General features: G+C 71.7%; 49 protein-coding genes and 1 pseudogene (1 of these 50 running past the window's edge). 23 read left to right on the top strand and 27 right to left on the bottom strand.

Annotated elements, in window-relative coordinates; translation table 11 throughout:
- Window positions 1–349: 349 nt before the first annotated feature.
- Window positions 350–814 (top strand): DUF3237 domain-containing protein, encoded by a 465-nt coding sequence (locus ACGGAQ_RS16095; protein ID WP_393049535.1) that lies wholly within the window; start codon window positions 350–352, stop codon window positions 812–814.
- Window positions 815–1,054: 240 nt separating this feature from the next.
- On the opposite strand, the gene ACGGAQ_RS16100 is transcribed toward ACGGAQ_RS16095, so the two are convergent.
- Window positions 1,055–2,101 carry a helix-turn-helix domain-containing protein gene (locus ACGGAQ_RS16100; RefSeq protein WP_393049538.1) on the bottom strand — a complete coding sequence of 349 codons (1,047 nt, stop codon included), beginning with the start codon at window positions 2,099–2,101 and terminating at the stop codon, window positions 1,055–1,057.
- 187 nt (window positions 2,102–2,288) lie between these two features.
- Here ACGGAQ_RS16100 and ACGGAQ_RS16105 point away from each other — a divergent pair, with 187 nt between their 5' ends.
- Window positions 2,289–3,257: an MBL fold metallo-hydrolase gene (locus ACGGAQ_RS16105; RefSeq protein WP_393049541.1), complete on the top strand. Its 969-nt coding sequence runs from the start codon at window positions 2,289–2,291 to the stop codon at window positions 3,255–3,257.
- Window positions 3,258–3,445: 188 nt separating this feature from the next.
- On the opposite strand, the gene ACGGAQ_RS16110 is transcribed toward ACGGAQ_RS16105, so the two are convergent.
- The gene (locus tag ACGGAQ_RS16110; RefSeq protein WP_393049544.1) at window positions 3,446–3,922 is read right to left on the bottom strand and encodes a septum formation initiator; all 477 of its coding nucleotides are present in this window, start codon (window positions 3,920–3,922) and stop codon (window positions 3,446–3,448) included.
- Between the two features lie 58 nt (window positions 3,923–3,980).
- Window positions 3,981–4,871 (bottom strand): helix-turn-helix transcriptional regulator, encoded by an 891-nt coding sequence (locus ACGGAQ_RS16115; protein ID WP_393049673.1) that lies wholly within the window; start codon window positions 4,869–4,871, stop codon window positions 3,981–3,983.
- 105 nt (window positions 4,872–4,976) lie between these two features.
- Between ACGGAQ_RS16115 and ACGGAQ_RS16120 the strand changes: the two genes are divergently transcribed.
- The 3 genes from ACGGAQ_RS16120 (at window position 4,977) to ACGGAQ_RS16130 (ending at window position 10,266) form a co-directional block, all read left to right on the top strand.
- A complete protein-coding gene (locus tag ACGGAQ_RS16120; protein ID WP_393049547.1) occupies window positions 4,977–5,675 on the top strand; it encodes an SDR family NAD(P)-dependent oxidoreductase in 699 nt (232 codons plus the stop codon).
- Window positions 5,676–5,801: 126 nt separating this feature from the next.
- Window positions 5,802–6,179 carry a hypothetical protein gene (locus ACGGAQ_RS16125; protein ID WP_393049550.1) on the top strand — a complete coding sequence of 126 codons (378 nt, stop codon included), beginning with the start codon at window positions 5,802–5,804 and terminating at the stop codon, window positions 6,177–6,179.
- A 157-nt stretch (window positions 6,180–6,336) separates the two neighbouring features.
- A complete protein-coding gene (locus ACGGAQ_RS16130) occupies window positions 6,337–10,266 on the top strand; it encodes a ThuA domain-containing protein (protein ID WP_393049553.1) in 3,930 nt (1,309 codons plus the stop codon).
- 57 nt (window positions 10,267–10,323) lie between these two features.
- Here the strand turns inward: ACGGAQ_RS16130 and ACGGAQ_RS16135 are convergent, their stop codons facing one another.
- On the bottom strand, window positions 10,324–10,731 hold the full coding sequence (locus ACGGAQ_RS16135) for a hypothetical protein (RefSeq protein WP_393049556.1): 408 nt from the start codon (window positions 10,729–10,731) through the stop codon (window positions 10,324–10,326).
- Window positions 10,732–10,773: 42 nt separating this feature from the next.
- Window positions 10,774–11,256 carry a septum formation initiator gene (locus ACGGAQ_RS16140; protein WP_393049559.1) on the bottom strand — a complete coding sequence of 161 codons (483 nt, stop codon included), beginning with the start codon at window positions 11,254–11,256 and terminating at the stop codon, window positions 10,774–10,776.
- Window positions 11,257–11,359: 103 nt separating this feature from the next.
- Here ACGGAQ_RS16140 and ACGGAQ_RS16145 point away from each other — a divergent pair, with 103 nt between their 5' ends.
- Genes ACGGAQ_RS16145 through ACGGAQ_RS16155 form a run of 3 tightly spaced genes read left to right on the top strand, consistent with a single transcriptional unit; the run spans window position 11,360 to window position 13,912 of the window.
- Window positions 11,360–12,043, top strand: a complete 684-nt coding sequence (locus tag ACGGAQ_RS16145; RefSeq protein ID WP_393049561.1) for a response regulator transcription factor — start codon at window positions 11,360–11,362, stop codon at window positions 12,041–12,043.
- Window positions 12,040–13,329: a sensor histidine kinase gene (locus ACGGAQ_RS16150; RefSeq protein WP_393049563.1), complete on the top strand. Its 1,290-nt coding sequence runs from the start codon at window positions 12,040–12,042 to the stop codon at window positions 13,327–13,329. The genes ACGGAQ_RS16145 and ACGGAQ_RS16150 overlap by 4 nt, the downstream gene beginning before the upstream one ends.
- Window positions 13,330–13,357: 28 nt before the next feature.
- Window positions 13,358–13,912 carry a DUF5872 domain-containing protein gene (locus ACGGAQ_RS16155; RefSeq protein ID WP_393049566.1) on the top strand — a complete coding sequence of 185 codons (555 nt, stop codon included), beginning with the start codon at window positions 13,358–13,360 and terminating at the stop codon, window positions 13,910–13,912.
- On the opposite strand, the gene ACGGAQ_RS16160 is transcribed toward ACGGAQ_RS16155, so the two are convergent.
- Window positions 13,896–14,804 carry a LysR substrate-binding domain-containing protein gene (locus ACGGAQ_RS16160; protein ID WP_393049569.1) on the bottom strand — a complete coding sequence of 303 codons (909 nt, stop codon included), beginning with the start codon at window positions 14,802–14,804 and terminating at the stop codon, window positions 13,896–13,898. The two genes, ACGGAQ_RS16155 and ACGGAQ_RS16160, sit on opposite strands and share 17 nt — an antisense overlap.
- A 70-nt stretch (window positions 14,805–14,874) precedes the next feature.
- On the opposite strand from ACGGAQ_RS16160, the gene ACGGAQ_RS16165 reads away from it, so the two are divergent.
- Both ACGGAQ_RS16165 and ACGGAQ_RS16170 read left to right on the top strand, forming a co-directional pair.
- Complete coding sequence (locus ACGGAQ_RS16165; RefSeq protein WP_393049572.1) at window positions 14,875–15,282, top strand: GNAT family N-acetyltransferase; 408 nt, start codon at window positions 14,875–14,877, stop codon at window positions 15,280–15,282.
- Between the two features lie 170 nt (window positions 15,283–15,452).
- Window positions 15,453–15,998: a PepSY domain-containing protein gene (locus tag ACGGAQ_RS16170; protein ID WP_393049574.1), complete on the top strand. Its 546-nt coding sequence runs from the start codon at window positions 15,453–15,455 to the stop codon at window positions 15,996–15,998.
- Between the two features lie 159 nt (window positions 15,999–16,157).
- Here the strand turns inward: ACGGAQ_RS16170 and trxA are convergent, their stop codons facing one another.
- Complete coding sequence (trxA, locus tag ACGGAQ_RS16175) at window positions 16,158–16,505, bottom strand: thioredoxin (RefSeq protein WP_393049577.1); 348 nt, start codon at window positions 16,503–16,505, stop codon at window positions 16,158–16,160.
- Entirely contained in the window at window positions 16,475–16,867 is a 393-nt protein-coding gene (locus ACGGAQ_RS16180; RefSeq protein WP_393049579.1) for a MerR family transcriptional regulator, read from the bottom strand. Before ACGGAQ_RS16180 ends, trxA begins: the two co-directional genes overlap by 31 nt.
- Before the next feature lie 240 nt (window positions 16,868–17,107).
- Here ACGGAQ_RS16180 and ACGGAQ_RS16185 point away from each other — a divergent pair.
- Window positions 17,108–17,227 (top strand): annotated as a pseudogene (locus ACGGAQ_RS16185) (pyridoxamine 5'-phosphate oxidase family protein); the annotation flags it as partial.
- Window positions 17,228–17,432: 205 nt separating this feature from the next.
- Here the strand turns inward: ACGGAQ_RS16185 and ACGGAQ_RS16190 are convergent.
- From ACGGAQ_RS16190 to ACGGAQ_RS16200, 3 genes are all read right to left on the bottom strand, one after another.
- Window positions 17,433–18,686, bottom strand: a complete 1,254-nt coding sequence (locus ACGGAQ_RS16190; RefSeq protein ID WP_393049582.1) for a DUF222 domain-containing protein — start codon at window positions 18,684–18,686, stop codon at window positions 17,433–17,435.
- 199 nt (window positions 18,687–18,885) lie between these two features.
- Window positions 18,886–20,103, bottom strand: a complete 1,218-nt coding sequence (locus ACGGAQ_RS16195) for a chitosanase (RefSeq protein WP_393049585.1) — start codon at window positions 20,101–20,103, stop codon at window positions 18,886–18,888.
- Window positions 20,104–20,248: 145 nt separating this feature from the next.
- Window positions 20,249–21,145 carry a LysR family transcriptional regulator gene (locus ACGGAQ_RS16200; protein ID WP_393049587.1) on the bottom strand — a complete coding sequence of 299 codons (897 nt, stop codon included), beginning with the start codon at window positions 21,143–21,145 and terminating at the stop codon, window positions 20,249–20,251.
- A 70-nt stretch (window positions 21,146–21,215) separates the two neighbouring features.
- On the opposite strand from ACGGAQ_RS16200, the gene ACGGAQ_RS16205 reads away from it, so the two are divergent.
- Entirely contained in the window at window positions 21,216–22,094 is an 879-nt protein-coding gene (locus ACGGAQ_RS16205; protein ID WP_393049590.1) for a dihydrodipicolinate synthase family protein, read from the top strand.
- A 33-nt stretch (window positions 22,095–22,127) separates the two neighbouring features.
- On the opposite strand, the gene ACGGAQ_RS16210 is transcribed toward ACGGAQ_RS16205, so the two are convergent.
- On the bottom strand, window positions 22,128–23,753 hold the full coding sequence (locus ACGGAQ_RS16210) for a glycoside hydrolase family 43 protein (protein ID WP_393049593.1): 1,626 nt from the start codon (window positions 23,751–23,753) through the stop codon (window positions 22,128–22,130).
- Between the two features lie 250 nt (window positions 23,754–24,003).
- Here ACGGAQ_RS16210 and ACGGAQ_RS16215 point away from each other — a divergent pair, with 250 nt between their 5' ends.
- The 4 genes from ACGGAQ_RS16215 to ACGGAQ_RS16230 all read left to right on the top strand — a co-directional run bounded on the left by ACGGAQ_RS16215 (window position 24,004) and on the right by ACGGAQ_RS16230 (window position 28,257).
- Window positions 24,004–25,299 carry an extracellular solute-binding protein gene (locus ACGGAQ_RS16215; RefSeq protein ID WP_393049596.1) on the top strand — a complete coding sequence of 432 codons (1,296 nt, stop codon included), beginning with the start codon at window positions 24,004–24,006 and terminating at the stop codon, window positions 25,297–25,299.
- Window positions 25,300–25,351: 52 nt separating this feature from the next.
- A complete protein-coding gene (locus ACGGAQ_RS16220; RefSeq protein WP_355138588.1) occupies window positions 25,352–26,350 on the top strand; it encodes a sugar ABC transporter permease in 999 nt (332 codons plus the stop codon).
- On the top strand, window positions 26,347–27,186 hold the full coding sequence (locus ACGGAQ_RS16225; protein WP_393049598.1) for a carbohydrate ABC transporter permease: 840 nt from the start codon (window positions 26,347–26,349) through the stop codon (window positions 27,184–27,186). Before ACGGAQ_RS16220 ends, ACGGAQ_RS16225 begins: the two co-directional genes overlap by 4 nt.
- Window positions 27,187–27,276: 90 nt before the next feature.
- Window positions 27,277–28,257, top strand: coding sequence for a LacI family DNA-binding transcriptional regulator (locus ACGGAQ_RS16230; protein WP_393049676.1), 981 nt, complete (start codon window positions 27,277–27,279; stop codon window positions 28,255–28,257).
- 30 nt (window positions 28,258–28,287) lie between these two features.
- Here ACGGAQ_RS16230 and ACGGAQ_RS16235 read toward each other — a convergent pair whose 3' ends face one another.
- The 6 genes from ACGGAQ_RS16235 to ACGGAQ_RS16260 form a co-directional block, all read right to left on the bottom strand.
- Entirely contained in the window at window positions 28,288–28,995 is a 708-nt protein-coding gene (locus ACGGAQ_RS16235) for a vancomycin high temperature exclusion protein (RefSeq protein ID WP_393049601.1), read from the bottom strand.
- A gap of 113 nt (window positions 28,996–29,108) precedes the next feature.
- Window positions 29,109–29,714 (bottom strand): response regulator transcription factor, encoded by a 606-nt coding sequence (locus tag ACGGAQ_RS16240; protein WP_393049603.1) that lies wholly within the window; start codon window positions 29,712–29,714, stop codon window positions 29,109–29,111.
- On the bottom strand, window positions 29,711–30,853 hold the full coding sequence (locus ACGGAQ_RS16245; RefSeq protein WP_393049606.1) for a sensor histidine kinase: 1,143 nt from the start codon (window positions 30,851–30,853) through the stop codon (window positions 29,711–29,713). Before ACGGAQ_RS16245 ends, ACGGAQ_RS16240 begins: the two co-directional genes overlap by 4 nt.
- Before the next feature lie 20 nt (window positions 30,854–30,873).
- Window positions 30,874–31,605, bottom strand: a complete 732-nt coding sequence (locus ACGGAQ_RS16250; protein ID WP_393049608.1) for an ABC transporter permease — start codon at window positions 31,603–31,605, stop codon at window positions 30,874–30,876.
- Window positions 31,606–31,607: 2 nt separating this feature from the next.
- The gene (locus ACGGAQ_RS16255) at window positions 31,608–32,501 is read right to left on the bottom strand and encodes an ABC transporter ATP-binding protein (protein ID WP_393049611.1); all 894 of its coding nucleotides are present in this window, start codon (window positions 32,499–32,501) and stop codon (window positions 31,608–31,610) included.
- Window positions 32,502–32,704: 203 nt separating this feature from the next.
- Complete coding sequence (locus ACGGAQ_RS16260) at window positions 32,705–34,045, bottom strand: PHB depolymerase family esterase (protein ID WP_393049614.1); 1,341 nt, start codon at window positions 34,043–34,045, stop codon at window positions 32,705–32,707.
- Window positions 34,046–34,420: 375 nt separating this feature from the next.
- Here ACGGAQ_RS16260 and ACGGAQ_RS16265 point away from each other — a divergent pair, with 375 nt between their 5' ends.
- A complete protein-coding gene (locus ACGGAQ_RS16265; protein WP_393049617.1) occupies window positions 34,421–36,487 on the top strand; it encodes a cellulose binding domain-containing protein in 2,067 nt (688 codons plus the stop codon).
- A gap of 137 nt (window positions 36,488–36,624) precedes the next feature.
- The gene (locus tag ACGGAQ_RS16270) at window positions 36,625–37,425 is read left to right on the top strand and encodes an SAM-dependent methyltransferase (protein WP_354855694.1); all 801 of its coding nucleotides are present in this window, start codon (window positions 36,625–36,627) and stop codon (window positions 37,423–37,425) included.
- Between the two features lie 45 nt (window positions 37,426–37,470).
- Here the strand turns inward: ACGGAQ_RS16270 and ACGGAQ_RS16275 are convergent, their stop codons facing one another.
- From ACGGAQ_RS16275 to ACGGAQ_RS16290, 4 genes are read right to left on the bottom strand one after another with little or no spacing between them, the layout of a single operon-like run.
- A complete protein-coding gene (locus tag ACGGAQ_RS16275) occupies window positions 37,471–37,935 on the bottom strand; it encodes a hypothetical protein (protein ID WP_393049619.1) in 465 nt (154 codons plus the stop codon).
- A 3-nt stretch (window positions 37,936–37,938) separates the two neighbouring features.
- A complete protein-coding gene (locus ACGGAQ_RS16280) occupies window positions 37,939–39,033 on the bottom strand; it encodes a hypothetical protein (RefSeq protein WP_393049621.1) in 1,095 nt (364 codons plus the stop codon).
- Between the two features lie 12 nt (window positions 39,034–39,045).
- On the bottom strand, window positions 39,046–39,342 hold the full coding sequence (locus ACGGAQ_RS16285) for a WXG100 family type VII secretion target (RefSeq protein WP_393049623.1): 297 nt from the start codon (window positions 39,340–39,342) through the stop codon (window positions 39,046–39,048).
- A complete protein-coding gene (locus tag ACGGAQ_RS16290; RefSeq protein ID WP_393049626.1) occupies window positions 39,335–39,646 on the bottom strand; it encodes a hypothetical protein in 312 nt (103 codons plus the stop codon). The genes ACGGAQ_RS16285 and ACGGAQ_RS16290 overlap by 8 nt, the downstream gene beginning before the upstream one ends.
- Window positions 39,647–39,817: 171 nt before the next feature.
- Between ACGGAQ_RS16290 and ACGGAQ_RS16295 the strand changes: the two genes are divergently transcribed.
- Together ACGGAQ_RS16295 and ACGGAQ_RS16300 are read left to right on the top strand one after the other, a co-directional pair.
- Window positions 39,818–42,358 (top strand): WD40 repeat domain-containing serine/threonine protein kinase, encoded by a 2,541-nt coding sequence (locus ACGGAQ_RS16295; protein ID WP_393049629.1) that lies wholly within the window; start codon window positions 39,818–39,820, stop codon window positions 42,356–42,358.
- Between the two features lie 10 nt (window positions 42,359–42,368).
- A complete protein-coding gene (locus tag ACGGAQ_RS16300; RefSeq protein ID WP_393049632.1) occupies window positions 42,369–46,634 on the top strand; it encodes an FtsK/SpoIIIE domain-containing protein in 4,266 nt (1,421 codons plus the stop codon).
- Window positions 46,635–46,653: 19 nt separating this feature from the next.
- Here ACGGAQ_RS16300 and ACGGAQ_RS16305 read toward each other — a convergent pair whose 3' ends face one another.
- Window positions 46,654–47,637, bottom strand: coding sequence for a DUF559 domain-containing protein (locus tag ACGGAQ_RS16305; RefSeq protein WP_393049635.1), 984 nt, complete (start codon window positions 47,635–47,637; stop codon window positions 46,654–46,656).
- Window positions 47,638–48,011: 374 nt separating this feature from the next.
- Window positions 48,012–50,786 (bottom strand): M14 family zinc carboxypeptidase, encoded by a 2,775-nt coding sequence (locus ACGGAQ_RS16310; RefSeq protein WP_393049638.1) that lies wholly within the window; start codon window positions 50,784–50,786, stop codon window positions 48,012–48,014.
- A gap of 193 nt (window positions 50,787–50,979) precedes the next feature.
- Between ACGGAQ_RS16310 and ACGGAQ_RS16315 the strand changes: the two genes are divergently transcribed.
- A complete protein-coding gene (locus ACGGAQ_RS16315) occupies window positions 50,980–51,324 on the top strand; it encodes a hypothetical protein (protein WP_393049641.1) in 345 nt (114 codons plus the stop codon).
- Window positions 51,325–51,372: 48 nt separating this feature from the next.
- Here ACGGAQ_RS16315 and ACGGAQ_RS16320 read toward each other — a convergent pair whose 3' ends face one another.
- The 3 genes from ACGGAQ_RS16320 to ACGGAQ_RS16330 all read right to left on the bottom strand — a co-directional run bounded on the left by ACGGAQ_RS16320 (window position 51,373) and on the right by ACGGAQ_RS16330 (window position 53,926).
- Window positions 51,373–52,692, bottom strand: coding sequence for a glycoside hydrolase family 18 protein (locus ACGGAQ_RS16320; RefSeq protein ID WP_393049643.1), 1,320 nt, complete (start codon window positions 52,690–52,692; stop codon window positions 51,373–51,375).
- Window positions 52,693–52,811: 119 nt separating this feature from the next.
- Window positions 52,812–53,231, bottom strand: coding sequence for a PPOX class F420-dependent oxidoreductase (locus tag ACGGAQ_RS16325; protein WP_393049646.1), 420 nt, complete (start codon window positions 53,229–53,231; stop codon window positions 52,812–52,814).
- A gap of 284 nt (window positions 53,232–53,515) precedes the next feature.
- Window positions 53,516–53,926 (bottom strand): VOC family protein, encoded by a 411-nt coding sequence (locus tag ACGGAQ_RS16330; RefSeq protein ID WP_393049648.1) that lies wholly within the window; start codon window positions 53,924–53,926, stop codon window positions 53,516–53,518.
- A 120-nt stretch (window positions 53,927–54,046) separates the two neighbouring features.
- Between ACGGAQ_RS16330 and ACGGAQ_RS16335 the strand changes: the two genes are divergently transcribed.
- Window positions 54,047–54,940 (top strand): NAD-dependent epimerase/dehydratase family protein, encoded by an 894-nt coding sequence (locus tag ACGGAQ_RS16335; RefSeq protein ID WP_393049651.1) that lies wholly within the window; start codon window positions 54,047–54,049, stop codon window positions 54,938–54,940.
- A 48-nt stretch (window positions 54,941–54,988) separates the two neighbouring features.
- Window positions 54,989–56,291 carry the 5' portion of a hypothetical protein gene (locus tag ACGGAQ_RS16340; RefSeq protein WP_393049654.1) on the top strand. The gene runs 113 nt beyond the window's last position, so 1,303 of the gene's 1,416 nt are visible here — the first part of the coding sequence; it begins with the start codon at window positions 54,989–54,991; the stop codon falls past the right edge of the window.

Raw genomic sequence — 56,291 nt, forward strand, 5'->3', positions numbered from 1 at the left:
CCTGCTCCGACGTGCCCGCCGCCCGACCGGGCCGCCCTACCCGTTCACAGTGCGGCGCAGGCTGCGCGTGCCGATGGACGACGGCGTCGAACTGGTAGCCGACCTGTACCAACCGGAAGGCCCTCGACCTGTTCGATCGCTTCGACCTCGCGAGCGGAGACCTGGTCGCCCGCGCCGCGGCCACCCTGCCGGCAGCGGACCGCGCGGCCCTCGCCGCCGCGGTGCCCGCGCTGGAACGCCTCCGCGACGCCCTCGCGAACACCAAAGACACCCCATGAGTACGCCTCAACCGGGGCGGCCTCCCCATCGAGTTCCGCCGCCGCCACGTCGAGCCGCCGGGCGGGACCCGGTGAGCGCCCCCGCGGTTCCCGGCCTGGAGGCCGTGTTCGAGGTGGCGGCCTGGCTCGGCGCGCTGGAGTACCACGGGGTGACCCGCGCGGGCCACCGCCGCGTCGTGCCCATCGTCGGCGGCCAGATCACCGGCCTGTTCGAGGCGGAGATCCTCCCGGGCGGCGCCGACTGGCAAGTGGTCCGCCCCGACGGCGCCATCGAGATCGACACACGCTACTCGGCGCGCACCGCCGACGGCGGCCACATCTACCTCCGTACGTTCGGCGTCCGCAGCGGACGCCCGGAGATCCTCGAAGCGTTGCTCCGCGGCGACCCGGTCGACCCCGCCGAGTACTACTTCCGCCTGGGCGTACGGCTGGAGACATCGGTGCCCGCGCTGGCGGTCCTGGAGCAGAGCGTTTTCGTGGCGTCCGCGATCCGCGAGGCCGACCGGGTGCGCTACACCGCCTACCGCGTCACGTAGCCGGTCCCTCGGGAGGGGGCGCAGGGCCGGGCGCCGTTGCCGGTGGCGGTGAACCCGAAGGTGGTCGAGGCGTTCCGCCCGACGTGCCGCTGTGGTCGGCGTTCCGGACGCTGACGGTGCCCGTGGTGCCGGTGTTGGTGCCCGTTCCAGAGGCTGCTGATGGCCGTGCCACGCTTCCCGGCCTTGACCTGCGGCGTCGTCCGCTCAGCGGCCTCCGGCCGGGCCGGCCTCCACAGGCGCTCACGCAGTCCCGGTCGGAGCGCGGCGGGCACGGAAGCGGGCGCGGTACGCCTGGGGCGATACCCCCAGCTCGCGCCGGAAGGTGTGCCGAAGGTTGGCGGTCGAGCCGATCCCGGTCCGCGTGGCGATCCGGCCGATCGGCTCGTCGCCCGCCTCCAGCATGCGCTGGGCGGCGAACACCCGCTCCCGAGTGAGCCACTGGTGTGCGCTCATCCCGGTGAGCCGGTGGAAGTGCCGGGCCAGGGTACGCGGACTCATGTGCACCCGTTCGCCCAGCGACCGCAGCGACAACGGCTGGTGCAGGTGCCCGCGCATCCACTCCAGCAGCTCCGGTAGCGGGTCGCCGGGCGGGGATCCGAGCGGCGCGTCGATGAACTGGGCCTGGCCGCCGCTGCGGTAGCCGGCCAGCACCAGACGGCGGGCGAGCGCGGCGGCCGCGTCCGCGCCGTAGTCCCCGCGTACCACGTGCAGGGCGAGGTCCATGCCGGCGGACATGCCGGCGGCGGTGAGGACCCCGCGGTCGTCGACGAACAGCGCTCGCGGGTCCACCGTCGCGGCGGGGAAAAGCGCGGCCAGCAGCGGCGCGGTCGCCCAGTGCGTGGTGACCCGCCGGTGGTCGAGGAGACCGGCGTGGCCGAGGATGAAAGCCCCCGTGCAGATCGACATGATGCGTGCCCCGCGCCGGTGTGCCCGCCGCAGGGTGGCCAGCAACGGCTGGGGCGGCACCTCGTGCTCCCTCGTCCAGCCCGGTACCACGAGCAGGTCGGCGGCCTCCGCCTCGGCCAGCCCGTATGGGGCGGACACGGTCACACCGCCGTCCAGCTCGACCTGCCCCGCATCGATGGCGCAGGTTCTGGTCCGGTACCACGAGCCGAACCGGTACGAGTAGTCCACCCCGAAGATCTCGTTGACCGTGACGTAGTCGAAGCTGCCCGCCCCCGGGTACGCCAGCATCGCCACGCTCGGCCCGTCGACCGCCATCGCAGACCTCCCCGCCTCCTCGGCCGCGCGGCCCGCCCGGATCGGCACCGGAGCGCGGCGCGGCACCCAACCGATTCTAGAAACGGGCCCAGCCCTGCCCGGCGGTCCGATCCGGACAGCCGTCGACAGGATCAGGACAGTGCCGTTGCGGGCGGGTCGCACCTGGTCGGGTCCGCCCTAACGTCGTCGCCGAACCCGCCGGAGGGGACCGATGTCGGCCCTCCCGGTAACCTGCGACGAAGGGTAGTCACCCATGTGTGAGGCAGCCGCGGAGTTCGGCCGCAGACGCTTCCTGCTCGCCGCGACGGCGGTGACCGTGGCCGGCGCCTTGAGCGTCGCCGACCCGGCGAGCGCCGGCCGCGTACCCACCCGGGCCCGCGAGGTGCGCCACGCCGGCCGACCGAGGGCCGGGCGGCGGGTCGGCCCGTTCGAGGTGACGCCCCTGCTGGACGCGTCGGGGCCCTTCTTCCTCGACCGTCAGTCGGCGTTTCCCGAGGCGACGCCGGGCGACTGGGAGCTGGCGCGGGCCGTCGACCCTGACGCGTTCGGCCCGGGGCAGACGTGGCAGCTGGACTTCCGCTGCTACGCCATCCGCGGCCCCCGGGACCGGTTGACGCTTGTCGACACCGGGGTCGGCCCCGCCGACAGCCCGGCCGCGGCCTGGGCGCCGGTGCCGGGCCGGTTGCCCGCCGAGCTCGGTCTCGCCGGCATCGACCCGGCCGACGTCGACACCGTGGTCCTGACCCACCTGCACGAGGACCACTTCGGGTGGTCGGTGATGCCGGACGGCACGCCCGTGTTCCCCAACGCGCGGTACGTGGTGCAGCGGCGGGAGGTGGCGGCCCTGGGCGCCGGTCAGACCGCCAGGACGTATGTGGTCGACCCGCTGCGGGCGACCGGTCAGCTCGACGAGGCCGACGGCGCGGTCCGCCTGGCCACCGTGGGGCGGGGGGCGGGCGGCTCGGTCGGGGTGGTGCCGACGCCCGGTCACACCCGGGGTCACCAGTCGGTGATCGTGGACGGGGGCGGTCGCCAGCTCATCGTTACCGGTGACGTCCTGGTGCACGCGGTGCAGCTGGTCGACCCGGCCGTGGGCTACCGGTTCGAGGCGGATCCGGTGGCGGCCCGGCGCAGCCGGGAGTGGGTGCTGGCCGAAGCGCGCGCCCGGGGTGCCGTGCTGGCGACTGCCCACCTGACCCGGCCGTGGATCGGCGTTGACTGAGCCTGCCTGCCCAGATATTCGCGGTCCGTGTCTGGACCGCCACACCCGGGTCCACACATCGATGGCTCGTAAGTCGGGGATGGCGAGTATGACAACTGATCACAGTGGACATGGACGGGAGTCATGCTCGACCGTCCGCCCTCGCTCCCGGCGGCGCCGTGGCGGGCCGCTTTCCGTTGGCGTTGCGGCTAGTCGTCGGCGACGGCCACCGGCTCGGCGCCGATGCACCGGACCTTCAACTCGTGCCTGCCGGCCGATCCCTCGAACGTGACCTCGACGTCGTCGTCCGGGCCCCGGTCCACCTCGTGCACCCGGTAGCCCTGTGCGGGCGCCCAGGAGACGAGGCGTACCCCATCGGGGCCGCACTCGGCCACGGCCGTGCCGCCGTCGGTGGCGAAACTGCGGCGGACACCGGGGCCCGGCGACACGGTGCTCGCCGTGGGGCCGGGGGACGCGGTGCCGGTCGCAACCGGGCCGGAGCCGGCGCCGGTGGGCGCCGGCTCCGGCGAGGCGAGCGCCCGTTCGATCTCCGCCTCGCTGCGTATCCCGCCCGGGGTGCCGGTGATGCTGTCGCCGACCAGTCGGATCGCGCCCAGCCCGATCAGGGTCGCCACGGCGACCGTGGCCACCCATCCGGCGGCGACGAGGACGGAACGACGGCTCATGCCACCGACTATCCCCGATCGCTGGTTGTCGCCGGTATATCCGGACGCTAAGCCGGGGTTAACGCAGGCCGTACCGGGCGGCCTCACCAACGGACTCGGGCGGACTGGTTACCCCGGCCACTGCGGCGAGGCGCATGCTGGCCTCGTCCCTGGTGCCGGGCGCCGCGGTGAGGATCACGATCTTCAGCTCGGCGTCGCCGTCGGTCAGAACGTCGCAGTCGACAGTGACGGCACCGACCGACGGGTGCTTGATGATCTTGCGGTCCTCGCGGTGTGCGGCGACCGTCCCGGCGGCCCACAACTCGGCGAACCGATCGTTGCCCTCGGTGAGTTCGCGGATGAGCTTCGCCAGACGTCTGTCGTGTGGAAACCGGCCGGTGGCACGCCGGAGGTCGGAGACGACTGCGGCGCTCGTGGCGTCGGCGTCCAGTGAGATCACCGGCCAGCGCGACATACCCGGCCCGTCGGAGGTCACCGGGAAGGTGTCGCGGGCGAAGTTGCGCAGGCCCGGCGGGGACGCCGACGGATCCCCCAGCAGCGCCGCCCAGCTCCGGTTCCACCAGATCACCTGCCAGTCGGCGGCGAAGACGGCGACGGCGGCGTCACCGAGGCGGCCGACCACCCGCTGCACACCCGGCGGGATGTGGTCGGAGATCTGGTCCTCCGCCGGGGGAGCGAGGTGAGCCAGCCGGAACAGGTGGTCGCGCTCGGCGGAGGTCAGCTGGAGGGCGCGGGCGAGCGCGGAGGTGACCTGCGCCGAGGGTGTGGTCGCCCGGCCCTGCTCCAGTCGCACGATGTAGTCGACCGACACGCCGGCCAGCTCGGCCAGTTCCTCCCGTCGCAGTCCGGCGGCCCGGCGCCCACGGCCGGCGGGCAGACCCGTGGTGGCCGGCGACAGGCGGTCACGCCACGCACGGATAGTCGCCCCCAGCCCCGCGGCCTGCGTCATCACGCCTCGATTGTCACGCACACCCTGGCCATGAGGGTGGTATCGCTTGTCCTACCGTTGTGACGTCTCTGGCACGTGGATGCGCCACCGCAAACGATGGACCGCATGACGATCACCTTCATCACGGGAGCCAACAAGGGCCTCGGCCGCGAGACAGCCCGCCGCCTCATCGGCCTGGGTCACACCGTTCTCGTCGGGGCGCGTGACCCCGAGGCCGGCGCCGCGACGGCCGACACCCTCGGCGCGCGGTTCGTGCAGATCGACGTCACCGACGACGAATCCGTCGCCGCTGCCGCCGCCGATGTCGAGAGGCACGAGGGCCACATCGACGTACTGGTCAATAACGCCGGCGTCCACGGGCCGTTCGGCGACCCGAGCCACCTGACCGGCGACGTCCTGCTCGACGTCCTCAACGTCAACCTCGTCGGCGTGGTGCGGACGACCACCGCCTTCCTGCCGCTGCTGCGCCGCTCGACCGACCCCGTGATCATCAACGTGAGCAGCGCGATGGGCTCCCTGTCGGCAACGCACGACCCGTTGCGGGCCGAGTCGGGCGTCATCGCCCCGGTCTACACGTCGTCGAAGGCGGCGCTGACCATGCTGACCACTCAGTACGCCAAGGCGCTGACGGACGTCCGCATCAACGCCGCCGACCCCGGTTACACCGCCACGGACCTCAACGGCCACAGCGGGCCACAGACCGTCACCGAGGGCACGGACGCCATCGTCACCCTCGCCACAGAGGGGCCCGGCCATCGCTCGGGCCGCTTCGTCGACCGTCACGGTGAGATCGCATGGTCCTGATGACGAACGGTCAGCCTGCCTGGTGTGGCGCGCCTGCTGCTCATCGAGGACGACCTGACCTGAGGTGGAAACCGGGGCCGCGCCGGGGCTGCGCCCGGAGGTCGGCCGAGTGCCGCCCGCCGGACGATGTTGACGCTGGTCGGGCTCGCCGCCTCGATGGTGCAGTTCGGGGCGGACATCGTCGAAGGGCTGCTGGCCGCCGACCGGGCGGAGATGTCGGCGCTCGGCGCGGACTTCAAGGACGTTCCCGGCGTCGAGGTGGCCTTCTACGACGTCGTACCGCAGTTGTTCTTCCTTGGTCTGGTCGTCCTCGTGGGCATGCTCGCCGCGCACCGGCGGCTGCCGTGGTGGGGCGTCGCCGTGCTGCTCGTCGGCATCGTCCTGCCGGCGGTCACGCTCGACCTGCTGCCCCTGGGCGGTCTGTGCATGCTGGTGGCGCTCGCGCCAGCGCTGCCGGCGCTGCGTCGGTCGGCCCCGCGGGCCAGCGTGGAAACCGTAATCTGATCTTGCCTCCGAGAGTCGCCCTGAGCAGCGGAGATAACGCTCTCACGGATGGTGCGAGAACCCTTGACGGACCGGGTATCGAGCCGCAACGATGCTTGCACACCACCACCCGGCGTGATCGGCGCACGTCGTCCCGCACCCGCGAAAGGACCTACCCGTGCGCAGATCCCTGAGAGCGTGGTTCGGCGCTGCGCTGAGCGCGATCCTCGTCCTGGGCGGCGTCGTCGCCACGCCGCCCGCGGCCAGCGCCGCGCCGTTCACCGTGCTGGTCTTCAGCAAGACCGCCGGATTCCGACACGGATCCATCACCCCCGGCATCACCGCGATCCAGCAGCTCGGCGCCGCCAACGGGTTCACCGTCGAGGCCACCGAGGACGCGGCACAGTTCACCGACGCCAACCTGGACCGGTTCGCGGCGGTGATCTGGCTGTCCACCACCGGTGACGTGCTCAATGCCGCACAGCAGGCGGCGTTCGAGCGCTACATCACCGGCGGCGGCGGGTACGTGGGCGTGCACTCCGCCTCCGACACCGAGTACGACTGGCCCTGGTACGGCGGGCTCGTCGGCGCGTACTTCGCCTCGCACCCGGCCGAGCAGACCGCCACCGTGAAGGTCGCCGACCAGGTGCACCCGTCGACCCGAACGCTGCCGCAGCGGTGGAGCCGGTTCGACGAGCTGTACAACTACCGCGCCAACCCCCGGGGCAACGTGCACGTGCTGGCCACCCTGGACGAGAGCACCTACACCGGCGGCAGCATGGGGTACGACCACCCCATCTCCTGGTGCCAGAACTACTCCGGAGGGCGGGCCTGGTACACCGGCCTCGGCCACACCGACGCCTCGTACACCGACACGGCCTTCCGCCAGCACCTGCTCGGCGGCATCCAGACCGCAGCCGGGGCGGTCGACGCCGACTGCGGCCCCACCGTCACCACCAACTTCCAGCAGGTGGAGCTGGCCAAGGGCGCCGCCGAGACCGGCGAGCCGATGAGCCTCACCGTCCTGCCCGACCGGGGCGTACTGCACACCTCCCGCGACGGCGTGATCCGGCACACCGACGCGGCCGGCAACACCAAGATCGCCGCCACCCTGGCCGTCTACACCGGCGACGAGGAGGGCCTCCAAGGCATCAAGGCCGACCCCAACTTCGCCACCAACCGCTGGGTGTACGCCTACTACGCGCCCCCGTTGAGCACACCCGGCGGTGGTGCCCCGGCCACCGGCACGCCTGCCGACTTCGCCGTCTGGGACGGCGTCAACCGGTTGTCCCGCTTCACCGTGAACGCGGACAACACCATCAACCTGGCCAGCGAGACGCTGATCCTGAACGTGCCCACCAGCCGGGGCATGTGCTGTCACGTCGGCGGCGACATGGACTTCGACGCCGCCGGCAACCTGTACCTGTCCACCGGGGACGACACCAACCCGTTCGACTCGGCCGGGTTCACCCCGATCGACGAGCGGGCTGGCCGTAACCCGGCCTTCGACGCCCAGCGCACCGCGGCGAACAGCAACGACCTGCGCGGCAAGGTGCTGCGCATCAAGCCGAGCGCGGCGGGCGGGTACACCATCCCGGCCGGCAACATGTTCGCGCCCGGCACCGCGCGGACGCGCCCGGAGATCTACGCGATGGGGTTCCGCAACCCGTTCCGGATGAGCGTGGACAAGGCCACCGGCATCGTCTACCTCGGCGACTACGGCCCCGACGCCGGCACCGCCGACCCGAACCGGGGGCCGGCGGGCAATGTGGAGTTCGCCCGGATCGACCGGCCCGGCTTCTACGGCTGGCCGTACTGCACCGCCCGCAATGACGCCTACAACGACTACACGTTCCCGTCCGGGCCGTCCGGGCCGAAGTTCGACTGCGCGGGCGGGCCGGTCAACAACTCGCCCAACAACACCGGCATCACCCAGCTGCCGCCGGCCGTCCCGGCCTGGCTGCCGTACGGCGGTTCCGGCTCCCCGCCGGAGTTCACCGGCGGTGGGCTGTCGCCGATGGCCGGCCCGGTCTACCGGTACGACCCGAACAACACCTCCGCCGTGGCGTTCCCGCAGTACTACGACGGCACCTTCTTCGCCGGTGAGTTCGGCCGCCGCTGGATCAAGAACGTCAAGCTCGACGCGGCCGGCCAGCCCTTGAAGATCAACCCGTTCCCGTGGACCGGAACGCAGGTCATGGACATGGAGTTCGGCCCGGACGGCGCGCTCTACGTTCTCGACTACGGCACCGGTTGGTTCAACGGCGACGCCAACTCGGCGCTCTACCGCATCGAGTACGCCCGCGAGGGCAGGGCGCCCGTCGCGAAGGTCACCGCCACCCCGACCAGCGGCATCGCGCCGCTGACCGTGGCCTTCTCCTCGGCCGGCACCCTCGACCCGGACGGCGACCCGTTCACCTACGCCTGGGACTTCGACAACAACGGCACCACCGACTCGACCGCGCCGAACCCGAGCTTCACGTACACGACCAACGGGACGCGCAGTCCGACCCTGACGGTCCGGGACACCACCGGCAAGACCGCCACCGCGAGCGTGGTGGTCACCGTCGGCAACAGCGCCCCGGTCGTCACCGTGAACACCCCGTTGAACGGGCAGACCTTCGCCTTCGGGGACGCGGTGCCGTTCAGCGTCACCGTCACCGACGCCCAGGACGGCGCGATCAACTGCGCCCGGGTCAAGGTGAACTACGTCCTCGGCCACGACTCGCACGGCCACCAGCTCGGCAGCGTGCAGGGCTGCACCGGGGTCATCCAGACCTCGGCCGACGGCGAGCACGACACGGCGGCGAACATCTTCGGCATCATCGACGCCGAGTACACCGATCTGGGCGGGGGCGGCCAACCGGCGCTGACCACGCACACCCAGGCCGTGCTGCAACCGCGGGTGCGCCAGGCCGAGCACTTCGGCGATTCCTCGGGTGTCCAGATCGTCGCCGGGGCGGCCGGGCACGGCGGCGCCGCGGTCGGCTACATCGACAACAACGACTGGATTTCCTTCCGCCCCTACAATCTGACCGGCATCCAGTCGTTCAGCGCCCGGGTCGGCGCCCCGGCCGGCGGCGGCGGGACGCTGGAACTGCGCGTCGACTCACCGACCGGGCCGCTGGTGGGCTCGGCGACGGTGACACCGACCGGCGGGTACGCCAACTTCGCCACGGTCACCGGCGGGGTCACCGCGCCGACCGGCACCCGCACCCTGTTCCTGGTCTTCAAGGGCACCGGCCCGTGGTTCGACATCGACGAGTTCACCCTCTCCACCAGCCCCGGTGGGCCGGGACCGGACCCGGATCCCGGGACGGGTACCAACCTGGCCAAGGGCAAGCCGGCGCGAGCCTCCAGTTACGAGGGCGCGTTCGTCGCGGCCAACGCGTTCGACGGTGTGGCCGGCACCCGCTGGGGCAGCGCCTTCGGAGACCCACAGTGGATCGACGTGGACCTCGGCGCGACGTACGCCCTCAACCGGGTCAAGCTGACCTGGGAGGCCGCGTACGGCAGCGCGTACCAGATCCAGACCTCCACCGACGGCGTCACCTTCACCACGATCCGGACGGTGACCGGCGGCGACGGCGGGGTGGACGACCTGACCGGGCTCACCGGCTCCGGCAGGTACGTCCGGCTCCTCGGCACCGCCCGCGGCACGGCCTGGGGCTACTCGCTCTACGAGTTCGAGGTGTACGGCGCCACCGGCGGCCCGACCGGCGGCAACCTGCTGCTGAACAAGCCGACGACGACGTCCAGCAACGAGGGGGCCGACGTGACCGGCGCCCAGGCGGTCGACGGCAGCCTCACCACCCGCTGGTCGAGCACCTTCTCCGACCCGCAGTGGATCCGCGTCGACCTGGGCAGCCCGACCGCCATCGGTCGGGTCAAGCTGAACTGGGAGGCGGCGTACAGCAGCGCGTACCAGATCCAGACCTCCAACGACGGCACCACCTGGACCACAGTGAAGACGGTGACCGGCGCCGACGGTGGTGTGGACGAGCACAGCGGCCTCGGTGCCAACGGCCGCTACCTGCGCATCTACGGCACCGCCCGGGGGACCGGCTACGGCCATTCGCTGTGGGAGGTGGAGGCGTACACGAGCTGAACCACCACGACGGCGTGACCGGCACGGCGTCCGTGCCGGTCACGCCCCGTCGTTCAGCTACCGGGGCGTCGGTGACACGCCCCTGACGAAGGGCCACGGGTACGCCCCGAACAGGTCGGTGCACGCCGTGAGCAGACCCTGCCGGGCGTCGGCGACGCGCTGGTTGGCCGGCCCCTTGTCGACGGCAGGGTCGTCCGCCACCCACAGGTCGCCGGCTTCCTTGGCGGCTGGTCCCAGCTTCTTCCCGGCCTCGCGGACACCGGGGTCGGTCGACTCGATGGCGAGCATCGCGGTGCTCACGTCCTCGACGGGTGGGTTGTTCTTCTCGATGCTGAAGGCCACGCGACTGCACGCGGAGGCTGCGGACTTGTCCGAGGGCGCGGTGGAGCGGGGAGCGGGGTCGGGCGTATCGGCGGGCGAGCAGCCCGCCAGCAGGAGGGAGGCGACGACGAGGGTACGGATCACCGCGGGATCTTAGCGATCTTGCGGCAGCTGCCACGAGTGGGTTCAGTCGTCGGCGACGGCCACCGGCTCGGTGTCGATGCAGCGGACCTTCAGCTCGTGCCGACCGGCCGAGCCCTCGAAGGTGACCTCGACGTCGTCGTCCGGACCCCGGTCCACCTCGTGCACCCGGTAGCCCTGCGCGGGCGCCCAGGAGACGAGGCGTACCCCATCGGGGCCGCACTCGGCCACGGCCGTGCCACCGTCGGTGGCGAAGCTGCGGCGGACACCGGGGCCCGGCGACGCGGCGCTCGCCGTGGCGGGGCCGGGGGACGCGGTGCCGGACGCGGCCGGCCCGGTGCCCGTGGTGCCGGTGGGCGCCGGCTCCGGCGAGGCGAGCGCCCGTTCGATCTCCGCCTCGCTGCGTATCCCGCCCGGTGTGCCGGTGATGCTCTCGCCGACCAGCCGGATCGCGCCCAGCCCGATCAGGGTCGCCACGGCGACCGTGGCCACCCAACCGGCGGCGACGAGGACGGAACGACGGCTCATGGCACCGACTATCCCCGATCGTTGGTTGTCGTCGGCACATCCGAAGGCTAAGGCACGGTTAACGCGCGTCTTCCCGGCAGCGGCAGCGGCTAGCCTGCCTGCTGTGGCCCGCCTGCTGCTCATCGAGGACGACCTGACGATCCGTACGCCGCTGATCCGGGCGTTGCGGGAACGCGGACACGCGGTCGCCGCGGCCTCGACCGCGATGGCCGGGCTTCGCGACGCGCTGGAGGACCGGCCCGACCTGGTGGTCCTCGACCTGGGTCTGCCCGACCTGGACGGACGCGAGCTGCTGCGGATGCTGCGCGCGGTCAGTTCGGTGCCGGTCATCGTGGCCACCGCCCGCGACGACGAGACCGAGATCGTCCGGGTCCTCGACGCGGGCGCCGACGACTACGTGGTCAAGCCGTTCACCGCCGCGCAGCTCGACGCCCGCGCCCGAGCGGTGCTGCGGCGGGGCCCCGCCAGCGCCGACACGCAGGAGGTGTCCCTCGTGGTGGGCGGGCTGCGCGTCGACGCCCGGTCCCGGCAGGTCACCCTGGACGGCACGCTTGTGGAGCTGACGCCGCGCGAGTTCGACCTGCTGCACCACCTGGCCGGCCGGCCCGGCCAGGTGGTCACCAAACGCGAGCTGCTCACCGAGGTCTGGCAGATCCCGTACGGCGGCGCGGACAAGACTGTCGACGTGCACCTGTCCTGGCTGCGCCGCAAGCTGGGGGAGAGCGCCCAGCAGCCCCGCTACCTGCACACCGTGCGCGGCGTCGGGGTCCGACTGGAGGCGCCGTGAGGGCACGGCTCGCGCTGCTGGTCGCAGCGGTCAGCGTGCTCACGCTCGTCGCCTTCCTGGTGCCGCTGGCGCTGCTCGTTCGCACCGTCGCCCAGGACCGGGCCACCGTGCGGGCCACCGCCGACGCGCAGAGCCTCGTGCCGGTGGTCGGCACCGCCGACGCGCCGACCATCCGGCTCACCGTCGAGCAACTCGCCGCGGAGTCCGGTCGGCCGGTGAGCGTCTTCCTGCCCGACGGCACGGTGCTCGGCGCCCAGGCCCCCCGTACGCCCGCGGTGGCCCTGGCGGCGCGCGGCCAGAGCCTCACCGGGGAGTCGGCTGCCGGCCGGGAGGTGGTCATCGCCGTGCAGGGCCGGGCGGACGGCACCGGCGTCATCCGGATCGTGGTGCCGCGGCAGGAGCTGACCGCCGGGGTGACCCGGGCCTGGCTGGTGCTGGCGCTGCTGGGTGTGGTGCTGGTGCTGATCGGGTTGGCGGTCGCCGACCGGCTGGCGCGCACGCTGGTGCGGCCGATCAGCGAACTCTCCGCCGTGTCGCACCGCCTGGCGAACGCCGAACTGGACGCCCGGGTCACGCCCGCCGGCCCGGCGGAGCTGCGCGAGGTGGCCGGTGCGCTCAACCACCTGGCCGGCCGGATCCAGGTTCTCCTGGTGCAGGAGCGCGAGCAGGTCGCCGACCTGTCCCACCGACTGCGGACACCGTTGACGGCGCTGCGACTGGAGGCGGAGTCGCTGCGCGACCCGGACGACGCGGCCCGCATCGCCACCGCCGCCGACGGGCTCGAACGAGCGGTCACCGGTCTGATCCAGCAGGCCCGCTGGCGTCGCGCGCCGACGCCCGGGACGGCCGCGTCGGATGCCGCCGCGGTCGTCGCGGACCGGGTGGCGTTCTGGTCGGTGCTGGCCGAGGACACCGGTCGGGCCGTGCACCTCGACCTGGATCCCGGCCCGCTCACCGTCGGGGTGCCCGCCGACGACCTGGCGGCCGCCGTGGACGCCCTGCTCGGCAACGTCTTCGCGCACACCCCCGACGGCACGCCCTTCACCGTCCGGCTCGCGCGCGACGACGGGGAGGTGCTGCTCACCGTCGCCGACGAGGGACCGGGTATGCCGTCGGGTGCGGTCCGACGGGGTGCCAGCCCCGCCGGGTCGACCGGGCTCGGCCTGGACATCGCCCGCCGCGCCGCGCAGGCCGGCGGCGGTCGGCTGGAGCTGCGATCCGTGCCGCAGGGCGGCGCGCAGGTGCTGCTCCGACTCGGACCGCCGACGCCGCGGCGAGAGGCATAGCCGCTGCGGTGCCGGGTAGCTGCCACCCATGGCGCGGTATACGAAACCCGAGCTCAGAGAGCAGATCAAGGAAGAGATCAAGGCGTCCGACAAGGGCGGTCGGCCGGGACAGTGGTCGGCACGCAAGTCACAGCTGGTCACCCAGGAGTACAAGAAGCGCGGCGGCGGTTTCCTGGGCGAAAAGGACGAGCGGCAGAAAGCGCTCCAGCGCTGGGGCAACGAGAAGTGGCAGACCAAAGAGGGCGACACCCGTGCGCGCAAGGACGGCACGACGAGCCGATACCTGCCCAAGAAGGCCTGGGACGAGATGTCGGAGAGCCAGAAGCAGGCTACCGACACCAAGAAGCGTGAAGCCTCCCGAACCGGCCGGCAGTACGTCGCCAACACCGGGCCGGCCAAGAAGGCGCGTCGAGACGCCACCACCGCCGGCCGGATCTCGGAGATGTCAGTCGCCGAGGCCAGCAAGCTGGTCCGTGGCCTCGACACGCGGCAGCTCAGAACGGCCCTGCGCAACGAGCACGCCGGCAAGGACCGCAAGACGCTCGTCCAGCGGCTGGAGGCCGAACTCAACCGGCGCGGCTAGCCGTGCGCAGGTCAGAAGATCTGTCTGCGGTCCCGAAGCCCGCCGAGGTGACCCGGTCGTCATCGCGGCGGCGCAGGATCCGCACCTCGGTGGTGGCCTCGGTGCCGGTCAACGGCAGCACCGCCACCGGAGGAGGCGCCACGGCGGTGATGCTCGCCGGTCCGATCGTCACTCCGAGGCCGGCCGCGACCAGGTGCACCACCGTGGTCCAACTGCCGGCGACCTGGACGATGCGCGGTGTGTAGCCGGCGTCCAGGCAGGGCCGGAGATTGCGCTGGTAGGCCCGCTCGCCGGCCACCCGAGGGACGAAGACGAACGGGTCGTCCCGCAGCACCGCGGCGTCGATCGCCCGGTCTCCCGCGTGCGGGTGGTCGCCCGGTAGGACGGCGACGAAGGTCTCGGCGGCGAACGTGGTGCCGACCAGGTCGTCGTGGTCGTCCGGGTCCCGAACCACGCCGAGATCGACCTCGCCGTTCAACAGCCGGTCGACGATCTGCGCCGTGTACGCCTCGTGCAGGCGTAGGTGGACGGCCGGGTGGCGCTCACGGAAACGACGGATCGGCCCGGCCAGCCCGAGCTGGATCGCCGAACTGACGAAGCCGATGTCGAAGCGTCCCTGCTCCCCGCGCCCGATGCGGCTCGCCTCGTGCACGTCGTCGGCCACTGCGGCCAGCACCCGCCGGCACCGGACGAGATACGCCTCACCGGCGGGCGTCAGCGCCACCGACCGGGAGGTGCGGACGAACAGCGGCGTACCGATCATCGCCTCGAGCTGGCGGATCTGCTGCGACAGCGGCGGCTGGGCCATCCGCAGCCGCACCGCGGCCCGGCCGAAGTGCAGCTCCTCGGCGACCGCGACGAAGTACCGCAGGTGGCGCAACTCGGGAGCCATATGTCGAGGATACGGATCGGTGCGAACAAGATATTGGACGTTCGAATAGCGGCGATCGGAGAATCGGGTCATGAACCCGAGCACGCTGACCGTCACGTCCATGACGACAGCCGAGGAGGCTGAGGCCTTCCGGACGCTGAACGAAGAGTGGATCTCCCACCTCTTCACCATCGAGGAGTCGGACCGCAAGACGCTCGGCGACCCGTTCGCCGCCATCGTCGAACCGGGCGGCGACGTGCTGATCCTGCGCGACGGCGGGGAGATCGTCGGCTGTGTCGCCGTGGTGCGCAGCTCGGAGGACGTCTTCGAGTTGTCGAAGATGGCGGTGGCCCCGGCGGCGCGCGGCAGGGGTCTCGGCCGCCAGCTCATCGAGGCGGCGATCGAGCGCGCCCGCCAGCTCGGCGCGGCCACCCTGTTCCTCGGCAGCAGCACGAAGCTCCCGAACGCCGTGCACCTCTACGAAACGGCCGGCTTCTAGCACGTCGGTCCGGAACAGATCCCGCTGCCGCCGTACGCCCGCGCCGACGTCTTCATGCGGATGACGCTCTGACCGCCGGCTTAACCCGGCCTTAGCGTTCGGACAGCGCGGTGCTATCCCGGTTCAGCCGATCCTCAGAGTCGACAAACCGAGGAGAGGTGGACACCACGATGAAGCGCACGAATCTGCTTCTGGCGACGGTCGGCGGCTCGGCGGTGCTGGCGGTGGCCGGGGTCGCGCTGGGCGTCGCCGCCGCGAACGATACCCGGCGTGGCGATCCGGCGCTCGCCGCGGCGACCATCGCCCCGACGGGCACGGACGCCCCGGACGACAGCGACACAAGCGTCGCGCCGGGGGCCAGCGGCACGCCGTCGGCCGGGACCCCGTCGGGTACGCCGTCGAGCGGCACACCGTCCGCGGGCACCGCGCCGACGGGCAGCGCGGTCGACGCGCAGCGCGCCGGTGAGATCGCGCTCGCCAGGGCCGGTGGCGGCCAGATCGTCGAGGTCGAGGCCGAGCAGGAGAACGGCCGGCCGGTGTGGAGCGTCGAAATCGTCGCCGGCGACACCGAGCACGAGGTGGACGTCGACCGGGACAACGGCTCGGTGGTCAAGGCCGAGCAGGAGCCGGTCGACGACGACGACAGGTTCGGCCAGTCGGACGACAAGGACGACCGGTCCGACGACGACGACGACAGCCCCGGCGACGACGACTGACGAAAGACCGGCGACCAGCGACGCCCCGACCGGATCCGGCACAGCGGTCGGGGCGTCGCCGCGTGCGGGCTAGGCCGAGCTCCTGGTGAAGGTGGCGTCGCTGACCACGCCAGATCGCACGGCTGGGTCGAGAGCTGAGCCGCTGACCCTGCCCGCCGGTCAGAGGCCCGCGTGCAGGGTCAGGCTCTGCCGCAGGTGGAGCTTCGGCCGGGACCCGACGACCGAGCCGGCGACCTCGCCCCGACGGAACACCAGCAGCGTCGGCAGGGACATGACTGCATAGCGCCGCGTGGTCTGCGGATTGTCGTCGGAGTTGAGCTTGGCGATGGTCATGCGGTCGCCGAACTCCTGTGCCAGCTCGACGAGGCTCTTCTCGATCATCTTGCAGGGCGGGCACCACTCGGCCCAGAAGTCGACAACGACGGGCCGGTCGCTGGCCAACACCAGCTCGGCGAACGTGGCGTCGGTGACGGTGATCAGGGGGCGGACTGTCGTTTCCTGGGGCATGTTTCCTCCCGGTGCGCGATGGCGTGGGTGAGCTGGGTGCGCAACTGCTGACGGACCGCGGTGAGCCGATCGAGGTAGTCGTCGACCTCGGCGAGTTTGCGCCGCAGCACCACCACCGAATCCGGGCAGACATCGCCGGACGCGTTGCCCGCTCGCAGGCAGGCGACGAACGGACGGACGTCGTCGAGGCCGAAGCCGACGTCGAGCAGCGCCCGGATCTCCCGGACGACCCGCAGCTCCGCCTCGTCGTAGACGCGGTAGCCGTTGGCCGAGCGCTGCGGGCGTACCAACCCGTGGGCCTCGTAGTAGCGCAGCGTCCGGGTGCTCGTGCCGGCCCGTTCAGCCAGCTCGCCGATCAGCATCAGACCTCCTCGACCAGCCCGTCGCGACCACGCTAAACCTTGTCGTCAGCGTCAAGGCAAACTGCGCGACTCCTGCACGCCCAGCGCCGTCGAACGGGCCCGGACGACCACTCGCGCAGGTGTTCGCGTGGCCAGGCGTGGCCCCACGGGGCCCTGCGCACATGCGCATGGCAACGTTGGTGGGACCTTCCACGCCGTATGCCGGAAGTGGTGACCCGGGCTTGCTCATCGCATGCCGCGCGATCGCTGTCCGAGCCTCCCGAGGACACCCTGGTGGTCGTTGAGGCGGAGCGGATTGTCTATACGGAACACTGGCTGCGACGCGAAGGGCTGGCCTCCCGCCAGCACTGGCGTCGCTGATAATGCCGCTCTCGGCGGCATGGTCACCGCCCACGCCTCATCGGTCGTGCCACCGCCTGATCGCCAAGACCATCCATGAATGATCAGCAGGACATGCCCTACGGCCTGCTTGATAAGAAACCGGCCGGCTTGCGGGGGCCCGGACGAGTCCCTGCCGAGCGGTGCCGGATCTCCGGCCCGGCTCGACCCCTCGTGGAAACAGGCCTTAATTGCGTCGGTGGTAGTGGTTACGGCGGGGGATCTGGTTGGGGTCTAGCCACGCCGGCGGGACGAACGTCGGCTGGCCGTCGCGACCGAGCCGGGCCGTCCAGTCTCCCTTATGTACGTGGCGGTGGTGGTAGCCGCAGAGCAGGACGGCGTTGGTGAGGCTCGTGGACCCGCCGTCGGCCCAGTGGTGGATGTGGTGGGCGTCGCACCAGCGGGGTGGACGGTCGCAGCCGGGGAAGGCGCAGCCGCGGTCACGCAGCACGAGGGCGCGGCGCAGGGGCCCGGTGATGAGGCGGCGTTGCCGGCCGACATCCAGTGGTTGGCCGTTGCCGCCGAGAACGGCGGGGAGGATGGCGGCGTCGCAGGCGAGCCGCCGCACCGTCTCCGGGGTCAGGGCGAGGCCGGTGTCGAGCGTGCCGGTGCCGAGCTGTCGGGTCAGGGGGTCGTAGCCGGTGGTGACGACGATCTGCGCGGGGGCGCCGCCGTGTTCGGGTAGATCACCGGTGCGCAGGGCGAGTCGGCAGATGTCCGCGAGGGCGTCATGGCGGCGTTGGCCCGGCGTACGAGTGTCGTCTGGGCCGGTGGGGCCGCTGAGAGGATCGATGGCGGCGCGGAGCAGGCCGGCGGTTTCGGCGTCGAGGGTGCCGGCGAGTCGCAGACGCCCGTCGGTCTGCTCGGACAGGGTGAGGTGCCGGTCGCGGTCGGCACGCCGGGCTTCGGCGTCCAGCCCGGCCTTCGTGGCGGCGTCGGCGACGTCCGGTGCGACGTGGTCGAGGATGCGGGTGCCGAGTTTGCGTAGCAGGGTGGGGTCGAACTGGCCAGCCCATTCGACGAGGACGCCGACGGCTTTGTCGGCGGCCTCCGTGCCGGCGGCGGTGTGCACGGTGGTCACGGTGTCGGTGATGACGCGCGCCTGCTCCATGCTGATGGCACCGTCGGCCAGCGACCGCCGGACTCCGTCGTTGCGGCCGTCGTCGAGGGCGTCGGCGAGGTCGACGAGCCGCCGCGCGGCGGGGATCGTGAGGCGCAGGCGTTCGCGGAGCCACACCGTGGTGCTGGACGCGCCGTTAGCGCGGGCGATGCCGCGGCCGTCGATTTCGCGGACGAGGGCCAGTTGGAGCCCGGCGAGGCGTTGTGCGAGGCGGTGCGTGGCATCGAGCGCGGCGACAAGGTCCTGCTCGGCCAGGCTCCAGGCGGACGCGTCGAGGCAGGCGGCGACCGCCTCGTCTGCCTGCGCCAGCTCCTCGACCATGGCCTGACACTAGAACAGGTGTACGACACTTTCAGTCACCATGATCGATTGGACGCTTAGGGGCGTCCCGGCGACCGATCCGGCCCCTGGCGCAGCCTGATCAGGTCGACTGCCTGGACGTGACCGCGCCGCCACCCGCATGCCCTAGGGCTCGGGGCAGCGGCGCGATCGTCATCGCACGCTGTGTGCGATCGGCGGATCAGCCGATGCGGAACTGCTCGCCGTAGACGGCGAACGACAGCGGGGTGTTCAGGTTGAAGTTGCCGTTGTTGAGGAACACCCGCTGGGCCGTGTCGACGCGGGACGTGTCGGAGTGGGCCTCTTCCTTGCGCATCTCGATGACCCGCTCGTCGAGGAACGCGTTGAGCCAGGTCCGCTCGTCGCCACCCTGGGCCGGCGGCTTGGCGCGGGCGAGGGCGCGGCTGCGGATCTGGCGCATTCCCTCGTACCCGTGCATGACCGCCGCGTCGTAGTAGGCGAACTGGCCGAGTGCCCGTACCCCGTCGTTCTTGCCGTCGCGGACCGACGGGTTGAAGTACACCCGGTCCCGCTCGGCCTCCTGCGCCGCCCGGAACACCGAGTCGTTGGCCGCGGTGCGCCAGTCGCGGGGGAAGTTGGGGTCGAGGCCGGCGTGCGACGCGGTGCCGTTGACGGCGCGCAGCGCCGGCAGGTATCCGGCCAGCACGTTGCCCGGCTTGGTGTTCGTGTACGCCTGGACCAGTTCGAGCATGTCGCCGGTGCCCGAGCAGAAGCCGATGATGCCCGCGGTGTAGCCGCGACCGTCGCCGATGTCCTCGATGTAGGAGAACTGCGCGCGCCAGTCGAGCGAGGAGTTCTCCGCCGCCGACACGAGCTGCATGGCGACGTCCTTCTTCGCCGGGTCGTCCAGGTTGGTGCCGGCGGGGACGGTGGCGCTCGGCGTGGGGGTGGGGTTGCCGCCGCCGGGAAGGGTCCACTGCTGGTTGGTGGTGCCGCCGCAGGTCCAGATCTGCAACCGGGCGCCGTTGGCGGTGCTCCGGTCGGTCACGTCGAGGCACTTGCCCGAGGCGGTGTTGACCAGGGCGCCACCGCTGGCGGCGGTCCACTTCTGGGCGCCGGTGTTGTTGCAGTCGTACAGCTGGATCTTGGCGCCGTTGGCGATCGACGCGGCGGTGACGTCGAGGCACTTGCCGAGCGCGCGGATCGAGCTGTCGGTGTTGCCGACCGTCCACGTCTGGGCCGCGCTGCCGTTGCAGTCGTAGAGCTGCACCGGCGTGCCGTTGGCCGGATTGGCGCCGGCGACGTCGACGCACTTGCCACCGAGGCCGGTGATCGGGCCGGCGGTCGCGGCGCTCGCCGACGGGAGGCCGTAGCTGACCGCCGCGACGCCGATCAGCAGGGTGCCCACGACGTAGGCGGCTGTTCTCTTGCGGACCATGGTGTTCCTCGGGGAAGGGGCGGCGTGCCGCCGGCCGGTCGGTGCCCGGCGCGGCGATCGGCCCCGGCGGGCACCGCGAGCTTCAGGAAACATTATTAACAGATAGCGGTACGTCGATCAACCGCCACATCGGCGACGATCAGGATCAATCGAGGAAGGCGGTGGTGGCGCCGCGCAGCGCGGAGACGCACGCGACCACCGCGGGGTGGCCACCCGCGCCCCTGCGGTAGGCGACGCGCGTACGGCGGCGCATGGCCAGCGGCAGGAGCCGGACCTGCGGGGAGGGCTGGGCGATGGCGAGCTGTGGAATGAGAGCGACGCCCTGACCGGCGGCGACGAGAGCGAGCGCGGCGGTGAAATCGTCGGCGTGGTGCCGCACCGCCGGAGTGAAGCCGGCCAGCTGGCAGGCGTGCAGAGCGACCGAGTGGCAGAGCGTGCCGGGACTGCCGAGGATCCACTGCGCGTCGCGTGCTGCGCTGATCGGCTCGGCGGCGGTGTTGTCGGCGGTGTTGCTGGGCACGGCGAGGAAGACGGTCTCCTCCAGCAGTGCGATCGAGTCCACCGTCGGGTCGGGTGGGGTCGGCGCGATGTCGTAGTCGTGCAGCAGCGCGACGTCGAGGCGTCGGCTCCGCAGGGCGGCCGGCATGTCGACCGGGTCCAGCTCACTGATCATGAGGTCGAGCCCGGGATGGTCGCGGGCCAGGGCGGCCAGGGCTGCCGGCAGCAGGGTGCGTACGGCGCTGGGGAAGGCCCCGATGCGGACGCTTGCCCGCAGACCGGTTCGGGCTGCCGCCAGAGTCGCGTCGGCGGCTTCGAGCGCGGCGAGAATGACCTCGGTGTGCTGCACGAGCGCGGTGGCGGCCGACGTGAGGGTGACCCGGCGTCCGGTGCGCTCCAGCAACCGGGTGCCCGCCTCCCGTTGCAGGGCGGCCAGTTGCTGCGAGACGGCGGACGGTGTGTAGGCGTGCGCCTGGGCGACCGCCGCGATGGTGCCGAGGCGGGCCAGGTCCCGCAGCAGGACCAGGCGGCGGACGTCAAGCATCAGCTCAGCTTACGGATGGATGGAGCAATCGGAACTGGACCTTCCCGGTCGGTCGGCCGAGAGTGGAGGCATGACCCTGACCGGCCTGTACGTTCCGCTGATCACGCCGTTCGACCTCGCGGGGGGCATCGCCGTCGAGGCGCTGACGGCCCTCGCGAACGATGCCCTGGACGCCGGCGCGGCCGGTGTGGTCGCACTCGGCACGACGGGGGAGCCGGCCGCCCTCAGCGACGACGAGCGCGCCTCGGTGCTCGACGTCCTCTCCGCGGTCTGCCGTGCGCGCCGCGCGCACCTGCTCGTCGGTGCCAACAGCGTCGAGGCGTTGCGCGCCCTGGCCGACCGGCCCGAGGTGACCGCGGCGCTCTGCCTGGTGCCCCCGTTCCTGCGCCCGGGCGGCGCGGGAGTGCTCGCCCACTTCGCCCACCTCGCCCAGGCCAGCCCGGTGCCGCTGGTCGTCTACCACGTCCCGTACCGCACGGGGCAGCAGCTCAGCCCGAGCGACCTTCGACAGCTCGCCGGCCTGCCCGGCGTCATCGGCATCAAGTACGCCACCGGGGGGATCGACGGGGACACCGTCGACTTCCTCGCCGACATCCGGCCCGGCTTCGCCGTACTCGGTGGGGAGGACCCGCTCATCTCGCCGCTGCTCGCCCTCGGCGCGCACGGCGCGATCGCGGCCTCGGCCCAGGTCGCCGCCGCGGACTTCGTCCAACTTGTCGCGCACTGGCAGGCCGGGGACCTCGTGCGGGGGCGGGCGCTCGGCCATCGGCTCGCCGGCCTGTCCGCGGCGCTGTTCGCCGAACCCAACCCGACAGTGATCAAGTCGGTGCTCCACGCGCGGGGTCGCATCCCGACGGCCGCCGTACGGCTGCCGCTGCTGCCCGCCGGTCCGGACGCCACGCGGCGGGCGCTCAGGCGCCTGGACGAGCTGACGAGCGCGTCGAGGTGACCGGACGGCGCCCGCCGCGCCACGTCCGCGTGGTCAGTGCTCCCGGTAGGTGGCCCGGTCGAAGTCGGCGTACACCCCGTCGCCGCCGAGATCCTGCACCCACAGGCCGACGAACGCCCCGGTGAAGCCCCACGCCGCCGGCTCCCCGTCGATGATCAGTGCGGCGTGCTCGTCGGACAGGATGGTCGCGTCCAGGTCGACCGGCAGCCGCTGCCAGCCCGCGCCGAGGTCGTAGTCGAAGCGCACCACCGGCCCGTCGAACACCGCCCGCAGACCGACCCGGTCGACACCGCTGGCATCGACGGTCAGCTCGGGGTACGGGGTGCGCCGCCCGTTGTCCGAGCTGAGCAGCTCCAGCACCGTACGCCCGTCGTCGGCCCGGGTCAGGTAGAGGTGATGCCAGTTGAGGGTGTTGTAGTACGCGGTGATCCCGGCGAGCTGACGGTGGTCGACCGGGTCGAACTCGACAACGGTCTCCAGCGAGCAGTGCGTCGCCCCGACCCGTCGCGCGACCAGGCTCGGCGCCTGTCGACCCACCGGCGACTGCCCGCCGTGGACCCGCAGGTGCGAGGGGCGGGACCGCAGGTCGACCCAGTCCGCGGTGGCCGGCCGGCGCAGCGTCGACCAGCAGGAACCTAGCTCGGCGGCGTCGAAGTCGTCGGTGGCGGGCTCTTCCGGCCACGGATGCGGGGACAGGGCGGGAGCGGCGACCTCCTCGGCGGGCACCCCTCCGGGAATCCGGGGCCAGCCGCCCGAGGGCCATTCGACCCGCTGGATCGCCGTCTCCCGGCCCAGCACGCAGTTGCCCAGCGGGGAGTAGGGGCGCCCGACCAGGTGGGCCAGATACCACCCGCCGTCCGGGGTCTGGACCAGGCTGCCGTGACCGGCCTTCTGCAACCGCAGGTCCGGCCGGCCGACGGAGGTGAGCAACGGCCCCTCCGGGTCCACTTCGTACGGACCGAACAACTCCCGTGAGCGTGCCACGGTGACCTGGTGCTCCCAGCTCGTGCCGCCCTCAGCGGTGATCAACCAGTACCAGCCGTCGTGGCGGTACAGGTGCGGACCCTCGGTGACCCCGACCGGCGTGCCGGTGAACAGGATGCGGGGCCGGCCGACGAGACGACGCGCCGCTCGGTCGTACTGCTGGATCTCGATGCCACCGAAGCGGTCGCGGCCGGGTCGCCAGTCGGCGCTCATGCTCAGCAGCCAGCTGGTGCCGTCGTCGTCGTGGAACAGGGAGGCGTCGAAGCCGCGCCCGTGCAGTTTCACCGGATCCGACCAGGGGCCGGCGATGTCGGGCGCGGTGATCAGGAAGTTCTGCGGATCCCAGTAGCCGCTGGCGAAGCTGGCCACGTCGCTGTAGACGAGGTGGAACTCCCCATCGTGGTACGTCAGGTCGGGCGCCCACACACCGTTGGAGTCGCCGCAGCCACGAAGGTCGAGCAGGCGGCGGTCGGTGATGATCCCGCCCAACGGGCGCCAGTTGACGAGATCGCGCGAGTGGTGCACGCGAACCCCCGGATACCACTCGAACGTCGAGGTGGCCAGGTAGAAGTCGTCGCCGACGCGCAGGATCGACGGATCCGGGTGGAACCCGGCGAGGACGGGGTTGCGGATCGACCAGGCAGCGGTCGCCACGTCAGCGGTGTCGGTCGACACGGGGGCTCCTCTGTGCGGCTCTGAAACTTCCGGAAACTTGCGGGGACCAGATCACTGGAAGCCCCTCGTACGGTAGCCGGTCTTATCGCGATAGGACAGGGGTCTTGACCGCTGGGGGAACTGCTCGTAGCGTCCCGGCCATCGATCGGTAATACCGACGAAGCAATGAAAGTTCCGGAGATCCAGGTTCGAACCCTTGCCGGCTCGGCCGGCGCCCGAGCACCCCGTGAGTCCCCCGAAGGGATGGATCATGACAGCGCACCTTTCCCGCCGATCGCTGCTCGGCCTGGCCGGCGCCGGCGCCGGCGCCTACCTGCTGAGCGCCTGTAGTGGCGACGAGAAGTCCAGCGACCCGAACGCCCCGCAGACCATCAACTGGTGGCACATCCAGAACACCGAGCCGATGCTGCCGGTGTGGGCCGCGATGGCCAACGAGTACAAGACCGCGCACAGCAACGTCACGTTCACCATCCAGCCGCTGGAGAACGAGGCGTTCAAGGCCAAGCTGACCACCGCCACCCAGGCCGGCGACCCGCCGGACCTCTTCCAGTCCTGGGGCGGCGGCGTGCTCAAGCAGCAGGTCGACGCGGGCCTGGTCAAGGACCTCACCGATGACGTGAAGGACCTGGTCAGCGGCATCCTGCCCGCCGCCATGCAGCCGTACACGATCGACGGCAAGATCTACGGCATCCCGTTCGACATCGGGATGGTCGGGTTCTGGTACAACAAGGACCTCTTCGCCCGCGCCGGCATCACCGCGCCGCCCACCACCTGGACGGGTGTGCTCGACGCGGTCCGCAAGCTCAAGACCGCCGGCATCACCCCGGTCGCCATCGCCGGCAAGGACAAGTGGCCGGCCCACTTCTACTGGTCCTACCTGGCCATGCGCATCGGCGGCGTCGGCGCGCTGCAGAAGGCCGTCGACGACAAGAACTTCGACACCCCCGACCTGGTCGCCGCGGGCGAGCGGCTCAAGGAACTCGTCGACCTGCAGCCCTTCCAGAAGGGTTTCCTCGGCGCCGAGTACGGCTCCCCGGACGGGCAGGCCGCCACGATGGGCAACGGCGGTGCGGCCATGGAGCTGATGGGGCAGTGGGCGCCGGCGGTGCAGGCGTCCAGCTCCACCAGCAAGAAGGGCCTCGGCGACAAGCTGGGCTTCTTCCCGTTCCCCGCCGTGGACGGCGGCAAGGGCACCGCCACCGAGGTCTTCGGCGGTGGCAACGGCTTCGCCGTCGGCAAGGACGCGCCGGCCGCCACCATCGACTTCCTGAAGTTCCTGCTGAGCGCCGACAACCAGCGCCGTTCCGCGAAGACCGGCGCGGTGCTGCCCACGGTGAAGGACGCCACCGACGCCATCACCGACGCCAACAACAAGGTCGTCGCGGAGACCCTGGCCAAGAACACCGGCTTCCAGCTCTACCTCGACCAGGCGTACGCGCCCGCGCTCGGGCAGCAGATCAACGACAGCGTCGCCGAGATCATCGCCGGCAAGAAGCAGCCCGCGGCGATCCTCAAGGACATCACGCAGGTGGCGAAGACCGTCTGACCGTGACCCCGTATCCATCCGTAGCCGGCGATAGAACCCGAGTGGAGCAGGCATGACCAGGCCATCGACCGTGTCGGACACGAGGCGCGGCGACACGGCGACCGATCCGCCGGCACCGGGGCCGGGCACCACGCGACAGCGTGGCCGCCAGCCCCGGCCGGGGCGGGGTGGCGTCCTCGCCGTCTTCCTGGCGCCCGCCCTGGCGCTGTTCCTGCTGCTGGTGATCGCGCCCATCCTGGTGGCCGGCTACGCCAGCCTCTACAAATGGAACGGCTTCGGGCTGCCGGAGAACTTCGTCGGGCTGGACAACTACACCCGAGCCTTCGGCGATCCGACCTTCCGCGGCGACCTGTGGCGTGGCCTCGTGCTCGTGCTGCTGTCCCTCGCCGTGCAACTGCCCGCGGCGCTGGCCCTGGCCATGCTCCTCAACCAGCCGCTGCGCGGCCGGGCCGCGTACCGGCTGATCTTCTTCGCCCCGTACGTGCTCTCCGAGGTCACCACGGCCGTCCTGTTCACCCTGGTGTTCTCGCCGAACCGGGGCCTGGGCGAGTCGGTCTCGCGCTGGTTGGGCGCCGACGCGGGCGCCATCTTCGCCGACCCGGACACCGTGCTGTTCGCCGTCTTCCTGGTGGTGTCCTGGAAGTACTTCGGCCTCTACATGATGCTCTTCTTGGCCGCCCGTCAGGGCATCCCGAAGGAGCTGTCCGAGGCCGCGGTCACCGACGGCGCCACCGCCTGGCAGGCGTTCCGGCACGTCACCCTGCCACTGCTCGGCCCGACGATCCGCATCAGCATCTTCCTGTCGGTCATCGGCACCATCCAACTGTTCGACATGGTCTGGGTGCTGACCGGCGGTGGCCCGATCCACACCTCGGAGACCATGGCCGTCACGATGTACCAGTACGGCTTCCGCCGTTTCGAGGTCGGTTACGCCAGCGCGATCAGCATCGTCATGTTCCTGCTGAGCCTCGTCTTCGCCCTGTTCTACCAGCGCATCGTCCTGCGTCGGGACACCGCGGGCGCGATCACCAACCAGGGAGGCCAGCGATGACCGCCACGACCAGTCGCGCCCAGCGGACCCGCAGCCTCGTCCTGCACCTCATCTGCATCGGCGTCGGCGCGCTCATCGTCGTGCCGGTCTGGTTCGGTGTGATCGGCGGCTTCAAGGACAACGGGCAGCTGTCGACCAACCCACTGGGCCTACCCGACCCGTGGGTGCCGTCGAACTACACCGACCTCTTCGCCTCGGGGGTGTTCTGGCGACAGCTGGGCAACAGCCTGCTCATCGCCGTCAGCAGCACCATCATCGTGGTCGGCGCGGCGGCGATGGCGGCGTTCGTCTTCGCCCGCTACGCCTTCCGGGGCCGCGAGTTCCTGGTCACCCTGTTCGCGATCGGCCTGATGTTCCCGTTCGCGGTGGCGATCCTGCCGCTGTTCGTCCTGCTCCGCGGCCTGGGCCTGCTGGACAACCCCCTCGGTGTCATCCTGCCCCAGGCCGCGTTCGGCCTGCCGATCACCATCATCATCCTGCGTCAGTTCTTCCGGACCATCCCCGCCGAGGTGGAGGAGGCCGCCGTCCTCGACGGCTGCGGCTCCTTCGGGTTCTTCTGGCGGGTCCTGCTGCCGATGGCCCGTCCCGCCCTGGCCACCGTCTCGGTGCTGGCGGTCGTGACGAGCTGGAACAACTTCATGCTCCCGCTGGTCGTCTTCAGCGACCAGAGTTGGTGGACGCTCCCCGTCGGGGTCCAGGCGTTCCAGGGCCAGTACGCCGACGACACCGCCCGGGTGCTCGCCTACGTCGTCCTGTCCATGATTCCCGCCCTGGGCTTCTACGCCGTGGCCGAACGCCAACTCATCGGCGGCCTGACCGGCAGCGTCAAGGGGTGACGACACCGGATCGTCAACCCAGCTGAAGCGTCCCGCCGAACAAAGGAGCGGACCGTGGGCTCCGACAACGGCCGAAACGTCACCATCGCGATGATCGCGCGACTGGCCGGTGTGTCCGTGCCCACGGTCTCCCGGGTCATCAACGGTCGCTCCGACGTCGCTCCCGAGACCCGGGAGCGCGTCGAGCGGCTGCTCAACCACCACGGTTACCGCCGTCGCACCCAGGCCCGGCGGACCGAGGCCGCACTGATCGACCTGGTCTTCAACGACCTGGACAGCCCGTGGGCCGTGGAGATCATCCGTGGGGTGGAGGACGTCGCCCGTGCCAGTGGCGTCGGCACCGTCGTCTCCGCCATCCACTGGCGCATCTCCTCGGCCAAGCAGTGGCTGGACAACATGCGTACCCGATCCACCGAGGGCGTCATCTTCGTGACCTCGATGGTGAACCCACCGCTGCAGGCCGAGCTGCGCCGGCTGCACCTGCCAGTGGTCATCATCGACCCCTCCGGTGTCGACCCGCAGGAGTCGCCCACCATCGGCGCCACCAACTGGGCGGGCAGCCTGAGCGCCAACCAGTACCTGCTCGGCCTCGGCCACCGCCGCATCGGCTTCATCGCCGGACCACCACACCTGATGTGCAGCCGGGCCCGGATGGACGGGTACCGCGCGGCGCTCGGCGCCGCCGGCATCGCTGTCGACGACGCCCTCATCCGGCCCGGCAACTTCTACCACGAGTCCGGCTTCACCTCGGGTACGCAACTACTGGCCCTGCCCGACCCACCCACCGCCATCTTCGCCTCCAGCGACCAGATGGCGCTCGGCGTCTACGAGGCCGTCCGCAAACGCGGCCTGCGGGTGCCCGACGACATCAGCGTGGTCGGCTTCGACGACCTGCCGGAGGTCCGGTGGTGCTCCCCACCGCTGACCACGGTCCGCCAGCCACTGGCGGAGATGGGCATGCTGGCCGCCCGGACCGTGCTGCGCCTTGCCGGAGGCGAGAAGACCGAGAGCCCGCGCATCGAACTCGCCACCGAACTCGTCGTGCGCGACAGCGCCGGCCCGCCCCGCTGACCGCGCCGGGCCCGCGCGAGGCTCCCGCGCTCAGGCGTCGCGCAGGGCGTCGTCGACACCGGTCTCGCGGCGACCGAGGTGAGCGGGCTCCCGGCCGGACAACACGTCCACCGCGGCCTTCAGGCAGGCGCCGTTCTCGCGCAGGGAACCGAACCGCCACGTCCGGGAGTACCGCTTCGCGCTGTCGTCGCCCACCCCCTGGGCGTCGATGCCGAGACGTCGACACAACGCCACGGCCCGGGGCAGATGGAACGACTGGGTCACGACCGTCGCCCGTTGCACGCCGAAGATCTGCCGGGCCCGCGCGCAGGAGTCGTACGTGTCGAAGCCGGCGTAGTCCAGCACGACCTTGCGTGCCGGCACACCCCGGTCGACCAACCAGCGCAGCATCGCCTCGGGCTCGTTGTAGTCCGCGTTCATGTTGTCGCCGGACACCAGGATCGCGCCCACCCGGCCGGCGTCGAGCAACCGCCGGGCGATCTCCAACCGGGCCGCGAGGACCGGCGACGGCGTCCCGTCGGCGTCCACCTTGGTGCCGAGCACCAGGGCGACCGGCGCCGCCGGCACATCGGCCTCGCTGTAGAGGTGGCCGTCCGACTCCCCGCGGACCCACGACACACTGGCCACGGTGCCGCCGGCCAGGACCACCGCACCCACCACCAGAACGAAGGAAGTACGACGGGCGAGCCGCCGATGCTCCGCGTACCACCGCTTGAGCGCGCCGAATCGTCCCCGCATCCCGCGAGAATATGCGGACCGCCCGGCGAGCCGAGGCCCGGACTCAGCCGAGATCGTGGAACCCAGCCAGGCCACTGTCCACGCCGCGGAACACCTCGCGCGGGCGGCCGTGCTCAGAGCCAGCCGTTGGCGCGCGCGGTGCGGGCCGCCTCGATGCGGTTGCGGGTGCCGGTCTTGCCGATGGCAGCCGACAGGTAGTTGCGGACAGTGCTCTCCGACAGGTGCAGCGCAGCGGCCATGTCCGCGACGGTCGCCCCGTCGACGGCAGCGACCAGCACCTCCCGCTCCCGGTCGCTGAGCGGGTTCGGGCCGGCCGCGAGGGCCGCGGCGGCCAGTGCCGGGTCGATCACCCGCTCGCCGGCCAGGACCCGTCGGACGGCCACCGCCAGCTCCTGCACCGGCCCGTCCTTGACGAGGAAGCCGTGGGCGCCGGCCTCCATCGCCCGTCGCAGGTAGCCGGGCCGGCCGAAGGTGGTGAGGATCAGCACCCGGCAGGAGGGCAGTTGGTCGCGCAGCGCGGCGGCGGTGTCGAGGCCGCTGCCGTCGGGCATCTCGATGTCCAGGAGCGCCACGTCGGGACGTACCCGAAGAGCCGCCTCCGTCGCCTGCGCCCCGGTCGCGGCCTCGGCGACCACCTCGATGTCGGGTTCGAGGTTCAACAGCAGGGCCAGCGCCCCGCGCATCATGCCCTGGTCCTCGGCGAGCAGCAGCCGGATCACCGCGCCCACCGTCCCGCGGGGGAGTGGGGGATCCGGGCGGTGAGCAGCAGGCCCCCACCGCGCGCCGGGCCGACGTGCAGCGTCCCACCGGCCTGCGCCAACCGCTCGGCGAGGCCGCGCAGACCGTTGCCGAACTGCGGACGACCGCCCACCCCATCGTCGCGGATGGTCAACACCGCCTCGTCGCCGTCGGCGCTGACTTCAATGTCGCACCGCGACGCCCGGCTGTGCCGCACCACGTTCGTCACCCCTTCCCGCAGCACCCAGCCGAACGCGTCGTCCGCCTCCACGTTGAGCGGACGGCCGACGTCGGACACGCTGACGGTGATCCCGACGTCGGCCAGGGCCGTCCGGACGCTGTCGAGTTCCCGCCCGAAGCTGCGCTCCCGATAGCCGGTGACCGCCTCGCGGACCTCGCTGAGTGCCGTACGTCCGATCCGCTCGATGTCCGCCGCCTCCGCCGCGGCCCGCTGCGGGTCCGTCGGCGCCAGCCGGCGTACTACCTCCGCCTTCACGACGACCAGGGACAACGTGTGGCCCAGCAGGTCGTGCAGGTCCCGGGCGAAGCGCAGCCGTTCCTGCTCCACCGCCGTGCGGGCCAGCTCCCGTTGGGTGCGGCGCAGCTCCTCGACCAGTCGGGCCGTCCGGGCGAACGCCAACGTCAGGGCGCCCGCGAGAACGGTGATCAGCGCCATCTGGGCGGTGTCGCCGGCCGGCGCCCGATCCACCACACCGATGATCACGACGGCGGCGGCGGATCCGCCCACCCAGGCGAACCCCCAGGCCACCCGCACGAAACCGACGGCGCCGGCCGCGGCGACGTACAGGAGCAGGACCAGCCAGCCCTCCGGGCCACCGGCGTAGGCGAGGGCGAGCCCGACCCCGAGCAGCGCGAAGGCGACCAGCCCGGCGTAATGCACCGCTGGTCGGATGGCCAGGTCGGCCACGGGTACGGCCACCAGCGCGAGGTAGAGCAGCGCGAAGGCGCCCAGCCCCACCGTTGCCGGAGTCGCTGGGTGCACCTGCCCGTGCACGATCGCGGCCGCCGGCGTCAGCAGCAGCCACAGCCAGAGGGTGTGGGCCGCGACGAGCACGAGCCCCCGACGGTTCCGGATGCGCGCGGTGGCCCCGGACGACATGGTGGACACCCTATCGAGGGTCACCGGCGGACGGTCGACCGCCGGTACGCCCAGGCTGAGAGGCCCAGGAACGCCACCGTCCATCCGATGAGCACGGCGAGTCCGGACGGGGTGGGGGCCAGACCGGCGGCCGAGCGCCAACCGAGTTCCGCGAACCGGTACGTCGGCAGGGCGTGTGCCAGGTGACGCAGCACGGCGGGGAAGTACGCCACCGGCACCAGCAGGCCGCCGAGCACCGACAGTCCGAGGAAGACGAGGAAGTTGACCGACTGGGCGAGCTGCGGGGTGAGGCCGTACCCGATGGCGAGCCCGAGCAGCGCGAACGGCACCGAGCCCACCCACATCAGCAGCAGCAGCGCGGCCCAGCGGCCGGCGCCCAACTCGACGTGGTGCTGGATCCGTCCGGCGCAGCCGACGGCCAGCACCGACGGCACCCCGCTGAGCGTGCAGACCAGGGCCTTCGCGGTCACCGCCTGCCAGGCGGGCAGCGGGGTGACCCGGAGCTGGCGCAGCCAACCCGACGCCCGCTCCTGGGCGACCGAACTACCCACCGAGAGCACACCCGCCACCGCGCCATAGCTGGCCAGGCCGACCATGAGGGCCGCGGCGGCGTCGACGCCCTCCAACCGGTCGTCGCCGGTGCCCACCGACGAGAAGATGACGTACGTGACCACCGGCGCGAGGACGGTGAACAGCAGCAGCCGTGGGTCGCGGGCCAGCCGGCGCAGCTCGAATCGCAGGTACGCGCGCATGTCTAGTGCTCCGTCGCGGTCGTGGTGAGGGTGAGAAAGGCGGCTTCCAGGGCGGCGGCGGTGACCTCCAGGCCCCGGAAGCCGCGGGCGCCGGCCAGCGCGAGCACGGTGGCGTCGGCGTCGTCGGTGGTGAGCACGACCCGGTCGCCCCGGAGCTGCACCGACCGGACTCCGGGGAGCGCCTCGAGGCCGGCGACCGGCCCGCCGGCGAGGTCGAAGGAGACGGTACGGCCGCCGGCCAGCGTCCGGATCTGCGCCGGCGGTCCGTCGGCCACCACCCGCCCCCCGGCGAGCACCACGACGCGGTCGGCGAACTCGTCCGCCTCGTGCAGGTGGTGGGTGCTGAACAGGACCGTGTGCCCCTCGGCGGTGTACCGGTGGATGGCCGCCCAGAACGCCTGCCGGGCGGCGACGTCCATGGCGGCGGTGGGTTCGTCGAGAACCAGCAGGTCCGGGTCGCCGGCCAGCGCGAAGGCGAACCGCGCCCGTTGCGCCTCACCGCCGGAGAGCCTGTCGAGGCGGCGGTCGGCGCGTTCGGTAAGCCCGGCCAGGGCCAGTACGCGGTCGGTGGCCACCGCTCGGGGGTAGAGCGCCCGGGCGAGGTCGACGACCTCCCGGATGGTCGCGCTCGGCACCCAGCCGGCGTCCTGGAGCATCGCGCCGACCTGTCCCGCCCGGACCGCCTCGGCGGGCGGGCGGCCGAACAGGGTCACGGTGCCGCTGTCGGGCCGGTCCAGACCCAGAAGGAGCGAGAGGGCGGTGGTCTTGCCGGCGCCGTTGGGGCCGAGCAGGGCCACCGTGCTGCCCCGCGCGATGGTCAGGTCGAGTCCGTCGACGGCCCGGACGGGACCGAACCGCCGGGTGAGGCCGCTGAGGCGTACGGCTGAGTCATCCATGCCCGTCACGCTATGCACGCGGGGCCGGCGGAGGCAGAGCCACCGGTACGCGATCGGCCAGGACATTTGTCCCGCGGATGACGCCCGTCCACTGTGCGGCCGGGTCGGGCCACGGATGCCGGGGGACCGCGCGCCCCGCCCCGGACGGATCCCGGGGCCGGGCCGCAACGTCGCCGGTGGCACCGACCGATCGGGCTACCGCATCAGCTTCTGGTCCACTTCTGGCTGCTCCCGCCGTTGCAGGTCGAGAGGACCACCGGGCTGCCGTTGGCGGTGCCAGCGGAGTTCGGGGTGAGGCACAGGCCCGACTGGACTCCGGTGACCGTGCCGTCGGTTCCGAGGTTCCACTGCTGGTTGGCACCGCCGTTGCAGTCCCAGATGATCACCCGGGTGCCGGAGGACGTCCCGGCGCCCTCGGCGTCCAGGCACTTGGTGCCGTACACCTGGAGTTGCCTGCCGGCGGTCGACGTCCACTGCTGGTTGGTGCCGCCGTTGCAGTCCCACAACGCCACCTGGGTGCCGTTCGTCTGCGACCGGGACGGGACGTCCAGGCACCGGCCGGCGTTGACGTTGCGCAGTGGCGCCGCCGTGCCGCCCGGCGGCGGGGTGGTGGGGTTGGGGTTGGTGGTGTCGAAGCCGAGGAAGCGGATGGCCTGGGCGGCGTCGAACGGGATCGAGTGGCCGTAGCCCTGGAAGCTGATCGCCTCGACCGGGGCGGTGGGGCCGGTGCCTCCGTAGCGGGTGCGGGTGGCGCTCGTCTGGGGGTAGTCGGTGTAGCTGGGGGTCTGCGAGACGCCCAGCACGTTGGTCCACTGTTTGATCTGCTCGCCGAAGTTGACGTAGCTCAGCGTGGTGTCCGTGGTGCCGTGCCAGATCTGGACGCGGGGACGGGCGCCGGTGTAGCCGGGGTAGGCGTTGCGCACGAGGTCGCCCCACTGCTGCGGGGTCCTGGTGATGCGTCCGCCGGAGCATTCGCTGTTCCACTCGGATCCGTTGGTGGTGGCGAAGCAGCCGAACGGGACTCCGGAGGAGCTGAAGCCGGCGCTGAACACGTCCGGGTAGAGGCCGAGCATGACGTTGGTCATCATGGCGCCGGAGGAGAAACCACCCACGGCGATCCGGGTCGAGTCGACCGGGTAGCGGCTGCGGACGTAGTCCAGCATGGACTTCAGGCCGACGGGGTCGCTGCCGCCGTCGCGGCGCAGGGCCTGCGGGGAGGAGACGTCCCAGCATTTGCTGCTGCGGGTCACCGACGGGTAGATCACGATGAAGCCGTAGCGGTCGGCCAGGGAGCTGAGGCCGAAACCGGTGTGCACGGCCGGGCCGCTGCCCGTGCAGTAGTGCAGCGCGAGGAGCAGCGCCGGGCGGGCCGCGACCCGGTCCGGCACGTACAGGTGCATCTGCAGGTTCGTCGGGTTGGTGCCGAAGTTGGTCACCTGGGTGAGCGTCGCGGCCGACGCCGGGGTGGCGAGCGTGACCACGGCCGTCATCGTCGCCAGAGCCGTCGCCAACCCGGCGGCCAGCAGCGCGAGCCTTGTTCTCATCGGCGGTTCCTCCACAGTGGATGCAGCGGTGGCGGTGGGGGTGTGCGGGGAGAAGGCCCGGACGCATCGACTGTGAGCGATAACATGTCGTTCGTCAAGACGTAACGTATGACGTCAGTTCACTCGTGGGAGCGCCTGCTTCGGGCGGGTCCCCTTGAGATCCCCGATTCGACCATGACATTCTTGGCCGTCGATAACCTGCTGCGCGCGGGGCTGACGCCCGTCCACTGGGCAGCCGGGACCGGACCATGGATCCCGGGGGACGGAGCACGAGCGATGGGGCGCCGGGGCCTGTCCGTCCACGAGTCCGCCCGCCGCCGCGCCGCTTTCTGCCGGCCGGGGTGACTCACTGTCGTTTCCCGAAGGAACCCAGCCATGCAGATACCGAACCGCCGCGCGGCGCTCCTGGCGGGCGTGCTGCTCGCCGCGAGCGCACTCTCCGGCATCCACCCTCCGACAGCGATGGCGGCGGCCGACCCCGGCGCCGTCGCCGTGACCGTGAACGCCCGCGCCGGGCTGGCGCGGGTGTCCGACACCGCGTTGGGCGTCAACCACGCCATCTGGGACCAGAACCTGGGCACCACCGAGACGTCGGACCTGCTGCGCGACGCCGGCGTGCAGATGATGCGCTATCCCGGCGGCTCGTACGCCGACATCTACCACTGGAAGGACCACACCGCACCCGGCGGGTACGTCGCCCCGAACACCGACTTCGACACGTTCATGGCGGCGGTCAGGCGGGTCGGCGCCCAACCGATGATCATCGCGAACTACGGCACCGGTACGCCGGCCGAGGCGGCCGACTGGGTGCGCTACGCCAACGTGACCAAGGGCTACGGCGCGAGGTACTGGACGATCGGCAACGAGAACTACGGCAACGGGCTCTACGGGTCGGCGTGGGAGGCGGACGACCACCCGGACAAGAGCGCCAGCCAGTACGCGCGGCTGGTCGTCGAGTACGCCGACGCGATGAAGGCGGTCGACCCGAGCATCAAGGTGGGCGCGGTGCTCACGATGCCGGGCAACTGGCCGGACGGGATCACCGCCGGCGGCGACCCGGGCTCCTGGAACCAGACCGTGCTCTCCCTCGCCGGCCCGAAGATCGACTTTGTGGACGTGCACTGGTACCCGGGTGGCACCGCCGCCGAGTCGCTGACCCGCACCAACCAGCTCCCCGACGCGACGTACCTGCTCCGGCAGCAGCTCAGCCGGTACGCAGGCCCGAACGCCGACCGGATCGGCATCAGCTTCACCGAGCTGAACGTCGACGCCGGCCGTACCACGCAGCCGGCGGCGCTGTTCCTGGCCGACGCGTACAGCGGGCTGTTGGAGAACGGCGTGTTCACCGCCCAGTGGTGGAACGTGCACAACGGCATCGGCACGGTGAGCGAGGTGGCGGGCCAGACCGACTACAACGACTTCGGCATGCTCTCCAGCGGCACCTGCACCGCCGACGGCTCGGTGTGTGAGCCCCCGTTGAACACGCCGTTCGCGCCGTACCACGCGCTGAGCATGATGAAGCTCTTCGCGAAGACCGGCGACCAGTTCGTGCGCGCCGGCACCGACGAGCCCCTGGTCAGCGCGCACGCCGTCCGGCGGGGCAACGGCGACCTGGCCGTGCTGCTGATCAACAAGGACCCGGACGCGGCCCACGACGTCGCCATCGACTACGCCGGGTTCACGCCGTCGACAGCCGCGCCGACGGTGTCCACCCTCACCAACGGCGCGACGGGCATCGCCACCGGCCAGTCCGGCTCGGCGACCAGCCGGACGCTGCCGCCGTACTCGTTGACGACGCTCGTGCTGCGCCCGGCCGGCGCGACCGCCGGGCGGCCGTCGGCCCCGGGCCAGCCCACCGCCAGCGGCGTCACCGACCGGGGCGCGACGATCACCTGGCCGGCGGCCACCGCCGGCAGCAGCCCGATCGCCAAGTACGAGGTGTACCGGCAGAACGGCGCGGTCAGCGAGCAGCTCGGCGAGACGGCGACGACGTCGTTCACGGTCGGCAACCTGGTGCCGGGCAGCAGGTACACCGTCAACGTGCTGGCCCGCGACACGGCCGGCCGGGTGTCCTGGGCCTCACCGCCATTGACGTTCGCCACCGGCAGCCCGGCGACCAGCGCGTGCACGGTCCGCTTCACCACCAGCAACGACTGGGGCAACGGCTACATCGGGGGCGTCGAGATCACCAACAACGGGACGAAGCCCATCACCGGCTGGACGCTGACCTGGACCTGGCCGACCGGGTGGCAGCAGGTGAGCAGTGGCTGGAGCGCCACCTGGGAGCAGGTCGGCAGGGCCGTGCGCGTCACCCCGACCAACGACAACCGGCAGATCGCCGTCGGCGCCAGCGTCAGCGCCGGCTTCGTCGGCGCGTACAGCGGGCCGAACGTGCTGCCCACCGCGTTCACCCTCAACGGCACCGTCTGCGCGACCGGCTGACCGCGCCCGTCGACGATCGTGATGCCTGTGAGGTGTCCAGATGACCCACAGGCATCACGATCGTACCGACTCCGGGGGTCTGTGATCGACCATCGTGGACGGTATGCTGCGGGCTCGGCGGGGAAGGGTGGTCGGCCATGACGCAGTCGGAGCCCAGGCTGAGCCTGCAGACCGACCGGCCGAACGCGGCGCGGATGTTCGACTACTACCTCGGCGGCAAGGACAACTTCGCCGCCGACCGGGCCGCCGCCGAGATGGTGTTGCAGGTCGCGCCGTGGATGCCCGAGGCCGCCCGGCAGGGCCGCGACCTGATCGCCCGTACGGTCCGCCACCTCGTCGAGGAGAAGGGCGTCCGGCAGATCCTGGACCTCGGTTCCGGGCTGCCGACCCGGGACAACGTGCACGAGATCGCCCACCGCATCGACCCGGGCGTACGCGTCGTCTACGTCGACAACGACCCGGTGGTGTGCGCCCACGGGCGTGCCCTGCTCGCCGACGCGGCGACGGTGTCGGTCGTGCAGGCCGACCTGTGCCGACCCGCCGAGGTGCTCTCCCATCCGGAGATCGCCGCCGCCATCGACTTCGACAGCCCGGTCGCGGTCCTCATGATGTTCGTGCTGCACCTGGTGCCCGACGAGCAGGTCCCGCACCACATCGTGGCGACCTACCGCGACGCGCTCGCCCCCGGCAGCTACCTGGCGCTGTCCCACGCCAGCACCGACGTGCACCCCGACCTGATGGCCCGCATCTCGGCGATCTACGCCCGCGCGAACACGCCGTTCGTACCGCGCGGCCACGCCGACGTCACCCGGTTCTTCGGCGACTTCGTCCTCGAGTCGCCCGGTCTGGTCAACATGTGGCCGTACCCCGAGCCGCCCGCCACCGTCGACGCCGAGGTCGCTCGTACCGGCTACAGCGGCGTGGCCCGCAAACCGTAACGCTGAAGGCCAATCGGGGTCTGAGCGTCATCCGCTCCCCGAGCTTCAGCCGCCGGCCCAGTCCGGCGCTGGCACGACGGGGATCTGGGGCTCACCGCTGATCGGTTCGAGGGCGTGCACGATCCGCAGGTAGCCCACGGCCGCGGCGTCCTCGTCGGTGAGCACCCGGCCACTGCTGCCGTCGGTGCTCACCAGCAGCCACCTGTCCGGATAGACGCTCCCGTCGTCGACCACAGCCCGGACCCGGAACGCGCGGGCCAAGGCGATGGCCAGATCTAGTTCCCCCTGGCCGGTGACATCGGCCAGTTCGGTGTCACCGATCAGGGTCCAGCCGAACTGTTCGTCGTCGTCGGGCGGAGTGAACATGGCGACCGGCCGAGGGTCGTCCGGCGAGCGGTCGGCGATCCGCCCGACATAGACCGCCTCGGGCGCGATGCCGTAGCTCTCCTTGAGGAACGTCCGCAGGGCGGCCGGGGGTATCTCCCGCTCGAACTGGATCTGGTAGATCACCACTCACCCCCGGTACATCCGGTGCTGACGAAAGACCTCAAGCGCCCGGTCCCGGTGGGCCTGCGTGATGTACGGATCCCTGGACAGCTCGGCATTGGCCGCGTCGAGGTCGCCCTCGAACTTGATATACGCCTTCAGCGCTTCGTACTCCTGATGGTTCAACGCCTCGAGGCCGGGGCCCGACTCGGGAACGACTCTTCCACCCTTGAAGAAGTAGGTGCGCCCGTTCACCAGGTAACGCTGGCGGCCGGCATCCCAAGTGGCTCGACCGTTGTTGATGTCGTCGATGTCCTTGGCGACGTCCGTGCTCGGAAGAACTACCGTGTTGGTGTTCTTCGTACGGCTCCTGGGCTGGATGCTGTTCAGGTTGTGCCGATGGTGGGGAGGCATCAGCGGGGTCTTCCCTGCAGGGCCGGGAAAGCTCTTCGAAGACGTGGTCGGGGCTACCGCACCCGTCGGAGCGCCCGGTGTGGCCGTCGGTGAGGCCGCCAAGGCCGCCGAGGTCGCCGCGCGGATCGCGGTGGCGCAGCGTGCCGCGGCCGCCTGATAGAGGCCCTTTGCCTGTAGCGCGGAGGCCCGCGCCTGCTCGCGTTCCGCCTCGCACAACCGCGCGGCCTGACCGATACGGACGACCATCGTGAAGACCGGCTCACGTTGCCCCGCCGCGTACGACTCGTTGAGCCCTCGCCAGACACCCGGTCCGTAGGTGCGCCTACCGGTCAGGCCGCAGAACTGACCGAGGAGGTTCTGGTACTGACTGTCGGCGACCGCTCCGAGGCGCAGCGCGGCCCGGGACTGCGCCTGGACGCGCCCCAGCTCGTTGGCGAAGACGGACAGGGCCTGTGCGCAGGCGAGGTAGGCGTCGGCCAGGGCTTTCGCCTCGACGGGCAGTTGTGCGAGTTCGCGGTCGACGGTCGCGGCGAAGTCGCCCCGGAGGGCCAGCGTGCCGCTGTTCGCCGCGATGGATCGCAGTCGGACGTGGTGCCCGTTGGCCGTCCCGGCCCGGCGCTGGAGATCGGCCGCCATCGCCTGGATCGCGGCTGGTTCGCCGGGCGTCGGATCACCGTCGTAGAGGTCGAGGACCTGCCATTCGTCCATGTCGGCCGGTGCTCAGCCGTTGATGCCCCCGGCCAGCCGGGCGTCCAGGTCCTGGTGTTCGCGGACGACCCCGACCAGGAAGGACGACATGCCCTCCAGACCACCGATCATGTTCTGGGCCCCGGTGGTCCACTGCTGGTAGGAGTCCTGGAAACGACTCGACGCCAGTTGGGTGCGGAACTCGCTGTTGACCAGTTGGTCGATCATCGCCTTCAGGGCGGCCAGCTTCTGGGTCATCTCCTCCTGCCCGCTGGTCAGGCTCCGGGCCGCCGACTGGAGACCCTCGTAGCCGACGCTGACGTCACTCATGAGTCTTCCCCTTCGAAGGTTGGTTGGTCGGCAGCTGACTGCCGAGTGCGCTGTCGAGCCGGGCGTGGCCCGCGACCACACCGTCGAGCCGGGCCGCGGCCGCCGCCACGGCAGCCAGCAGGGCGGTCTGGTGCCGCGTCGCCGCCGTGGTGAAGTCCTGGAGGGCCGCGTCGACGTCGCTCGAACCGGTCGGCGTGAGGCGCGGGCTCCGCTGCCCGGTCGACTCCAGATCGGAGCGTACGCGCGTCAACTGGCGGGCGGCGTCGAGGACCGCGTCCCGATCGAAACCGAACCCGGTCGCCATCGCCCCGTGACCCCCTCGCAAAGCCGCATCTGCGTCGATCGGAGTCGGCCTCGCGGACCACTGGCGACGGACCCACCAGGATGGTCAGTCGGTTGTGGACGGACACCGGCCCGTGACCGGGCGGAGTATCGTACGCGCCGACTGTAGTGGTCGATGGCAAGGAGCGCGAGGGTGCCAGATCCCCAGCCGGCACAGCGGCTCGTCGCGGGTCGCTACCGGTTGGAGAGCGTGCTCGGCCGGGGTGGCATGGGGGTCGTCTGGCGCGCGACCGACGAGCTGATCGGGCGCGTCGTCGCGGTCAAGGAGGTCCGCGCGCCAGCCGGTCTGACCGGCGAGGAACGCCTGCTGTTCGGCGAGCGGGCGCTCCGGGAGGCGCGGACCGCCGGGCAGATCAACCATCCGGCCGTCGTGGCGATCCACGACCTCGTGCCGGCCAGCGGTGACGACGAGGCCGTCTACATCGTGACGGAGCTGGTGGACGCCCCCACGCTGGCCGACCTCCTCAATCAGGGGCCGTTGCCGCCGGCCCGGGTGACGGCGTTCGCCGTACGCATGCTGGACGCGCTGGACGCCGCGCACTCGGTCGGCGTCGTGCACCGCGACGTCAAGCCCGGCAACATCATGGTGCTCCCCGGCGACGCGGTGAAGCTGCTCGACTTCGGCATCGCGCAGGCGGCGGGGGACGCCCGGCTGACCCGCCACGGGATGATGGGCTCGACCGGGTACCTCGCACCGGAGCTGTTCCACGGCAGCGACCCCACGCCGGCCGCCGATCTGTGGTCGGCGGGTGTGACCCTCGCCCAGGCCGTCACCGGTGAGCTGCCGTTCGAGCGGGCTTCCACCGCGGCCACTCTGCACGCCGTTCTGTACGACGACATCCCGGCCATGACGTGTGGGGAGCCGCTGGCCACGGTGATCAACGGCCTGCTCACCCGGGATGTGGCGCAGCGGCTCACCCTCCAGCGGGCCCGCGACCTGCTCGCCGTTCCGGTCGAAGCCGGGGCGACGGGCCGCCGGGACAACACCGCCTCCGCGGCAGCCGCCGACCCCGACCCTCCCGCCTCCGACGGCGTCGAAACCGATGCCGAGCCGGGCGAGTCCTGGGAGCGGCAGGCCACGACCGTGCACCCGGACCGGTCCACGCCACCTCGCCAGCGGCAGAGCACGGCGTCAGCACCACAGTCGACCGGGGCGCAGGCGACCACGTTCCTCGTCGAGATGCCGGGGAAGACCGAAGGCCCCCTCACGCTGGCTCGGCTGGTCCTGGTCGTTCTCACGATCTGGGCGGTTGTCCTGTTCGTCGGGGTGGTGACGGCCAGCGCCCTTCCCGAGTGGCTGCCGATCCCCGCCGCTCTCACCGCGCTGGTGGTGGCGGGTTGGACGCTGGCGGAGGCACTCGAAGACTCGTGGCACGGCACGCTGCGGTTCGGCTCGGACTCCCTTCGCTTCCAGGGCTCGCGCGGATCACCGCCCGACCTGTCCTGGACGCATGTCGCCAGCATCGCGGTGTGGCCCGGCGCCGGGTCGCCCACCGGCACCTCCCGGCTGGGAATCGAGCTGTCGGCGCGTGCGCCGACGCCCGCGCCGGCGCACGGGAGGGTGTTCCAGGGTCCTCCGGAGCGGGGTCGAGGGCCGATGTGGCTCGTCGGGGACATCGGCGTCGGCCCGAAGACGATGGCAGCCAGGCTGGGTGCCCTCGTCCCTGATCACGTCCCGATCGATCAGTCCCGGGAGGTGCCGGGCTGGGCGGCTCGGGCGTTCCAACCGCTCGGCCCCCGACGATCGGGGGTGCTGCTACGGTTCGTGCTGTTCGCCGGCCTCATCCTGTGCGGCCATCTGTTTCTGCACCAGCGGAATTCCACGATGGTGACGCTCGCCGACGACGACGTCAGCGCGGTGGCGTTCAGCCCGGACGGCGCGACGCTCGCCAGCGCGGACGCCGGAACCTTCGCGATCACCTTCTGGGATGTGGCGACGAGGAAGACGGCAGCCATCGTTGCGGGGCACCGCGAGGAGGTCACGGCGTTTGCCTTCAGCCCCGACGGCAAGACCCTCGCCAGTGGTGGGCGTGACGGCGTCATCAAGCTCTGGGATGTCGCCAACCACCAGGTCAGGGCGACGCTCGTCTTCGACGAGAACGACACGGTCACCCGGGTGCTGTTCTCTCCCGGTGGGGACAGCATCGCGGCCGTCGGTTACGGCGACGTCAAGCTGTGGCCGATGGCGTTGCTGGGCAAGCCGATGGACCTGTCGGCCGGGGAGATGAAGGTCCAGACCATTCGCTTCACCGCGGACGGACGTGTTCTCGTGGGCCTCGACGGGCAGGGCGGTGTGCGTGCCTGGGAGACGGCCAGTGGCCGCAGCGCCGCCCGGATCAACGGACCCATCGCGCCATGGGTGGACTTCAGGTCCGACGGTCAGACGCTGATCCGGGCCTCCGGCTCCGGCGCCGTCGTGGCGACCCTGGACGGCGGGTCGCACCCTCCCGACTCGGCTGCCTTCGGGCCGGGCGACCTCTTCGTCACGGCCGAGCGGGGAGACGTGCGGATCTGGCACACCACCACCGCCCGGACCGCTTACCGGTACAAGCAGGGCTTCCTGGACTCCGACGCCCTGCCGTCCGAGGCGGTGGCAATGGCTCCGCGCGGCGAGATCGTCGCCCTCGGCGGCGACGAGGGGCTGCGGCTGTGGACGTACGGCTCGGCCGGGTGAGGACGCCGCGATGATCCTGCGAATGACCGTGCGGGACGCCGACACGGGGGCGACGCACGACATCGAGGTCAGCGCCGCACCGGCCACCAGTGTGCGATCCCTGCTGGCCGCGCTGCCCATCCCGGCCACCGGCCGCCGCTGCTTCGCCGGGGCCGTCGCGCTGGACCCGGCCGCGCGCCTGGCGGACACCCCGCTGCTGGCCGGCTCGGTGCTCAGCGTGGGCGGCCCCGGACCGGCCGGTCGTCTCGTCACCGACGGCGCGGTGGGCGTACTCGAGGTGGTTGCGGGCCCGGACGCGGGCCTGGCCGTCATGCTGCGGCCCGGAACCCACCCGATAGCTCGCAGTTCCTCGGCGGCGCTGCCGCTGCGTGACGCGGACGTCTCCCGCCGTACGCACGCCCTGCTGGAGGTGGCGGCGGACGGCACGGCCACCCTCACGGATGGCGGATCGAGCAACGGCACGTTCGTCGACGGTGCCCGGATCACGCACACGACCGCCGTGGCGCCGACCAGCGCAGTCCAGATCGGCGGGAACGATCTGCGGTGGAAGCCGCTGCCCACCGAGGCGCGGCGGACCGTCCGGGCCCCGGATGGTCGAGTCGACTTCGACCGCGCCTTCGCCCGTGCACCGGTGATCCCCACCATCGAGGTGTCCATGCCGGTGCGACCGATCGTCACCCGGGGGCCGGTGGCTGCCGGGATCCTGCTGGGCGGCGTGGGGTCCGTGGCGGCGGCCCTGTTCACCCACACGCCGATCCTGCTGCTCGGCGCGGCGATCTCGTTCGGAGGCTTCCTGCTCAACCAGTCCGCGCAGGAGAAGCAGGACGCCGAACGCCAGGCCGAGTTCACCAAGGCGAAGAAGGCCGTCGAAACGGCGATCGCCGCCCAGGTCGAGGCCGAGCAAGGGGTACGTCGGGCGCTCGCGCCGAGCCCCGCCGAGATCGTCGACATCGCCGGCGGTGTGCGATCCGGTCTGTGGACCCGACGCGCGGGGTCACCGCACGCGCTGGCGCTGCGGGTTGGTGTCGCCGACGAGCCGGCGTCGGTGACGGTACGCGGTGAGCCCTGGCCGGAGTTCCGCACCCCGAAACTGCCGGCCGTCCCGATCACCGTGGATCTGGGCGCCGTCGGTGTGCTCGGCGTGACCGGCGCGGACGAGGCTGTCCACGATGTCCTGCGCTGGCTGCTGCTGCAACTGGCCACCCTGCGCGCCCCCGACGATCTGCGGATGGTGCTGCTCAGCGCCGCAGAGGTGGGCGACCTGACCTGGGCGCGCTGGCTGCCGCACGTCGACGCGGGTGACACCGCGCCGTACTCGTGCCGGATCGGCAACACCGCCGCCACCCGCGCCGAGCGGCTACGGGAGCTGCGTACCCTCGTCGCCTCCCGGCGTGCCGAGCGCGACCCGCAGCGGTTCGCGGACGTGGTCGTCGTCCTCGACGGCGCGCTGGCGCTGCGCGACCTGCCCGGGATGGACGAGGTGCTGCGGGACGGGCCTGCGGTCGGGGTGTACCTGATCTGCGCCGACCGGCACAGCATGAACGAGTGCCGGGGGCTGATCGAGACGTCGGGGGACTCGGCGCGCCTCACCGGCAGCCCGGACGGCCAGGCGGTGACTGTCGACGCCGACGTGGTCGATGCGACGACCGCGGAGCGGCTGGCGCGGGCGTTGGCGCCGATGCGGGACCGGGCGACCCTCGGGGCGGCCCAGAACGCCATCCCACGGGCGGTGCGCCTGCTGGAGCTCCTCGGCCTCGGCACGCCCACCGCCGCCGACGTGCTGGCGCTGTGGCAGCGGGGCCGGGGTCCGCGTACCCGTGTGGTGCTCGGCGCGGATGCGACCGGGCCGGTCTCCGTCGACCTCGCCGGCCAGGGCCCGCACACCATGCTGGGTGGCGCGACGGGCGCCGGCAAGAGCATCCTGCTGCAAACCCTTGTCACGTCGTTGCTGCTGGCCAACCGGCCGGACGAACTCAACCTGGTGCTCGTCGACTTCAAGGGCGGCAGCGCCTTCCTCCCGTTCGAACGCTGCCCGCACGTCGTCGCCCTCATCCGTTCCACGGGTGAGACCCCCGCCGACGTGTTCGACGACGCGGCGGCGGCCCGGGTCCTCGCCTCGATCCGGGCGGAGGTGAGCCGGCGCGAGTCCCTGCTGGCCCGCTACGACGGCGAGATCGACAGGTACTGGCGCAAGCGCCTGGGCGGGGTGGCCCTGCCGCCGCTGCCCCGACTGGTGCTGATCTTCGACGAGTTCGGGCGGGTGCTGGACGCCTCTCCCGACTTCGTCAAGGAACTGGTGAACGTCGCGGCAAAGGGCCGCTCGCTCGGCATGCACCTCGTGCTGGCCACGCAGTCGTTGCAGGGCAAGCTGTCGCCGGAGTTGAAGAACAACGTGTCCCTGCGGATCAGCCTGCGACAGAACGAACCCGCGGACAGCACCGAGGTGCTCGGCGTGCCGGACGCCGCCAGCATCCCGGGCGCGCTGCGCGGGCGCGGCATGATCCTGTGCACCACCGCCGAGAGCCGCGTCCCGCAACCGTTCCAGTCCGGCTATCTCGGCGACCCGCCGCCGGCGGGTGGGGCGGCACCCGCTCTGGTCCGGGTTCTGAGCCCGACGGACCTCGGCGCGGCGCGACCCACCGTCGCGCCGACGGCCGGCGGCGGGCCCACCGACCAGGAACTCGCCATCGCGGCGATCGAGGACGCCGCGGAGCGGTCCGGGCTACCGGCACCCTTCCGACCGGTGCTGCCCCCGCTGCCGGCCACGCTGACGGTGGACGAGCTTCCGGCACGGTGGACCGCCGCCGCGCCGAAGACGGCCGTACCATTCGGCCTCGTCGACGACCCGGCACGTCAGGCGCAGCCGGCGGACTTCCTCGACCTCGCCGGGGTCGACCGGCTCCTTGTCGCCGGTGGCCCGCAGTCCGGCCGGACGACCTTCGCCCGGACCCTGATCACCGGCCTGGTCGGCCGGTTCCGGCCGGACCAGGCGCACCTGTACGTCGTGGAACGGCACCCGGCGGGCCTGGCCGAGTACGCGGCGTTGCCGCACTGCGGCGGGGTCTTCTCGCCCGCGGAGCCCGACCGGATCCGTCGCCTGGTCACCTGGCTCGACGAGGAGATCCAGCGCCGCGCCGGCACCGCGCCCTCGCCGGACACAGCGCGTCCACACATCGTGGTCGTCATCGACGGCTGGGAGCACTTCGAGGACCACGGCGACCCGGCCTTCGTCGAGACGTCCCTGGTCGCCACCCTGCGCGGCGTCATCAGCGCGGGCACGCCGCTCGGCGTGCACGTCGTGCAGATCGGCGGCCAGGACATGCTCACCCACCGGCTGCCGTCCCTCTACAACCGGCGGCTGCTCCTGCCGTTTCCCAAGGAGGAGACGCGGCGGATGCAGTTGCAGACGGGGATGGCCAGCCCGCCGGTCCTCCCCGGACGGGCCATCGACGCCGGCAGCGGACGGCACGTGCAGGTGTGCCTACCGACCCGGTCGGTCGCGGACCTCGCCGCCGAGCCGCACGACACGCCTGCGCACCGGCGGCCCCGGCGGTTCCCCGCCCTGCCGTCCCGCGTCGACCTCGCCGCGCTCGACACCACCGCGGCGGGCCAGGGCCGGTCGACGTGGATACCGCTGGGTGTCGGTGGGCCCGACGCCACCACCATCGGCGTCGACCTGTTCGAGGCCGGACCGCACCTGATGCTGATCTCCGGGGTCGGCGGGACCGGCCGGACGACGGCCGCCGCCACGATGGTCCACGCGCTGCGCCGACGCGGCATCGGCGTACTCGCCGTCGCGCCGCCGCAGTCCCCGCTGCCGGGGTTGCTCTCCGACGACCCCGGGCTCCGGGTGGTCACCGGCGTCGCGATCAGGGACACCGACCTCCGCGAGGCCGTCGCGGCCTTCGGCGACAGGCCGTACGCGGTGGTCGTCGACGACGTCGACCGGATCACCGTGCTGCCCACCGAACAGGGCTTCGCGAGCAGCCCCACGCTGCTCGACGACATCGTCCAACCGGCGGCTCGCGGCCGGCAGGCCCTGATCGTCAGCGCTGACGCCGCGCCCCTGTTGACCGGCTTCCCCAGCCCGCTCACCCGCCTGGTCAACGCCGTCATGCTGGCCGGGACACGCCTCGTGCTGGCACCGAGCAACCGGACGACGGCAGTGGCCCACAGCATCACCCTGGAACCCGACCAGTACCTCACCGGCCCACCCGGGCGCGGCTACCTCTCCACGGGTCGTACCCCGGTGTTGGTGCAGGTGGCAGCACCGTAGGTCGACGTCGGCCTGATTGTCAGGTCCGTCCCGGCGGGCGTGCTGAGGTGCGGGTCAGGGTCGGGGTCCAGCCGGCCGCGACGAGAGCCCGGCGGACGGTTTCGGCGACCTCCTCGGGGCGGGCGCGGACCAGCCAGGCCGGGAAGCGCAGGATCCGGTCGCCGCTGGTCCAGACGTCGTTCTGCCGACGCATGTCGGCCGCCCACTGCCGGGCGTCCATGTGGTGCGCGCCGTCGATCTCCACCTGCACCCGCCATCTTTTCCAGTACGCGTCCAGCCAGCGGTTGCGGCCCGCCGCGTCGACCCGGCGTTGTTGCAGGTCCGGTGCGGGCAGCCGATGCTGTCGGCACAGCCGCACAAAGTTGATCTCGGACAGCGCCTGCGCGCCGCCGCTGATGTCGCCGACGGTCTGCCGGATCAGTCGTCGGCGGGGTGCCCGGGGCAGGACGTCGAGCACGGCATCCAGCTCCGCGGGCAGCACGCGGCGCTGTTGGCAACCGGCGGCCAGCACCCCCTGCGCCTCGTCCACACCGGCCGCCCATCCGGCGGCGTCCACGAGGGCGCGTGCGGTCGTCGTGCGCGGCGGGCGGGCGAGCTGGAGATGAGCGTCGGGGAGGACCGTGGTGCGATGGACCAGCACAGCGGGCATGTCGATCGGAAGCCGCCGCAGGCTGGTCCGCGCGGCGCGACGGTCGGCGGGCACCAGCACGTGCAGGGGTTCACGCCGCAGTCCCCGTACCCCGGCCTCGGCGGCGGCGGTCACCCCGGCCAGGACCGCTCCCGGGCCGGCCGCCAGCACCGCCACCCACAGTTGCTGGTCGCGGGTCAGCCGGCTGTTGCCGGTCAACAGGACCCCTCGGCACATCGACCGCCAGCGGCCGGTGCGGATCCGGCTCCGCACCACCCCCTCGCCGAGCAATCGCGCGGCTTGCGCGGTCGTCAGCACGCCCGCCTGCTCGAAGGCGAGCCATTCGAGAGCGTCAGCGTCATCGGCGGGCAGCATGTCGTCGAGCGTTGCGGTTGGTTGGTCCCCGCGCCACCAGATCTTGGACAGTTACCGTCCGCGGAGGACGGTAACTGTCCAAGATCTGCGCGGACGCTGTTCCCGGCTATCGGGGGAGGCCCAGGCGGTGAAGCGTTCGGTCAGGTTGGCGGGTGGGGGTGGGGTGCTCGGGTTGAGTGCGGCAAGGTGGGCGGCGGCCTCGGCCTGAAGCGCCGACAGGTGGGCCAGCAGGACGGGCCGGCCCTGGTCTTCGGGCCGGCGTCGTGGCGGGCCTTCGTCGCCGAGGTCACTCGGCGGTCGTAACCCACCCTTGAAACGTGCGGAAGCGCCCGCCCCCGAAACGAGGGGACGGGCGCTTCACTGTGCGGGGTCGGTCAGGCGACCACCGACCGCAGCGGCACTCCGGCGGCGCGCAGCGCGCGTACCAGATCGGCCGTGAAGGGGTGTTCGTCGGCCTGGAGCCCTTGCGGGTTCGGGATCACGACGTACGCCGAGGTGCCCTTCGCGGACGTCCGGGCGTCGGTGGTGAAGCGTTCGACGATGGCCCGCGTGCGCGCCAGGTCCGTCGCCGCCACCTCGATGGTGGTCGGCCGCCATCCGCCGCCCAGGTCCGCCGCGACCGGCGCGGCGGCGGCGCTGGCGCGCGCCGCGTCGGTGCCCGGCGTGCGTCGGGCGTCGGGTGCGCCCGGCGGGTAGAGCAGCGCGTTGGCCACCAGGTGCAGACCATTCTCGTTGTACGCGCGAAAGAGCGGGTTGAACGCGAACAGCACCGACCTGCCGGCGCCGGTCGGCTCGTCGACGACGGCCGCCGTGCCCTTGAGTGTGTCCGCGCCGACGGTGTAGCCGTTGGCCCAGAACGTGTCGCCGGTCGGGTAGGTGAGCACGTTCGTCCCGGTGGTGCTGGGGTTGAGGATCGGGTCGCTGTTGTTGAACTCGAAGTCCTCGGCGGGGCGGCCGAGGGCGACCGGGTTGTCGGTGTCGACGTCGACCCGCAGGTGCGAGCCGATCACCAGGTAGTCGGCCGGTTTGGTCTTCTCCGTGGTGGAGGTGAGCCCGGCGGCGCGGGCCAGCCGGGTGCCCTCGTTGCGCAGCCCGACGTAGGTGTGACCCTGGGCGATCCAGTTGCGCAGGTTGGCCTGCCCGGCGGCGGTCAGTCCGCCGGTGGCGCTGCTGCCGTCGGGGACCAGCAGCACCGTACGCCCGGTGAACGCCGCGGTGTTGTCGTTGATGTCGGCAGTGTTGACCGGCTTGAGGTCGAGGCCCCACCGCTTGCCGAGCACGTACCGGGCCTCGCCGTGCGAGCCGGACGTGGTGGAGATGCCGGTGCCCTGGAACAGCCCGACGTCGGGCAGTTCGAGGCGGGTCCCGGTGGGGCGCCCGCCCGGGGTGAGGGTGACCCCGGCGGCCTCGGCCAGGTCGTCGACCGTACGGCTCAGCCGGGTCGCCGGGATCGCGACGCGGTTGGTGTCGAGGTCCCGCACGAGCGGCACGCCGCGGCCGAGCAGGGTGAAGGTGAGCTCCGCGGCGGCGGCCGAGTCCAGCGGGTACGTGTAGGAGCCCCACGGCCACGCCAGCCCGCTGCGGCCGCCGGAGATCCCCCGGACCGGCTGGGCCTGCGGGCGGACGGTGTCTCCTGTGTAGATCGTGGACACGCCCATCAGCAGCGGGTTGCTCCAGGACGACACGTCGTAGAAGTACGGGAACGGCACGTACGGGTCCTCGCCCATGATCGCCTGGATCCAGTGTTTCTGCGGCTGGTCCATCGGGATCCAGTACGCGCCCTTGGGCACCGTGACGTTGGTGGCGCTGCGGCCGCCGAAGACCCGGGCGGTGGGCACGCGGGTGGGCTTCTGCACCTCGTACACCTCGACGTCCATCCGGCGCAGCCGCTCGACGAGGCGGCGGACGTCGGCGAGCTGCCGGTCGGGCAGCAGGAAGTACGAGCGGATCGTGATGGCCGGCACCGGGAACTGGACCTCGTTGCTGGGCTGCACCACCTCGTTCGGCTCCAGGGCGCCCGCCCGACCCTCGGCGAGCGCGTCGGTCCAGATGTCGAAGTAGCCGTCCAGCACCTCGCGCTTGTTGGCGGCGGCCCAGCCGAGCGTCGACCACTGGGTGTGGAACTGCTGCTGCACCCGGTCGGCGACGGCCGAGGCGCTGCCCTTCTCGTACGTCATGCCGGCCGCGCCGAAGCCGGTGGTCGGCACGGTGTCGCCGTAGCCCATGAAGAACATGTCGTACGTGTCGTAGTTGAAGTAGCACTCGGTGGTGACCGTGTCGTCGCAGGCGCCGTTGTAGCCGAAGCCGGCCTTGTTGGCCTCGCCGATCCGGTTGATCCAGTCCACCGCCTCGCCGGCGATCTCGTGGTGGATCGGGTCGGCGTTGGGCGGGAAGAAGTACTGCCGGCCGCCCATCTCGTGGGCGTCGATGTAGACCTGCGGCGGGTAGCGGCGTAGCAGTTCGAGCTTGCCGTCCGTCTCCTGCTGGGTTCGGGCGAACCAGTCCCGGTTCAGGTCGAAGCCGAACTCGTTCTGCCGCCGGGTCGCGTCGCGGCCGTCCGGGTTCTGCGTCGGGACGATGATGGTGACCAGGTTGTCGTTGCGCCGCGCGACCTCGCAGGACAGGCCGGCGGCCAACTCGTACAGCGTCTTGAGCGCCGCGTCGGTGCCGCTCTTCTCGCCGCCGTGCACGTTCGCGGTGACCCAGACGATGGCCGGGCCGTCCTTCGCCGTCCGGGCGGCCGTCCGCGCGCTCGTCCGGCGGGGGTCACGCAGGTCGCGTACGTCGTCGGCGATCTTCCGCAGGGCGGACGGCCGCACGTGGCGTTCGTTGGACACCACCGCGTACGGCAGGGGCTGGCCGAGCACGCTGGTGGCCGTCACGCCCGTGACGACCCGGTCGGAGGCGCTGTCCACGGCCCCGAGGTAGGTGCGGACCTCGTCGTTGGTGACGACCCGCTCCTGTCCCGTCCCGAGGGGGAAGCCGAGCACGGCCTCCGGGGTGGGCACGCTGGCCAGCCGTGCGCTCGGGTCGGTGCTGCATCTCGACGGTTGGGTGGCGCTCGCGGCCGGAGTGCCGCCGAGCAGGGGAGTCAGACCGAGCAGGAGCGCGACGGCGGCGGCACCCGCCAGTCGCTTCGGGGGGACCATCCGGATCGGACGCGACGGTGGGGCCATGTCTCGGGTTCCCTTCTTGGGGGAAAGCCTCGCAGTGGCCGGAGCCTATGAACCGGCCGACACGGCGGTCAAGGGCTGATCGACGCCGATGATTGCGCGGGATGCCGGGGCCGGGTCCGGCTGGCAGGATGGCGGGTGGCCTGTCGTCGTCTGGAAAGGGGAGACCGTGCCGGAGACGATCACGCTCTCGGTCCGTCCGGATGTTCCGTCCGCCGATGCGCGGCGCTCTCTGGCGTCCTGGCTGCGCGCCGAGGACCGGCTACGGGACGGGGTGACCACGACCCCGTCCGACGTCCTGGGTGTCGTCGTCGACGACGCCGGCGCCGTCATGGTGCTGGTCCAGGCGATCGCCGGCTGGCTCACCCACCGTAGGGAGGACGTGACGGTCCAGCTCGACCATCCCGGCTGGTCGGCTGAGGTGGACGTGCGCGGTGCGCGGGACATGGCTCAGGTGACCGCCCTCATCGAGGCCGCGGTGCGTGCGCTGACGCCCCAGGAGCAGCGCCCGTGATCACGTGATGCTCAGTGGTCATCACATGATCACGGGCGTCGGGTGCGCCTACCGGGTGGTCAGGCCGAGGCCGATCGTCTTGGTCAGCGTGGCGTTGTCGTCGTCGCCGTCGAGTGACCAGACCATCGCGCCGGCCAGGCCGGCCCGCCGGATGTAGAGCATCTTCTGCAGTACGACGGCCGGGTCGTCGTACGTCCAGAAGGTCGTGCCGTCGAAGAGCCAGGCGTGCCCCGCGCGCAGGTCGCGGTGCACGGTGTAGCCATTGCCGGCCAGAATCTTGAGCTGCTTGTAGTCCTCGTACCCGGCCTCGAAGGTCGCCGGGGCGGGCCCGGCGGCCGGCTGGAACAGGCCGTTGCCGCCGCCGGTGACGCCGGTCCAGCCGCGACCGTAGTAGGGGATGCCCAGGACCAGCTTGTCGCGCGGCGCCCCACGGTCGAGCCAGCCGTCGATGGCCACCTCGACGGAGAAGTCTGGGTTGTCCGGCGAGCCCGCCGGCACGCGCAGCGCCGACTGCTGGTTGGCCACGGCCTCCCAGCCGCCGTGGAAGTCGTACCCCTGTACGGTGGCGAAGTCCAGGTACTTGAAGATCTTGCGGCCCTCGTAGCCGGCGTCCATCGTGGCCGGGTTGGCCGGCAGGAAAGCGGTCAGCGGGTGGTGCGCGCGGGTCGTGCGACCGTACGCGTCGAGCTGCCGGCGGAACTCGGCCAGCAGCTTGGTGAAGTTCTCCCGGTCCTCCGGGCGGATGACGTTGCCGGGCTCGCCGTCCCAGTTCGGCCACTCCCAGTCGAGGTCGACGCCGTCGAAGACGCCCGCCGCGGCACCCGGGCTGCCCGGGAGGTTGCCCTTGAGGTACAGATCGATGCAGGACGAGACGAACGCCTTGCGGGAGGCGTCGGTGCGGGCGGCGTTGGAGAAGTACGTCGACCAGCTCCACCCGCCCAGCGAGATCAGCACCTTGAGACCGGGGTGCTTGGCCTTCAGCTTGGCGAGCTGGCCGAAGTTGCCGTTGAGCGCCTGGCCGGGGGCGTCGGCGACGCCGTCGACACTCTCCTCGGCGGACACCGGCCGTTGGTAGTCGGCCCAGGCGTCGCCCTCGCCCGGCCCGCCGTCCACATAGCAGCGGCCGTCCTCGCTGACGTTGCCGAAGGCGTAGTTGAGGTGGGTGAGGCGGCTCGCCGCACCGGAGGCGTCGAGCTTCTTGATCGTGAAGGCCCGGCCGTAGATGCCCCACTGGGTGAAGTAGCCGACCCGGTGGTAGCCGGGCTGGCGGTCGGGCCTGGCGCTCGCCGCGGCGGGCGGGGCGGCGGTGAGCAGCAGGGTCGCCAGGGCGACGACGGCGGTGAGGCGGCGGTGACGCAATTGTCGCATCGGCACTCCCACGAGGGATCAAGCAGAATAGTAAAGACACTTATCTGATTGATGAAGTTAAGCCGATCACGCTGTGCGGTCAAGAGCCGTCCGTCCGCCGCCATCCCCGCGGCGGACGGTCAGCCGATCTGGCTGTTGTCCTTGAGCGACCCCCAGCCGTGCCAACGGTCGATCTCGATCAGGGCGCTGACCCGACCGCGATCACGCCGGGGATAGGGGTTGCCCGTGTAGTGCCGGGACAGCCGGTCGATGTCCGTGAAATCCTCGTCGGCGCGCAACTCGCCGACGTGCCCGATGATGCTGACGTGGGTGTACCAGCCGGCCTCGTCCAGCACCGTGAGGGCGACCCGAGGATCGTTGCGGACGTGCTCCAACCGGCGGCGGCTCTCGTCCATGTTGACCAGGATCCGGCCGTCTTCCCACAGGTACCAGGTCGCGGCGGACACCGGCTGACCACCCTTGCGAAGCGTGGTCATGACGGCCGGGTTCGGCTTCTGCAGCATCTCGACCGCGGCCTCGGGAAGCGGTGGCTTGGACATGAAGGCTCCTCCTCGCATGAGCGTTTACCCCTGCACGGTACGCACCCGGCCGGCCCGCGCAGGGCAGGACGCGGATCACGGCGTGCGGGAGGCCGGGGGACTCAGTCGCCGACGGGGAAGCCCGACCTGGCGAGGTGTCTTTCCCCGTCGACCTCGTGATCCCTGGTCGGTTCGGTCGCTCCCGCCGCGACCAACGGCAGGTCCGGCACGCGACCGAGTCGTGCGAGGTCGTTCAGGCGCTGCTCCTCGGTGCGTGCGCGGCCCCAGGCGGCGAGGCACACGGCTCAGCGCAATTCCTGGATGCGGACCATGTTGCCGGCCGGATCGCGCAAGGCACAGTCGCGGATGCCGTACGGCTGCTCGGTCGGCTCCTGGACGATCTCGGCGTCGCCCGCCTGCACCTTTTCGAAGGTGCCGTCCAGGTCCCGGGTGGCCAGCAGGATCCACCCGTAGGTGCCCTTGGCCATCATCTCGGCGATGGTGCGCCGCTCGTCCTCGGTGATGCCGGGGTCAGCGGCCGGCGGGGCCAGCAGGATGGACGTGCCGGGCTGGTCGACAGGGCCGACCGTGATCCACCGCATCGTGCCCTTCCCGACGTCGCTGCGGACCTCGAAGCCGAGGACGTCGCGGTAGAAGGCCACGGAGGCGTCCGGGTCGACGTGCGGAAGAACTGTCGTGTGAATGGTGATGTCCATGCTGGCCATGCTAGGTAGGGCCCTCGGCCGGTACTTCTCGATTCCTGATCGATGCGGCGGGTGGCGGGCGCGGACGCACCCGCGTGTGCGGTGTCCCGGCCGGCCGGAGAGGATGGGGCCATGACCGATCCCGTACTGCCCGGACGCGTTGTCGTCACCGGCGCCACCGGCAAGCTCGGCCGCGCCGTGGTCGCCCACCTGCGCGGCGTGGGCGTCGACGTGCTGGCGGTGGACCGCGTCGGCGGGCGCGACCCCCGCGACGTCGACGGCGAGTTCCTCCTCGTCGACCTGACCGACTACGGGCAGGTGGTGGAGGCGTTCACCGGAGGCGCCGACGAGCATCCCGGCGGCGTCGAAGCGGTCGTGCACCTGGCCGCGGTCCCGGCGCCCGGGCTGATGTCCAACGCGGCGACGTTCGCGAACAACTCCGCCGCCACGTACAACGTCTTCGCCGCCGCCCGGGCGGCGGGCATCAAGCGGGTCGTGTGGGCGTCCAGCGAGACCGTGCTCGGGCTGCCGTTCGACACCCCGCCGCCGTACGCGCCGGTCGACGAGGAGTACGCGCCGCGACCGGAGTCGACGTACTCGCTGAACAAGGCCCTTGAGGAGGAGATGGCGCGGCACTTCTGCCGGTGGGACCCGGAGCTGGTCATGGTGGGTCTGCGGTTCTCCAACGTGATGGACGTCGAGGACTACCTGCCGTTCCCGTCCTTCGACGCCGATCCGTGGTCGCGGCGGTGGAACCTGTGGGGCTACATCGACGCCCGCGACGGCGCCCAGGCGGTCGAGCGGGCGCTCGCGTACGACCGGCCCGGCGCGGACGTGTTCATCATCGCCAACGCCGACACCGTCATGAGCTCATCGAGCGCCAGCCTGATGGCCGAGGTCTACCCGGGTGTCGAGATCCGCAAGGACCTCGGCGAGCACGAGACCCTGCTCAGCATCGACAAGGCGCGGCGGGTGCTGGGCTACGAGCCCCGGCACTCGTGGCGCGACCACGTCGACCAGTTGTAGGCCGCCTCGGCGCGTAACCCGGTTGTGCCGTACGACCAGAATGTATGCGTGGCCCTCGATATCGATCACGTGTACGTGCCGGTCAAGTTCGACCTCGGCGGCACGGTGCAGGACGTGGAACCGGCGCTCCCGCTGCTGGCCCGACTGGGCGCCACCTCGGTCGACGTCGTCCAGCACGAGGAGACCCGGGCCTACAACATCTCCTACCTGGCCACCCACCCGCCGGTGTTGCAGATCTCCCTCGGCACGTCGGCGGTGCGCATCGGCCGTACGACGTGGGCGACCAGCACCCAGATCGTGATCTACCCGGCGCTCGGCGTGATCTCGGTGGATCTGCGGTTCGCCGCGCCGGAGCCGGCGGTCAGCACCGAGGAGATCTGCCGGTTCTACGACGACCTCGTGCGCGAGAACACCCTGGACTACTTCCGGCACCTGCGCGACCTGGACACCTTCCCGCCGAACCTGGCCGGGCACCTCAGCGTGATCGAGGCCGAGCCCCGGGAGCACGGTGGGCTGACGGTGTCCGCCCACGTCCAGGCGGTCCGCGCCATCCTGCGCGAGTCGGCCAGCTTCGAACCCCGGGAACGCCGCTACCCGTTCCAGAACATGCGCCAGTTCTTCGTCCTGCGCGGTCCCGAGCGGGCCGAGAACGAACCGCTCGTGGAGTCGCTGCTGCGGCTCTCCGCCCTGCCGGTGACCCCGGGCACGGCGGCCGACGACGGGCCGCTGCGCCTGCCCGGTCTGCTGGTCCGCACCACCGGCTGGTCCACCGTGGCGGTCCTGCACGACGGGGTGGAGGGCGCGTCGGCGGCGGCCCGCATGGTCCAGGACATGTACGGCCAGATCCACGCCCAGTGGTTCTTCTGTCAGCTGTGGGTGGGGGTGGACCCGAACGACCGCGACGAACTCGTCGGGCCGGGTCACTCGCTCGGCGCGCGCATCACCCAACTGGCGCGGGTGCAGTTGCAACTGAGCCGAGGGCTGGCCGAGGTCGGCAACGTGGACCTCATGTACCGCGATCCCATGCGCATCGCGGTGGCCACGTTCCTCATCGACGGGCTGCGGGTTCCCCGGCATCTCCAGGCCGCCCGGCAGCGCCTCGAACTGCTGCGCAGCAACCTGAGCCAGCTCTTCGGGTTGCAGACGGCGCTGTTCCAACAGCGCCTCCAGTGGCTGTTCGCGGTCACCGCTGTCGCCGGCGTCGCCGCGCTGCTGCCGGAGATGCTCCAGGTCGACAGCATGCGCTGGCGGATCGTGACCATCGCCCTGTTCGGCGCGTTGGCGCTGTTCTGCTGGCTGCTGATCCGGCTGCTCGGCCGTGCGGGCCTTCGCACGGACCGTCGGCCCCGGC

Source organism: Micromonospora sp. NPDC047557, assembly GCF_043205095.1.
Lineage (GTDB): Bacteria > Actinomycetota > Actinomycetes > Mycobacteriales > Micromonosporaceae > Micromonospora.

Bases quoted from the DNA above. Each gene is read 5' to 3' on its own strand.
- ACGGAQ_RS16140 (WP_393049559.1), bottom strand. From the start codon at position 11,256: ATGAGCCGTCGTTCCGTCCTCGTCGCCGCCGGTTGGGTGGCCACGGTC.
- ACGGAQ_RS16320 (WP_393049643.1), bottom strand. From the start codon at position 52,692: ATGCGACAATTGCGTCACCGCCGCCTCACCGCCGTCGTCGCCCTGGCG.
- ACGGAQ_RS16330 (WP_393049648.1), bottom strand. From the start codon at position 53,926: ATGGACATCACCATTCACACGACAGTTCTTCCGCACGTCGACCCGGAC.
- ACGGAQ_RS16245 (WP_393049606.1), bottom strand. From the start codon at position 30,853: ATGTCGTCCGGGGCCACCGCGCGCATCCGGAACCGTCGGGGGCTCGTG.
- ACGGAQ_RS16200 (WP_393049587.1), bottom strand. From the start codon at position 21,145: ATGCTTGACGTCCGCCGCCTGGTCCTGCTGCGGGACCTGGCCCGCCTC.
- ACGGAQ_RS16205 (WP_393049590.1), top strand. From the start codon at position 21,216: ATGACCCTGACCGGCCTGTACGTTCCGCTGATCACGCCGTTCGACCTC.
- ACGGAQ_RS16280 (WP_393049621.1), bottom strand. From the start codon at position 39,033: ATGGACGAATGGCAGGTCCTCGACCTCTACGACGGTGATCCGACGCCC.
- ACGGAQ_RS16155 (WP_393049566.1), top strand. From the start codon at position 13,358: ATGGCGCGGTATACGAAACCCGAGCTCAGAGAGCAGATCAAGGAAGAG.
- ACGGAQ_RS16120 (WP_393049547.1), top strand. From the start codon at position 4,977: ATGACGATCACCTTCATCACGGGAGCCAACAAGGGCCTCGGCCGCGAG.
- ACGGAQ_RS16305 (WP_393049635.1), bottom strand. From the start codon at position 47,637: ATGCTGCCCGCCGATGACGCTGACGCTCTCGAATGGCTCGCCTTCGAG.
- ACGGAQ_RS16300 (WP_393049632.1), top strand. From the start codon at position 42,369: ATGATCCTGCGAATGACCGTGCGGGACGCCGACACGGGGGCGACGCAC.
- ACGGAQ_RS16215 (WP_393049596.1), top strand. From the start codon at position 24,004: ATGACAGCGCACCTTTCCCGCCGATCGCTGCTCGGCCTGGCCGGCGCC.
- ACGGAQ_RS16265 (WP_393049617.1), top strand. From the start codon at position 34,421: ATGCAGATACCGAACCGCCGCGCGGCGCTCCTGGCGGGCGTGCTGCTC.
- ACGGAQ_RS16270 (WP_354855694.1), top strand. From the start codon at position 36,625: ATGACGCAGTCGGAGCCCAGGCTGAGCCTGCAGACCGACCGGCCGAAC.
- ACGGAQ_RS16290 (WP_393049626.1), bottom strand. From the start codon at position 39,646: ATGGCGACCGGGTTCGGTTTCGATCGGGACGCGGTCCTCGACGCCGCC.
- ACGGAQ_RS16260 (WP_393049614.1), bottom strand. From the start codon at position 34,045: ATGAGAACAAGGCTCGCGCTGCTGGCCGCCGGGTTGGCGACGGCTCTG.
- ACGGAQ_RS16225 (WP_393049598.1), top strand. From the start codon at position 26,347: ATGACCGCCACGACCAGTCGCGCCCAGCGGACCCGCAGCCTCGTCCTG.
- ACGGAQ_RS16180 (WP_393049579.1), bottom strand. From the start codon at position 16,867: ATGCTGATCGGCGAGCTGGCTGAACGGGCCGGCACGAGCACCCGGACG.
- ACGGAQ_RS16235 (WP_393049601.1), bottom strand. From the start codon at position 28,995: ATGCGGGGACGATTCGGCGCGCTCAAGCGGTGGTACGCGGAGCATCGG.
- ACGGAQ_RS16110 (WP_393049544.1), bottom strand. From the start codon at position 3,922: ATGAGCCGTCGTTCCGTCCTCGTCGCCGCCGGATGGGTGGCCACGGTC.
- ACGGAQ_RS16195 (WP_393049585.1), bottom strand. From the start codon at position 20,103: ATGGTCCGCAAGAGAACAGCCGCCTACGTCGTGGGCACCCTGCTGATC.
- ACGGAQ_RS16220 (WP_355138588.1), top strand. From the start codon at position 25,352: ATGACCAGGCCATCGACCGTGTCGGACACGAGGCGCGGCGACACGGCG.
- ACGGAQ_RS16335 (WP_393049651.1), top strand. From the start codon at position 54,047: ATGACCGATCCCGTACTGCCCGGACGCGTTGTCGTCACCGGCGCCACC.
- ACGGAQ_RS16170 (WP_393049574.1), top strand. From the start codon at position 15,453: ATGAAGCGCACGAATCTGCTTCTGGCGACGGTCGGCGGCTCGGCGGTG.
- ACGGAQ_RS16125 (WP_393049550.1), top strand. From the start codon at position 5,802: ATGTTGACGCTGGTCGGGCTCGCCGCCTCGATGGTGCAGTTCGGGGCG.
- ACGGAQ_RS16230 (WP_393049676.1), top strand. From the start codon at position 27,277: ATGATCGCGCGACTGGCCGGTGTGTCCGTGCCCACGGTCTCCCGGGTC.
- ACGGAQ_RS16325 (WP_393049646.1), bottom strand. From the start codon at position 53,231: ATGTCCAAGCCACCGCTTCCCGAGGCCGCGGTCGAGATGCTGCAGAAG.
- ACGGAQ_RS16285 (WP_393049623.1), bottom strand. From the start codon at position 39,342: ATGAGTGACGTCAGCGTCGGCTACGAGGGTCTCCAGTCGGCGGCCCGG.
- ACGGAQ_RS16165 (WP_393049572.1), top strand. From the start codon at position 14,875: ATGAACCCGAGCACGCTGACCGTCACGTCCATGACGACAGCCGAGGAG.
- ACGGAQ_RS16105 (WP_393049541.1), top strand. From the start codon at position 2,289: ATGTGTGAGGCAGCCGCGGAGTTCGGCCGCAGACGCTTCCTGCTCGCC.
- ACGGAQ_RS16250 (WP_393049608.1), bottom strand. From the start codon at position 31,605: ATGCGCGCGTACCTGCGATTCGAGCTGCGCCGGCTGGCCCGCGACCCA.
- ACGGAQ_RS16115 (WP_393049673.1), bottom strand. From the start codon at position 4,871: ATGACGCAGGCCGCGGGGCTGGGGGCGACTATCCGTGCGTGGCGTGAC.
- trxA (WP_393049577.1), bottom strand. From the start codon at position 16,505: ATGCCCCAGGAAACGACAGTCCGCCCCCTGATCACCGTCACCGACGCC.
- ACGGAQ_RS16310 (WP_393049638.1), bottom strand. From the start codon at position 50,786: ATGGTCCCCCCGAAGCGACTGGCGGGTGCCGCCGCCGTCGCGCTCCTG.
- ACGGAQ_RS16190 (WP_393049582.1), bottom strand. From the start codon at position 18,686: ATGGTCGAGGAGCTGGCGCAGGCAGACGAGGCGGTCGCCGCCTGCCTC.
- ACGGAQ_RS16255 (WP_393049611.1), bottom strand. From the start codon at position 32,501: ATGGATGACTCAGCCGTACGCCTCAGCGGCCTCACCCGGCGGTTCGGT.
- ACGGAQ_RS16160 (WP_393049569.1), bottom strand. From the start codon at position 14,804: ATGGCTCCCGAGTTGCGCCACCTGCGGTACTTCGTCGCGGTCGCCGAG.